Origin of the sequence: Rhodanobacter fulvus Jip2 (assembly GCF_000264315.1) — a bacterium.
Classification (GTDB): Bacteria; Pseudomonadota; Gammaproteobacteria; order Xanthomonadales; family Rhodanobacteraceae; genus Rhodanobacter; species Rhodanobacter fulvus.
The window spans coordinates 54,010-106,250 of sequence record NZ_AJXU01000051.1 but is presented as its reverse complement, the minus strand read 5'-3'; the positions used below and the strand labels follow the sequence as shown (position 1 = coordinate 106,250).

At 65.3% G+C, this 52,241-nt stretch carries 76 protein-coding genes and 1 tRNA gene (2 of these 77 only partly in view); 41 read left to right on the top strand and 36 right to left on the bottom strand.

Annotation, left to right across the window (positions count from 1 at the left end):
* From asnB to UU9_RS12660, 12 genes are all read right to left on the bottom strand, one after another.
* Positions 1–212 carry the 5' portion of an asparagine synthase (glutamine-hydrolyzing) gene (gene asnB, locus UU9_RS12715; RefSeq protein WP_337454054.1) on the bottom strand. The gene continues 1,747 nt to the left of window position 1, outside the view, so the window shows 212 of its 1,959 coding nt (coding positions 1–212); its start codon is at positions 210–212; the stop codon falls past the left edge of the window.
* Between the two features lie 8 nt (positions 213–220).
* On the bottom strand, positions 221–1,306 hold the full coding sequence (locus tag UU9_RS12710) for a glycosyltransferase family 4 protein (protein WP_007082159.1): 1,086 nt from the start codon (positions 1,304–1,306) through the stop codon (positions 221–223).
* Complete coding sequence (locus UU9_RS12705) at positions 1,303–2,622, bottom strand: hypothetical protein (protein WP_007082158.1); 1,320 nt, start codon at positions 2,620–2,622, stop codon at positions 1,303–1,305. The genes UU9_RS12710 and UU9_RS12705 overlap by 4 nt, the downstream gene beginning before the upstream one ends.
* A complete protein-coding gene (locus UU9_RS12700) occupies positions 2,619–3,896 on the bottom strand; it encodes a glycosyltransferase family protein (protein ID WP_007082157.1) in 1,278 nt (425 codons plus the stop codon). Before UU9_RS12700 ends, UU9_RS12705 begins: the two co-directional genes overlap by 4 nt.
* 98 nt (positions 3,897–3,994) lie before the next feature.
* A complete protein-coding gene (locus tag UU9_RS12695) occupies positions 3,995–5,452 on the bottom strand; it encodes a lipopolysaccharide biosynthesis protein (protein WP_007082156.1) in 1,458 nt (485 codons plus the stop codon).
* A 31-nt stretch (positions 5,453–5,483) separates the two neighbouring features.
* Complete coding sequence (locus tag UU9_RS12690; RefSeq protein ID WP_007082155.1) at positions 5,484–6,785, bottom strand: glycosyltransferase; 1,302 nt, start codon at positions 6,783–6,785, stop codon at positions 5,484–5,486.
* Complete coding sequence (locus tag UU9_RS12685; protein WP_007082154.1) at positions 6,782–7,885, bottom strand: phosphoenolpyruvate carboxykinase (ATP); 1,104 nt, start codon at positions 7,883–7,885, stop codon at positions 6,782–6,784. Before UU9_RS12685 ends, UU9_RS12690 begins: the two co-directional genes overlap by 4 nt.
* Complete coding sequence (locus tag UU9_RS12680) at positions 7,882–9,003, bottom strand: DegT/DnrJ/EryC1/StrS family aminotransferase (RefSeq protein ID WP_007082153.1); 1,122 nt, start codon at positions 9,001–9,003, stop codon at positions 7,882–7,884. The genes UU9_RS12685 and UU9_RS12680 overlap by 4 nt, the downstream gene beginning before the upstream one ends.
* Positions 9,000–9,587, bottom strand: coding sequence for a UDP-2-acetamido-3-amino-2,3-dideoxy-D-glucuronate N-acetyltransferase (wbpD, locus tag UU9_RS12675; protein ID WP_007082152.1), 588 nt, complete (start codon positions 9,585–9,587; stop codon positions 9,000–9,002). The genes UU9_RS12680 and wbpD overlap by 4 nt, the downstream gene beginning before the upstream one ends.
* Before the next feature lie 12 nt (positions 9,588–9,599).
* Positions 9,600–10,559: a Gfo/Idh/MocA family protein gene (locus UU9_RS12670; RefSeq protein ID WP_007082151.1), complete on the bottom strand. Its 960-nt coding sequence runs from the start codon at positions 10,557–10,559 to the stop codon at positions 9,600–9,602.
* A gap of 61 nt (positions 10,560–10,620) precedes the next feature.
* Positions 10,621–12,822, bottom strand: coding sequence for a polysaccharide biosynthesis tyrosine autokinase (locus UU9_RS12665; RefSeq protein WP_007082150.1), 2,202 nt, complete (start codon positions 12,820–12,822; stop codon positions 10,621–10,623).
* A 31-nt stretch (positions 12,823–12,853) separates the two neighbouring features.
* Positions 12,854–13,288: a low molecular weight protein-tyrosine-phosphatase gene (locus tag UU9_RS12660; protein ID WP_007082149.1), complete on the bottom strand. Its 435-nt coding sequence runs from the start codon at positions 13,286–13,288 to the stop codon at positions 12,854–12,856.
* 319 nt (positions 13,289–13,607) lie between these two features.
* Here UU9_RS12660 and UU9_RS18005 point away from each other — a divergent pair, with 319 nt between their 5' ends.
* The gene (locus tag UU9_RS18005) at positions 13,608–13,895 is read left to right on the top strand and encodes a hypothetical protein (RefSeq protein WP_156804284.1); all 288 of its coding nucleotides are present in this window, start codon (positions 13,608–13,610) and stop codon (positions 13,893–13,895) included.
* Between the two features lies 1 nt (position 13,896).
* On the opposite strand, the gene UU9_RS12655 is transcribed toward UU9_RS18005, so the two are convergent.
* Both UU9_RS12655 and UU9_RS12650 read right to left on the bottom strand, forming a co-directional pair.
* Positions 13,897–13,972 (bottom strand) — tRNA-Ala (locus tag UU9_RS12655).
* A gap of 51 nt (positions 13,973–14,023) precedes the next feature.
* Entirely contained in the window at positions 14,024–15,139 is a 1,116-nt protein-coding gene (locus UU9_RS12650) for a ribonuclease D (RefSeq protein WP_007082148.1), read from the bottom strand.
* 99 nt (positions 15,140–15,238) lie between these two features.
* Here UU9_RS12650 and UU9_RS12645 point away from each other — a divergent pair, with 99 nt between their 5' ends.
* Together UU9_RS12645 and UU9_RS12640 are read left to right on the top strand one after the other, a co-directional pair.
* Complete coding sequence (locus tag UU9_RS12645) at positions 15,239–17,176, top strand: SUMF1/EgtB/PvdO family nonheme iron enzyme (RefSeq protein WP_007082147.1); 1,938 nt, start codon at positions 15,239–15,241, stop codon at positions 17,174–17,176.
* A 213-nt stretch (positions 17,177–17,389) separates the two neighbouring features.
* Entirely contained in the window at positions 17,390–17,818 is a 429-nt protein-coding gene (locus tag UU9_RS12640; protein ID WP_007082146.1) for a response regulator, read from the top strand.
* A 268-nt stretch (positions 17,819–18,086) separates the two neighbouring features.
* On the opposite strand, the gene UU9_RS12635 is transcribed toward UU9_RS12640, so the two are convergent.
* The 20 genes from UU9_RS12635 to UU9_RS17350 form a co-directional block, all read right to left on the bottom strand.
* Positions 18,087–19,115, bottom strand: coding sequence for a tyrosine-type recombinase/integrase (locus tag UU9_RS12635; RefSeq protein ID WP_007082145.1), 1,029 nt, complete (start codon positions 19,113–19,115; stop codon positions 18,087–18,089).
* A 2-nt stretch (positions 19,116–19,117) separates the two neighbouring features.
* Positions 19,118–19,321 (bottom strand): DUF4224 domain-containing protein, encoded by a 204-nt coding sequence (locus UU9_RS12630; RefSeq protein WP_007082144.1) that lies wholly within the window; start codon positions 19,319–19,321, stop codon positions 19,118–19,120.
* Positions 19,318–19,914: a DnaJ domain-containing protein gene (locus UU9_RS12625; protein ID WP_007082143.1), complete on the bottom strand. Its 597-nt coding sequence runs from the start codon at positions 19,912–19,914 to the stop codon at positions 19,318–19,320. The genes UU9_RS12630 and UU9_RS12625 overlap by 4 nt, the downstream gene beginning before the upstream one ends.
* Positions 19,911–20,825 (bottom strand): DNA cytosine methyltransferase, encoded by a 915-nt coding sequence (locus UU9_RS12620; RefSeq protein WP_007082142.1) that lies wholly within the window; start codon positions 20,823–20,825, stop codon positions 19,911–19,913. The genes UU9_RS12625 and UU9_RS12620 overlap by 4 nt, the downstream gene beginning before the upstream one ends.
* Complete coding sequence (locus UU9_RS18000) at positions 20,822–20,998, bottom strand: hypothetical protein (protein WP_156804283.1); 177 nt, start codon at positions 20,996–20,998, stop codon at positions 20,822–20,824. The genes UU9_RS12620 and UU9_RS18000 overlap by 4 nt, the downstream gene beginning before the upstream one ends.
* Complete coding sequence (locus UU9_RS12615; RefSeq protein ID WP_007082141.1) at positions 20,995–21,483, bottom strand: DUF1643 domain-containing protein; 489 nt, start codon at positions 21,481–21,483, stop codon at positions 20,995–20,997. Before UU9_RS12615 ends, UU9_RS18000 begins: the two co-directional genes overlap by 4 nt.
* Positions 21,483–21,749, bottom strand: coding sequence for a hypothetical protein (locus tag UU9_RS12610; protein ID WP_007082140.1), 267 nt, complete (start codon positions 21,747–21,749; stop codon positions 21,483–21,485). The genes UU9_RS12615 and UU9_RS12610 overlap by 1 nt, the downstream gene beginning before the upstream one ends.
* On the bottom strand, positions 21,749–22,168 hold the full coding sequence (locus UU9_RS12605) for a hypothetical protein (RefSeq protein WP_007082139.1): 420 nt from the start codon (positions 22,166–22,168) through the stop codon (positions 21,749–21,751). Before UU9_RS12605 ends, UU9_RS12610 begins: the two co-directional genes overlap by 1 nt.
* A gap of 198 nt (positions 22,169–22,366) precedes the next feature.
* Complete coding sequence (locus tag UU9_RS12600; protein ID WP_007082138.1) at positions 22,367–23,167, bottom strand: hypothetical protein; 801 nt, start codon at positions 23,165–23,167, stop codon at positions 22,367–22,369.
* The gene (locus UU9_RS12595) at positions 23,164–23,673 is read right to left on the bottom strand and encodes a hypothetical protein (protein WP_007082137.1); all 510 of its coding nucleotides are present in this window, start codon (positions 23,671–23,673) and stop codon (positions 23,164–23,166) included. The genes UU9_RS12600 and UU9_RS12595 overlap by 4 nt, the downstream gene beginning before the upstream one ends.
* Before the next feature lie 169 nt (positions 23,674–23,842).
* Entirely contained in the window at positions 23,843–24,898 is a 1,056-nt protein-coding gene (gene recT, locus UU9_RS12590; protein ID WP_007082136.1) for a recombination protein RecT, read from the bottom strand.
* Positions 24,899–24,917: 19 nt separating this feature from the next.
* Positions 24,918–25,754: a YqaJ viral recombinase family nuclease gene (locus tag UU9_RS12585; protein ID WP_007082135.1), complete on the bottom strand. Its 837-nt coding sequence runs from the start codon at positions 25,752–25,754 to the stop codon at positions 24,918–24,920.
* Position 25,755: 1 nt separating this feature from the next.
* A complete protein-coding gene (locus tag UU9_RS12580) occupies positions 25,756–26,700 on the bottom strand; it encodes a Gabija anti-defense Gad2 family protein (RefSeq protein WP_007082134.1) in 945 nt (314 codons plus the stop codon).
* Positions 26,697–27,968 (bottom strand): coiled-coil domain-containing protein, encoded by a 1,272-nt coding sequence (locus tag UU9_RS12575; protein ID WP_162098776.1) that lies wholly within the window; start codon positions 27,966–27,968, stop codon positions 26,697–26,699. Before UU9_RS12575 ends, UU9_RS12580 begins: the two co-directional genes overlap by 4 nt.
* On the bottom strand, positions 27,946–28,149 hold the full coding sequence (locus UU9_RS12570; protein ID WP_007082132.1) for a hypothetical protein: 204 nt from the start codon (positions 28,147–28,149) through the stop codon (positions 27,946–27,948). The genes UU9_RS12575 and UU9_RS12570 overlap by 23 nt, the downstream gene beginning before the upstream one ends.
* A gap of 157 nt (positions 28,150–28,306) precedes the next feature.
* Positions 28,307–28,681: a hypothetical protein gene (locus UU9_RS12565; RefSeq protein WP_007082131.1), complete on the bottom strand. Its 375-nt coding sequence runs from the start codon at positions 28,679–28,681 to the stop codon at positions 28,307–28,309.
* Positions 28,678–29,031, bottom strand: coding sequence for a hypothetical protein (locus tag UU9_RS12560; RefSeq protein WP_007082130.1), 354 nt, complete (start codon positions 29,029–29,031; stop codon positions 28,678–28,680). Before UU9_RS12560 ends, UU9_RS12565 begins: the two co-directional genes overlap by 4 nt.
* Positions 29,028–29,222 carry a hypothetical protein gene (locus UU9_RS12555; protein ID WP_007082129.1) on the bottom strand — a complete coding sequence of 65 codons (195 nt, stop codon included), beginning with the start codon at positions 29,220–29,222 and terminating at the stop codon, positions 29,028–29,030. Before UU9_RS12555 ends, UU9_RS12560 begins: the two co-directional genes overlap by 4 nt.
* Positions 29,223–29,397: 175 nt before the next feature.
* Complete coding sequence (locus UU9_RS12550; RefSeq protein ID WP_007082128.1) at positions 29,398–29,955, bottom strand: hypothetical protein; 558 nt, start codon at positions 29,953–29,955, stop codon at positions 29,398–29,400.
* A 136-nt stretch (positions 29,956–30,091) separates the two neighbouring features.
* On the bottom strand, positions 30,092–30,655 hold the full coding sequence (locus UU9_RS17350; RefSeq protein WP_156804281.1) for a hypothetical protein: 564 nt from the start codon (positions 30,653–30,655) through the stop codon (positions 30,092–30,094).
* Between UU9_RS17350 and UU9_RS12540 the strand changes: the two genes are divergently transcribed.
* The gene (locus tag UU9_RS12540; RefSeq protein WP_007082126.1) at positions 30,654–30,905 is read left to right on the top strand and encodes a helix-turn-helix domain-containing protein; all 252 of its coding nucleotides are present in this window, start codon (positions 30,654–30,656) and stop codon (positions 30,903–30,905) included. The two genes, UU9_RS17350 and UU9_RS12540, sit on opposite strands and share 2 nt — an antisense overlap.
* 41 nt (positions 30,906–30,946) lie before the next feature.
* Here UU9_RS12540 and UU9_RS12535 read toward each other — a convergent pair whose 3' ends face one another.
* The gene (locus tag UU9_RS12535) at positions 30,947–31,279 is read right to left on the bottom strand and encodes a hypothetical protein (RefSeq protein WP_007082125.1); all 333 of its coding nucleotides are present in this window, start codon (positions 31,277–31,279) and stop codon (positions 30,947–30,949) included.
* A gap of 30 nt (positions 31,280–31,309) precedes the next feature.
* Positions 31,310–31,462, bottom strand: coding sequence for a hypothetical protein (locus UU9_RS17990; protein WP_156804280.1), 153 nt, complete (start codon positions 31,460–31,462; stop codon positions 31,310–31,312).
* Positions 31,463–31,546: 84 nt separating this feature from the next.
* Between UU9_RS17990 and UU9_RS12530 the strand changes: the two genes are divergently transcribed.
* The 37 genes from UU9_RS12530 to UU9_RS12360 form a co-directional block, all read left to right on the top strand.
* Positions 31,547–31,930 (top strand): hypothetical protein, encoded by a 384-nt coding sequence (locus tag UU9_RS12530; RefSeq protein WP_007082124.1) that lies wholly within the window; start codon positions 31,547–31,549, stop codon positions 31,928–31,930.
* 1 nt (position 31,931) lies between these two features.
* A complete protein-coding gene (locus UU9_RS12525; protein ID WP_040670956.1) occupies positions 31,932–32,111 on the top strand; it encodes a hypothetical protein in 180 nt (59 codons plus the stop codon).
* On the top strand, positions 32,108–32,326 hold the full coding sequence (locus UU9_RS17985; protein ID WP_007082123.1) for a hypothetical protein: 219 nt from the start codon (positions 32,108–32,110) through the stop codon (positions 32,324–32,326). Before UU9_RS12525 ends, UU9_RS17985 begins: the two co-directional genes overlap by 4 nt.
* Positions 32,326–33,147, top strand: coding sequence for a hypothetical protein (locus tag UU9_RS17345; protein WP_007082122.1), 822 nt, complete (start codon positions 32,326–32,328; stop codon positions 33,145–33,147). The genes UU9_RS17985 and UU9_RS17345 overlap by 1 nt, the downstream gene beginning before the upstream one ends.
* Entirely contained in the window at positions 33,144–34,466 is a 1,323-nt protein-coding gene (locus tag UU9_RS12510) for a replicative DNA helicase (protein ID WP_007082121.1), read from the top strand. The genes UU9_RS17345 and UU9_RS12510 overlap by 4 nt, the downstream gene beginning before the upstream one ends.
* A gap of 2 nt (positions 34,467–34,468) precedes the next feature.
* A complete protein-coding gene (locus tag UU9_RS12505) occupies positions 34,469–34,759 on the top strand; it encodes a hypothetical protein (protein WP_007082120.1) in 291 nt (96 codons plus the stop codon).
* A complete protein-coding gene (locus UU9_RS12500; RefSeq protein WP_007082119.1) occupies positions 34,756–34,989 on the top strand; it encodes a hypothetical protein in 234 nt (77 codons plus the stop codon). The genes UU9_RS12505 and UU9_RS12500 overlap by 4 nt, the downstream gene beginning before the upstream one ends.
* Positions 34,986–35,537, top strand: a complete 552-nt coding sequence (locus UU9_RS12495; RefSeq protein WP_007082118.1) for a RusA family crossover junction endodeoxyribonuclease — start codon at positions 34,986–34,988, stop codon at positions 35,535–35,537. Before UU9_RS12500 ends, UU9_RS12495 begins: the two co-directional genes overlap by 4 nt.
* Before the next feature lie 148 nt (positions 35,538–35,685).
* Positions 35,686–35,961 carry a hypothetical protein gene (locus UU9_RS12490; RefSeq protein WP_007082117.1) on the top strand — a complete coding sequence of 92 codons (276 nt, stop codon included), beginning with the start codon at positions 35,686–35,688 and terminating at the stop codon, positions 35,959–35,961.
* Positions 35,958–36,119, top strand: a complete 162-nt coding sequence (locus UU9_RS17980; protein WP_156804279.1) for a hypothetical protein — start codon at positions 35,958–35,960, stop codon at positions 36,117–36,119. Before UU9_RS12490 ends, UU9_RS17980 begins: the two co-directional genes overlap by 4 nt.
* On the top strand, positions 36,116–36,451 hold the full coding sequence (locus tag UU9_RS12485; protein WP_007082116.1) for a hypothetical protein: 336 nt from the start codon (positions 36,116–36,118) through the stop codon (positions 36,449–36,451). The genes UU9_RS17980 and UU9_RS12485 overlap by 4 nt, the downstream gene beginning before the upstream one ends.
* The gene (locus UU9_RS12480; RefSeq protein WP_007082115.1) at positions 36,448–36,666 is read left to right on the top strand and encodes a hypothetical protein; all 219 of its coding nucleotides are present in this window, start codon (positions 36,448–36,450) and stop codon (positions 36,664–36,666) included. Before UU9_RS12485 ends, UU9_RS12480 begins: the two co-directional genes overlap by 4 nt.
* The gene (locus tag UU9_RS12475; protein WP_007082114.1) at positions 36,663–37,178 is read left to right on the top strand and encodes a hypothetical protein; all 516 of its coding nucleotides are present in this window, start codon (positions 36,663–36,665) and stop codon (positions 37,176–37,178) included. The genes UU9_RS12480 and UU9_RS12475 overlap by 4 nt, the downstream gene beginning before the upstream one ends.
* A gap of 285 nt (positions 37,179–37,463) precedes the next feature.
* Positions 37,464–37,892, top strand: a complete 429-nt coding sequence (locus UU9_RS12470) for a lysozyme (RefSeq protein ID WP_007082113.1) — start codon at positions 37,464–37,466, stop codon at positions 37,890–37,892.
* 8 nt (positions 37,893–37,900) lie between these two features.
* Positions 37,901–38,215: a hypothetical protein gene (locus tag UU9_RS12465; RefSeq protein ID WP_156804278.1), complete on the top strand. Its 315-nt coding sequence runs from the start codon at positions 37,901–37,903 to the stop codon at positions 38,213–38,215.
* Positions 38,212–38,496: a hypothetical protein gene (locus UU9_RS12460; RefSeq protein ID WP_007082111.1), complete on the top strand. Its 285-nt coding sequence runs from the start codon at positions 38,212–38,214 to the stop codon at positions 38,494–38,496. The genes UU9_RS12465 and UU9_RS12460 overlap by 4 nt, the downstream gene beginning before the upstream one ends.
* 94 nt (positions 38,497–38,590) lie before the next feature.
* The gene (locus tag UU9_RS17340) at positions 38,591–38,881 is read left to right on the top strand and encodes a hypothetical protein (protein WP_050982444.1); all 291 of its coding nucleotides are present in this window, start codon (positions 38,591–38,593) and stop codon (positions 38,879–38,881) included.
* 43 nt (positions 38,882–38,924) lie between these two features.
* On the top strand, positions 38,925–39,089 hold the full coding sequence (locus UU9_RS17975) for a hypothetical protein (RefSeq protein WP_007082109.1): 165 nt from the start codon (positions 38,925–38,927) through the stop codon (positions 39,087–39,089).
* Positions 39,090–39,102: 13 nt separating this feature from the next.
* Positions 39,103–39,387, top strand: a complete 285-nt coding sequence (locus tag UU9_RS12445) for a hypothetical protein (protein WP_007082108.1) — start codon at positions 39,103–39,105, stop codon at positions 39,385–39,387.
* A gap of 13 nt (positions 39,388–39,400) precedes the next feature.
* Positions 39,401–39,550: a hypothetical protein gene (locus UU9_RS17970; RefSeq protein ID WP_156804277.1), complete on the top strand. Its 150-nt coding sequence runs from the start codon at positions 39,401–39,403 to the stop codon at positions 39,548–39,550.
* A gap of 7 nt (positions 39,551–39,557) precedes the next feature.
* Positions 39,558–39,758 carry a hypothetical protein gene (locus UU9_RS12440; RefSeq protein WP_007082107.1) on the top strand — a complete coding sequence of 67 codons (201 nt, stop codon included), beginning with the start codon at positions 39,558–39,560 and terminating at the stop codon, positions 39,756–39,758.
* On the top strand, positions 39,758–40,210 hold the full coding sequence (locus UU9_RS12435; RefSeq protein WP_007082106.1) for a hypothetical protein: 453 nt from the start codon (positions 39,758–39,760) through the stop codon (positions 40,208–40,210). Before UU9_RS12440 ends, UU9_RS12435 begins: the two co-directional genes overlap by 1 nt.
* Positions 40,211–40,216: 6 nt before the next feature.
* Entirely contained in the window at positions 40,217–42,940 is a 2,724-nt protein-coding gene (locus tag UU9_RS12430; protein ID WP_007082105.1) for a hypothetical protein, read from the top strand.
* A 13-nt stretch (positions 42,941–42,953) separates the two neighbouring features.
* The gene (locus tag UU9_RS12425) at positions 42,954–43,250 is read left to right on the top strand and encodes a phage fiber-tail adaptor protein (protein WP_007082104.1); all 297 of its coding nucleotides are present in this window, start codon (positions 42,954–42,956) and stop codon (positions 43,248–43,250) included.
* A gap of 2 nt (positions 43,251–43,252) precedes the next feature.
* Positions 43,253–43,732: a helix-turn-helix domain-containing protein gene (locus tag UU9_RS12420; protein ID WP_007082103.1), complete on the top strand. Its 480-nt coding sequence runs from the start codon at positions 43,253–43,255 to the stop codon at positions 43,730–43,732.
* Positions 43,732–45,327: a hypothetical protein gene (locus tag UU9_RS12415; protein WP_007082102.1), complete on the top strand. Its 1,596-nt coding sequence runs from the start codon at positions 43,732–43,734 to the stop codon at positions 45,325–45,327. Before UU9_RS12420 ends, UU9_RS12415 begins: the two co-directional genes overlap by 1 nt.
* A gap of 18 nt (positions 45,328–45,345) precedes the next feature.
* On the top strand, positions 45,346–46,776 hold the full coding sequence (locus UU9_RS12410; RefSeq protein ID WP_007082101.1) for a DUF1073 domain-containing protein: 1,431 nt from the start codon (positions 45,346–45,348) through the stop codon (positions 46,774–46,776).
* Between the two features lie 28 nt (positions 46,777–46,804).
* Positions 46,805–47,479, top strand: a complete 675-nt coding sequence (locus UU9_RS12405; RefSeq protein ID WP_007082100.1) for a phage head morphogenesis protein — start codon at positions 46,805–46,807, stop codon at positions 47,477–47,479.
* A 33-nt stretch (positions 47,480–47,512) separates the two neighbouring features.
* On the top strand, positions 47,513–47,716 hold the full coding sequence (locus UU9_RS12400; protein WP_007082099.1) for a hypothetical protein: 204 nt from the start codon (positions 47,513–47,515) through the stop codon (positions 47,714–47,716).
* A gap of 84 nt (positions 47,717–47,800) precedes the next feature.
* Positions 47,801–49,042: a DUF2213 domain-containing protein gene (locus UU9_RS12395; RefSeq protein ID WP_007082098.1), complete on the top strand. Its 1,242-nt coding sequence runs from the start codon at positions 47,801–47,803 to the stop codon at positions 49,040–49,042.
* Between the two features lie 22 nt (positions 49,043–49,064).
* Positions 49,065–49,556 carry a structural cement protein Gp24 gene (locus tag UU9_RS12390; protein WP_007082097.1) on the top strand — a complete coding sequence of 164 codons (492 nt, stop codon included), beginning with the start codon at positions 49,065–49,067 and terminating at the stop codon, positions 49,554–49,556.
* Positions 49,557–49,630: 74 nt separating this feature from the next.
* On the top strand, positions 49,631–50,665 hold the full coding sequence (locus UU9_RS12385; protein ID WP_007082096.1) for a DUF2184 domain-containing protein: 1,035 nt from the start codon (positions 49,631–49,633) through the stop codon (positions 50,663–50,665).
* A 10-nt stretch (positions 50,666–50,675) separates the two neighbouring features.
* Complete coding sequence (locus UU9_RS12380) at positions 50,676–50,966, top strand: STY1053 family phage-associated protein (protein WP_007082095.1); 291 nt, start codon at positions 50,676–50,678, stop codon at positions 50,964–50,966.
* Positions 50,966–51,367: a DUF4054 domain-containing protein gene (locus tag UU9_RS12375; RefSeq protein ID WP_007082094.1), complete on the top strand. Its 402-nt coding sequence runs from the start codon at positions 50,966–50,968 to the stop codon at positions 51,365–51,367. Before UU9_RS12380 ends, UU9_RS12375 begins: the two co-directional genes overlap by 1 nt.
* Positions 51,355–51,867, top strand: a complete 513-nt coding sequence (locus UU9_RS12370) for a hypothetical protein (protein WP_007082093.1) — start codon at positions 51,355–51,357, stop codon at positions 51,865–51,867. Before UU9_RS12375 ends, UU9_RS12370 begins: the two co-directional genes overlap by 13 nt.
* Positions 51,854–52,237: a hypothetical protein gene (locus tag UU9_RS12365; protein ID WP_007082092.1), complete on the top strand. Its 384-nt coding sequence runs from the start codon at positions 51,854–51,856 to the stop codon at positions 52,235–52,237. Before UU9_RS12370 ends, UU9_RS12365 begins: the two co-directional genes overlap by 14 nt.
* Positions 52,227–52,241, top strand: partial view of a phage neck terminator protein gene (locus UU9_RS12360; RefSeq protein ID WP_040670966.1) — the 5' end (the start) only. 579 nt of this gene lie beyond the right edge of the window; the window shows 15 of its 594 coding nt (coding positions 1–15); the start codon lies at positions 52,227–52,229; its stop codon lies beyond the right edge, outside the window. Before UU9_RS12365 ends, UU9_RS12360 begins: the two co-directional genes overlap by 11 nt.

Below are 52,241 nucleotides of genomic sequence, written 5' to 3'. Positions count from 1 at the left end.
TAGCGCCCGTCGGCCGAATGCATGGGCTGGTGCCCGGCCGGGGAGAGGTCGAGGATCGAAAGGCGTCGCTGTGCCAACGCCACGCCGGCGGCCTCATCGCACCATTCGCCGCTGTCGTCGGGGCCACGGTGAGCGAGCCGTGCCGACATCGTCCGCGCCTGCGCCAGCAGCGCGCCCTGCGCGCCACCATGCCGTTGCCAGAAGCCCGTCATGCCGCACATCAGGCATGCCCCGCGCGGCGCAATATGTTTGCGAGCCGCGGCACCTGCGCGCCCAGGCTGTATTCCGCCTCGACCCGCGCGCGGCCCGCCGCGCCCATGCGCTCGCGCAATGACGGGCTCGCGATCAATCGCTGCAGCGCGTCCCGCCAGGCCGCTTCATCGGTGGCCAGGAAACCGTTTTCGCCGTGGTGCACGATGTTGACATTGACCCCGACCGGCGAAGCCACCACCGGCAGGCCGCAGGCCATGTACTGGATGATCTTGTAACCGCACTTGCCGCGCTCCCACGGACTGTCGAGCAGCGGCATGATGCCGATGTCCATCCGCGCGATCATCGCCGCCTCGGTGACCTCGGACCACGCCACTACTTCCGGCGTGGTGCCGTTGAACAGGTGCGCGGTTTCGGGTCGCGCGCCGACCAGCAGCAGCCGCGCATGGTTCCCGGCGCAGACCTGCTCCAGCGCCGGGCGCATGTCCAGCATGTAGTGCTCGGTGGCGGGCGAACCGATCCAGCCGATCACCGGCGGCTGGCCGTCCGCGGTATTGATCGCCGTGTAGCGTTGCTCGTCCACCACGGTCGGGATGACCTCGATCCGCGCCGCACCGGCCTGCCGCGCACGTGCCGCGAGGTAGCGGTTGCCCGCGATCACGCAGGCGGCGCCGCGCATGATGCGGTCGATCTTGCGGCCCAGCAGGCGGCGTACCAGCGGGTTGGCGGACTGGTCGTACTTGTGGAACAGCGCGTCGTCGTAATCGACCACGTACGACTTGAACGACCGCGTCAGCGTTGCCTCGACCCAGTAGGGCAGGTAGGGGAAAAGCTCGCCCTCGATCCAGGCCAGGTCGTGTTCGCGACGATGCAGGAGCTGCATGAAGCGCTGGCCGAAGTAACCCCAGGCACGCTTCCTGGCGGCTGCGGGGTGGCCGCCGTACAGCGCTTCGAGATACGCATCCGGAAACAGCGCATGCACCTGCACGTCGATGCCGTGGTCACGCAGTGGCGCGAGGTACTGCAGGCTGCGCAAGCGCGAACTGGGGCCGCGCCGCGAATATTTGGAAAACAGCAGAACCTTGAGGCGCTTCATTCGCGGCCCTTCTTCAGTGCCTTCGGATACTCGATGGCCAGCGCCACCAGCGGGATGACGTACATCCACTGGAAGACAAACGCCTCGATGTACGGGTTGGTGTTGGTGCCGAGAAAGGCGCAGACGAAGCCGCAGAACATGAACTTGTGCCGCGGCGGCAGCCGGTGTCGATACGCCAGCCGGATCACCGAGGCCATGTACAGCACGAACGGCAAGGCGTAGATCAGCGCGCCGATGATGCCGACCCGATAGATCGTGGCCAGCCACACCAGTTCATAGCGCCAGGGGTGCTCCGTATCGCTGACGAAATCCACACCCACGCCGTGGCCCGACCCCAGCCCGCCGTTGGCGAGAATGCCGGCGAACAACGAGTGGCCCATCTGCACGCGCGCGCTGCCGCCACCGGAGGCGAGCTTGGTCGAGACGGCGTCCAGCACCCGCGTCAGGCTGATCTGCGTATAGGCCTGCAGCAGGAACAAGGCCGTGATCACCGCGATCAGCATCGGCAGGCCATAGCGAATCAGCCGGAAGATCGGCGATTTCTGTCGGCGGTCGGTGGTGCGCGAGGACAACAGCAGGCCGAGGAACCAGCCCAGCGGCACGGCCAGGATCAGCGCCGTGCGACCGGAGGTCAGCGCGCAGACCAGCAGCATTGCCAGCAGCGCCAGCCGCATCAGCCGGTTCCTGATGAGCTCGGGCGAACCGAAGAATCCGCCGCACAGGAAGATCAGCGAACCGTACACATGCATGGTGGCGCCGGCGAATCCCTCGGTGAGGTTGACGTTGGCGCCCTCGAAGAAAAACGTCACCGCCGCCGCGCCGCGGGTGAGGTACAGGTAGAAGAACAAGCCGACGCTCAGCGCGCACAGCAGGCTGAGCACGGCAAGCCAGTCGATCAGCCGATCGGTTCCCAGCCGTCGCAGCAGGCCATCGGCAGCGAGTGTCCACAGCAGTGGGGAAAGGATGTAGATCGTCACCACCTGGATCTGGGCTTCCTGCGGTGCGTCGTGCACGCCGCCCACGACCATGTAGAGCACGGTGACGATCACCGTGCAGGCGTACAGCGCCAGCAAGGTCCTGAAGCCGGGGCCGATGCGCAGCCCCGGCAAGGCCAGCATGGCGGTCAGCACCATCGCCGCCGCCGTGATGTCGGGGAGCGAGTTGGGCACGACCACGGCCAGCACCAGCAGCGCGAACGCCACCCCAAGAAACAGATGGCGCACGGTGAACCGGTAGCGACCCGTGAACGACTGCGCTGCCGGCGCCATGAACACCGACGGCTCCGGCGTCAGCGTCGAATCGTTGCCGGGGTTCATGGCAGCACCATGGTGGAAAGCCAGCCGTCGAGCATGTCGGCCTGGGCAACGCGGCTGTAGATGGCGATGTCGCGTGTTGCGCCGTTGCGGTGGGGCGACAGCGCGCTGCGTACCGCTTCGTAGCCGGATACGCCCGTGCCGGTGAGGATGGTCTGGCCGGCCCCGGTCCGCGCAAGGATGGCGGTGGCTTCGTTGCTCACGCCCGAAACGCAGACGACGTCGGCGCCGGTGGCGAGGTATTCGAACAGTTTCCCGGTGGCGCAACTGGCGCGCGAGCCGGTCAGCAGCAGCAACTTGTCGCAACGTTTCATGAGCTGCAGCGCCAGCGTGCGCTCGACCGGCCCCAGCACGCTGACCGGGAAGTTGGCGCGCCGCAGCGTGGCCTGCTCGCCCTCCGTCAATTCGCCGACAAAGATCAGGTGGTGGTTCGCGCGGGTTTCCACCGGGTCGTTCAACGCATCGACGAGATAATCGAGACTCTTCGACGCCGATCCGTCGCTGGCACCGATGCGCCCGAAATGGCCGATCAGCAACGCGTCGGCCGGTACCTCGCGGGCGAGGATGGCGGCCGCGCGCGTGCTGCCCACCACGTCGTCGTCGAGCGCGGCGAAGTCGTCCGGGTCGTAGCCGTTGGGCAGGATCGCCGTGGCCTTGCCGGGATAGCGTTGCTGGAAATCGTCGACCAGCGGGCCGCTTACCGACGTGACCAGATCGCTGGCAGCCACCACCCGCGCTTCGATCAACTGGCGCATCACTTTCCGCCACCAGCCGGGCTTGCCCAGCGGTTCGAAGACCAGCCCGTCGCGGAAATCCTGCAGGCAGCCGATGCTGTGCTTGCTGGACAGCGCGGCCGCGGCAACCAGTGCATCGACCGGCGAATACGTGCCGATGACCACGCATTGCTCGCCGGCGGCCAGCTTCCTGGCGCACAGCCGGTTGGCCTCGGCCAGCGCGTGGACAAACCAGGGGCGCGCATGCGAACGCCCCTCGCCCAGCAGGAACGGCAGCGGACGCACAAAGGCGGCCGCCAGCGCCAGCAGCGACGCAGCGGCGGATGATTCGCTGCCCACGCAGCGCCCGGGCAGCGGAAAAATGGTGATGTCGGTACCCGGCGGCGCGACCGTTGCAGTCATGGCCGCTGGCACGTCCCGGGCAAAAACGAAGATGCGGTATTTCGTCGGGTCCAGGTATTTCAGCAGGCTTTTGAACCGTTGCGCGGCGATATTGCCGGCGAGGTGATGCGCCGCGAACACGAACAAATTGATTTTCTTCATCGATGGATCCTCAATCTGTCGGTGGCATCGCCATCAGGTGTGCTGGAGAAACCGGTTGATCTGCGCCCACGCGTCGAGACGGCGCGGCATCGACCCGCTCACGGCAGCGCACCGGGGCCTCCTTCGGCTTGCGGGCAGGCGGGTGGCGGTTTGATCGCCGCCCGCAGCGACTGGTACATGCCCATCCATTCCGCGCGGAAACACGCGAAGGCGACCGGCAGCAGGGCCAGCCAGACCAGGCTGAAATGCACCGGCAGGTGCGGGCCGAACACCAGCGTCGCAATGGAAAGTCCCACGCAGGCGGTGACGAACATGTACAGCCGCGCGCGCGGGAACGGCCGCCACACATAGGCCGATGCCTCGGTGCGGGCCACGAAGAAAACCAGGAATGCGATCGCGTTGGCCACCACCGCGCCGGCGGCGCCGTGCGCGGGGACCAGCCATACGCTGAGCGCGACATTGACCACCAGCGCCGCGAGAGTCGACCACAGCGACAACATGGAGCGGCGCGTGATGCCGATGCCCACGCACGTCACTTCCGAGAGCGTGTACAGCAGCGGCTGGCCAATGCAGCACAGCATCAGGTACTTCACCTGCGCGTAGTGCGCCGGCAGCACGAAATCGGCCAGCCAGGAGAACGCGCCGGTGAGCGCCCAGATCGCGCACACCACCGCCAGCGCCTGCCTGGCGATGGTGTCGACCCGCCGCATGTCCACGCCATGTGCCACCCACTTGTAGACGAGCGGCGCCCACAGCACGGTGAAGATCGTCTGGAAGACCACGCCCACGCCGGCGAAGCTCATGGAGACCGAATAGATCGCCAGCTCCGGCAGGCTGGACAGCGAGCGCAGCGTCAACGTGCTGGTGGCGTCCAGCCCCCAGTAGGCGACGCCGGCGAAGATCAACGGCGTGCCGTAGGCGAGTACCCCGCGCACCTGCGCGGGCGCCACGGACGCGCGTATCGCCGGGCTCCATTCGCGCCAGGTGTTCCAGCCATAGGTGATCAGCACCGACAGCAGCGAAATGAAATACGCCGCCTCCAGTTCCACGAACGAGGCGTGCATGTTCGACGCGGCGATCAGCGTCACCACCAGCAGAAGCAGCACCTTGGGCAGGATCTGGCTGATCGAGAACGCCGCGCCGCGATCCTGCATGCGCAGGATCAGCGAGAGGAAGCGCGAGACGAAACTCGTCGCCACGCAGGCAAGCAGCAGCCAGAAGTAGGCGACATGCCCCACCCCGAACAGCCACTCGGCGATGCGGTCGTCGAAGGGCGCGGTCACCAGCATTGCCAGCAGCAAGAGCGCGCAGCCGGGTGCGAAGCAGGCTTTCAGCAAGGCCGCGCGATCGGCCGATTCGTGGTACTCCCGCACATAGGCGCGATCGAGCCCGAGGCCGAACAGCAACACGCCGAAGGAGACGGCAATCTGCACGATGTTCAGCCGTCCCACGTCGGCCGGCGGAAACACCCAGGCGATCACCGGCACCGTCACCAGGCCGAGCGCGGCGGTGGCGATGGGGCCAACGGCAAATGCCAGAGCGGTGCGTAGGTTCATCCGTTGATCGGTCCGATGGGGCGCGTCGCAATTACCTGCCCGCCGCATGCTGGATGGCCGGTGCCGCCGGCTGCCGGCGGCGCGCCGGGCTGTCGTCGGCGGCGCCGAGGGCGACGATGCCGGCCACGAAATCGCGGTAATTCCTGGCGGCATCGAAGCCGGCCTCGATCATCTGCCGCGCGTTGGCGCGCAAATGCGCACGCCCATCGGCGAAGGCGACCCGCGCCATCGCGTCGGCGATTTCCTCCGCGTCCGGTTGCGGGCGAAGCAACACGCCGCAGCGTGCGGACACCAGGCTGGAGACGCCGCCCACATCGGGCGCAACCACCGGCACGCCCGCACTCATCGCCTCCATGATCGACACCGGCACACCTTCGGACTCGCTGGTGTTGACCAGCATGTCCACCGGCGCGTCGCGGTACAGCGCCGCGACGGCGGAGTGGCGCAGCTCGCCGGTGAACGTGAACTCGAGGTTGCCCAGGCCAGCCAGCTCCCGTTTCGCCAATGCCCTCGTTTCTTCCAGCAGCGGGCCGCCGCCGACGTGTGTCCACGTCATGCGGATATCGCGGTGCCTGCCGGCGAACAGGCGCAGCGCGCCGATCATCCGGTCCAGCCGCTTCACCCGCATGCAGGACGCCACCGACACCACGTGCAGGCAACCGGTCGGGCTCGGACGGTTGAGTGCCTTGGCCAGCGGCACACCCAGCGGACTGATGCGGATGTTTTCCGCTGGCGCGCCATAGGTTCGTTGCAGGTACGTTCCCGCTTCGCGGGACAGCGCGAAGACCGCGTCGAAGGCGGCGATGAACTGCCGCTTGAGCGGCATGTAGCCGGAATCGCGGCGTGCTTCGTACAAGTCGTAACCGTGCGTGCGGGAGACGACCTTGCGTACCGCACCGGCTTCCCTGGCGAGCACGGCGGCGCAGGCCTGGGTGTCGTTCCAGTAGCAGTACGCCACGTCGATGCGACCGTGAATCCTGGCGTGGCGCTGCAACTGCGCGGACTGTTCCAGCGCCTTGGACGTGTGCAGCAGGGCGCGGCCGATGGTGCGCGGCTGGAGCTTGCGCGACCGCCGCAGATAACCCAGCTCACGCCAGAAGATGGCCGAACGCAGCGCCGCCAGCGCATGCCACAGGCGCCCGACCCCGACGGTGCTCGCCATGCCTGTATCGACCGCGATGCGTGCCGGCACCGGCCGCGGCGTGCCCGTCGCCAGCGCGGGCAGCAGGGTCACGCTGATGTCGTCGCGCGCGGCCCAGTAGCCGATCTCGTCCTCGATGAACTGCTCACCGGGGAGGTAGGGATAGGCGTTGGTCAGGATGGCGATTATCACGGCGTCGCGGCCATGCCCGAGGTGATGATGTCGGTCACGCGCTCCTGATAGGTGGCGTGGTCCACCTTCAGCGGGATGCTGATCTTGAAACAGCCGACCGCGGCGAGGCTGCCCGAGAGCACCCGGCGCCAGTTCGCGGTGACTTCTTCCATCGTCAGCATGGCGGTGCGCGCGGTGGCCAGCGCGTTGTATTTTTCCCAGTACAGATGGTCGTGGAAGACGCTGTATTCGGCGCTGACCACGGCGATCGTCATGTCCACGACGCTGGCCAGGCTCAGCTTGGACAGGCGGATGTCGGGCACGTCCTCGCGCACCACGTAATACAGGCGCGACAGCGGGGCCGATGCGGAATCCACGCTCGAGTACAGGCGGTCGGGCGACATCTTGCGCCGCACGCTGGCGGGATTCAGCCGGTTCTTGATGGCGAAGTGGGCGCGGTCGATCCAGCCGCGCCCCGCCAGCAGCTCGCGCTTCATCTGGTTGCCGGCGCAGTTGTAGCCGTAGATCTTCGGCCAGGCCATGTTGCCGTGGACGCGGCCGGTATCGGACATGACCACGATGTCGTCGCTGACGAAGCCGGCTCCCGGATGCTTGCGCAGCGCCAGCATCGCCGACGACTTGCCGGCGCCGCCGGTGCCGGCGAGCAGGCAGGCGCTGTCGCCGATCGTCACCGCCGACGCATGGATCGGCACCATGTCGTCGAAGAAATACACCGACGGCACCAGCACCAGTTCGTGCAGGATCTGCTCGAACGCCTCGGTTTCGCGTGCGTACTCCATCGACAGCAGCTTGTGGACCACGCGCCGCATCCCGCGGCGGCGCCGGATGGCGACCTCGACATGGAGACCGCCGTCGGCGGAGCGTTCCCAGCAGACGTCGACGCCGGGAAACACCGTGCGCATGCCGTGCTCGAAGGCTTCATGCACGCGCGGGTTGATCGCCGTGGGACGGCGCGCCGTCACGGCGTCGACGATACGGATGTTCACCTCGGGCGCGCGGCCGGGAGCGTCCGCATACAGGCTCAGGCTTTCCGCCAGCGGCGCCTCCAGGCTCGCATCGCAGGAAAAGGCATAGCACTTTCCGAAAATGATTTTCTTCATGCAGGACAAACCCGGCGCGACGGCAGATGGGAGAGAGCCGACGCCAGCGCCGTCACGATGGACTGCTGCTGATCCGCGCCCAGGTAGGGCGACATCGGCAGGCTGATGACCTGCTCGGCGAGGGTGTCGCCCACCGGCAACCGCCGTTTGCGATCGGCTACCGCTGGCTGCCGGTTGAGCGGCAACGGGTAGTGCACGGCGGTGGGGATGCCGGCTTCCTTCAACCGCGCTTGCACCTCGTCGCGCTCGGGCACCCGCACGGTGTACTGCGCCCAGGCGCTGCGGTTGTGCGTTTCGACGAAAGGCGCGATCGCCAGCTCGGCATCGGCGAACAGCCGGGCATAGGTCTGCGCCACCTGCTGGCGCAACGCGATCTCGTCGTCGAGGATGTCCAGCTTGGGCAGCAGGATCGCCGCCTGCAGCGTATCCAGGCGGCTGTTCACGCCCACGCGTACGTGGTGATAGCGCCGGTCCTGGCCGTGCCGGGCGATCTGCCGCACGAGGCGGGCCAGTTCCGCGTCGTCGGTCAGCACGGCGCCGCCGTCGCCGTAGCAGCCCAGTGGTTTGGTCGGAAAGAAACTGGTGCACGCCAGGGTGCCGAGGCTGCCGCTGCGGCGGTTTTTGTAGCTGGCGCCGAAACTCTGCGCGGCATCCTCGATCACCGCGATGCCATGTTTTGCGGCGATGGCGTTGATGGCATCGAAGTCGGCGCACTGGCCGTACAGCGAGACCGGAATGATGGCCCGCGTGCGTGGCGTGATGGCAGCCTCCAGCAGCTCGGGGTCGAGGTTGAACGTGCGCGGGTCGACGTCCACGTACACCGGCGTGGCGCCAAGCAGCGCCACGGTTTCGGCGGTGGCGATATAGGTGAAGCCCGGCGTGATCACCTCGTCGCCGCGACCGATGCCCAGCGCCATCTGCGCGATCTGCAACGCGTCGGTGCCGTTGGCCACCGCGATGCAGTGCGCCACGCCGGCGTAGGCGGCCAGCTTCTCCTCCAGTTCGGCCACTTCGGGGCCAAGGATGTACTGGCCGTGGGCCAGCACGCGGGCGATCCCCGCATCGAGGCGGTCCCTGATCCGCGCCTGCTGCGTTTTGAGGTCGATGAAGTCGATCATTGCGCCGCCTCCTGCCGGTACAGCGCGCGTCCGCTCAGCACGTAGCGCGTGCCGGTGTGCGCGCAGACCTCCTCGGCGTGGCCTTCCAGCGGCAGGTTCAGCTGCTCGCCGAATTCGCTCATCCAGCCGATCTGCCGGGCCGGCACGCCGACCATCAAGGCGTAGGCCGGCACGTCGCGGTTGATCACCGCGCCGGCGCCGATGAAGGCGAACTCGCCGATCGTCACGCCACAGACGATGGTGCAGTTCGCGCCCAGCGTGGCGCCCTTGTCGACCACGGTGTCGCGGAAATCGCTCTTGCGCTCGATCAGCGAGCGCGGGTTGTACACGTTGGTGAACACCATGCTGGGGCCGCAGAAGACGGCTTCCTTCAGCGTGACGTTGTCGTACACCGACACGTTGTTCTGGATCTTGCAGCGATCGCCGATGACGACCTTGTTGCCCACGAACACGTTCTGCCCCAGCGAGACGTCGCTGCCGATGCGCGCGCCGCCGCAGACATGGGTGAAGTGCCACACGCGGGAACCGGCGCCGATCTGGGCGCCTTCATCGACGATCGCGGAGGGGTGCAGGTAATAGTCCATGCTGCTCACTCTTCAGGCTTGCCGTGCGAGGAAGGGATGCGCGTCGTCAGCGCGGGCGGCGGGCTTGCCGTTGCGGATGGCCGACACCGTTTCGATGGCGACGCGGTTTTCGTCCAGGCCGAAACCGCGTCCGGCGAGGATCTCTTCGTAGCTGCGGTTGTGCAGGTCGGTGAAGCCGCCGGAGAACTCGATCTCCTCGCCGTCCACGGTGATCGAGCGGTAGGTGCGCTGACCGTTTTCGCGCAGTGCGCCCGGTACGTCCTCGATGTCCACCGAGAGAAACCAGCGCACGCGGGCGTTCTGGTATTCCAGATAACCGGCAGCCTTCGTCTCGCTGTCCAGGTGCACCACGTTGGCCTGCAGCGCACCGAAGATGTAGTGCAGCATGTCGAAGAAGTGCACGCCGATGTTGGTGGCGATGCCGCCGGATTTTTTCGGATCGCCCTTCCAGCTCTGCAGGTACCAGTGGCCGCGCGAGGTGACGTAGGCGAGATCCACCTCGTGCTTGCGATCGTGCGGGCCGCGCTGCACCTGTTCGCGCAGGGCCACGATGGACGGGTGCAGGCGCAGTTGCAGGATGGTGTTGACCCGCTTGCCGGTGTCGCGCTCGATGTCCTGCAGGCCGTCGATGTTCCAGGGGTTGAGCACCAGCGGTTTTTCGCAGATGGCGTGGGCGCCGGAACGCAGCGCGAAACGCATGTGCGAGTCGTGCAGGTAATTGGGCGAGCAGATGGATACGTAGTCGATCTGGCCGCCGTTGCCGGCACGTCGGCGCAGGTCCACGTGGCGGTCGAAGCGCTCGAATTCGGTGAAGAAATCGGCGTTGGGGAAATGGCTGTCGATGATGCCGACCGAATCGTTCGGGTCGAATGCGGCCAGCAGCTGGTTGCCCGTGGTCTTGATGGCCTGCATGTGGCGGGGCGCGATGTAGCCGGCGGCACCAATGAGGGCGAAGTTCTTGGAGCTAGGCATGGATGGTCCTGCGTGTTGCGTGATCCCTGTTTTGTTCGTGCGCGCGTCGCTGCGGCTGGCGTCATCTCGACGGCAGGCCGACGCCGTAATAGGCGTAGGAGTAGTAGCCCCGGCTGCGCTTCTCCACGGCGTTGAAGATGGCGCCCTTGAGCGGGACGTTGTTCTGCTCGAAACGCTGCCTGGCCAGCGCGATCTCGCGCGCCTGGTTGATGCCGAAGCGCACCACCAGCAGGGCGGTGCCGGCGTGATGGCCGATGATGGCGGCGTCGGTAACCGCCAGGATCGGCGGGGTGTCGATGATGATCAGGTCGTACAGCGGCCGCAGGTGTTCGAGCAGTGCGGAGAAGCGGGCGTTCATCAGCAGCTCGGACGGGTTCGGTGGCAACTTGCCGCGGGCGATGAAATGCAGGTTTTCCATCAGGCCGACCTGGCGCGTTGCCGCGGCCAGCTCAGCCTGGCCGGTGATCAGCTCGGAAAGCCCGACCTCGGCCTTGCCGCCGACCAGCTTGTGCAGCGAGCCCCGGCGCATGTCGCCGTCGATCAACAGCACCCTCTGGTTGCTCTGGGCCACGACGGTGGCGAGGTTGGCCGCGACAAAGGTCTTGCCTACATCCGGACTGGAGCCGGAGATCATGAGTACATTGTTCTTCGCTTCCAGCCGGGCGAAATGCAGGCTGGTGCGCAGGCTGCGCAAGGCTTCGGTGGCAAGGTCCGCGGGTGCGTCCATGACCAGCAGGCGCTGCTTGCCCCGTCCATGCAGGCGCATGTTCTGCTGCAGCGTCTGCTCGCGCGGGCTGATCGGGATGGTGGCGTAAACGGGCAGGCCGATCTTCTCGATGACGGCCGGGTCTTCGATGCCACGATTGAGCATCTGCCGGATGAACACGAAGACGAGGGCCACGAAGGCGCCCAGCAGCGTGCCGCCAAGCACGATGATGGTTTTCCGCGGCCACACCGGCCGCGTGATGTCCACCGCCGACTGGTCGATGATGCGCACGTTGCCCACCGTGCCGGCGCGCGCGATATCCAGTTGCTGGGCCTGGTTGAGCAGCCCGGTATAGGTGTCGTTGCTGACCTGCACGTCACGCTTCAGTTTCAGCAGCTGCTGCTGGGTGTCGGGCAGGTCGCCCACCCGCTTGTCGATGCCGCCCTTTTGCGCCTCGAGCTGGCCGATCTGCTGGACCAGCGCCTTGTACGCCGGATGCTCGGGCGTGTACTGGCGCTGCATGTCGGCCAGCTGCAGGCGCAACTTCTGGATGTTGGACTGGATGTCCACTTCCTGATCCAGCAGCCCCTGGGTCTGCATGCTGATGTCGACCGAGTGCGCCTTGATCTGATACGCGTTGAGCGCCGCGGTGGCCCGCTCCAGGTCGCGGCGCACGTTGGGCAGTTGCTCCCGCACGAACTTCAGGCTGTTCGCCGCTTCGGCGGAGTTGCGGTTCACATCCTGCTGCACGTAGAGCTCGCCGACCTCCTTGAGCACGTTGGCGGCCAACTGCGGGTCGGGATTGTCGTAGGTCATCTTCAGGATGCCCGACTCCTTGCCCTGCTCGTTGACGTTGATCGCGCTCTGCAATCCGTTGATCACGGTCAACCGGCGATGGCGGAATACGCGGAACTGCGTGCCCGGGTTCGCCACCAGGGTCTGGACCTGCATGGTCACGCCGTGGCCGCTGGAGGTTTGGCCGAGCTTGCCGGAGACCAGGACGTTCTCGTCGGCATCGACCAGCTCATAGGCGCCGTTCCTGCCGGCGATCAGGGTGAGCGGCTGATCCAGCAGGCTGTCCGGAACGTCCAGCTGGAAAATCTCCAGCTTCGAACCGCCCCAGTCGTACTCGACCTTGTCGAACAGCGGCGGGGACACCAGGCCGGGATTGTTCGCGGCATATTTGCGCGCGAAGTATTTGCCGATGAGGGGCATGCGCCGCGGGTGCGCCTCGATGTCGAGCTTGAGCTCGTCGACCGCGGCACCAAGCACCATCCGCGAAGTGATCAGCGCGGTTTCCGTCGTTGCCTCGGGGCTGGCCGCTCCCAGGGTCTGGGTCAGCGCGCTGAGTCCCGGCAGGCTTGGCACTTTCTGCTCCACCTGCACCACCGAGGTGGCCTGGTAGATCGGCGTCGTCAACATCGCGTAGGCGATGCTGAGCAGTACGAATACGCCGGTGATGATGCCAATCAACCATTTGTGGTCGCTGAGGGTGCCGAGCAATTCGCTCAGGTCAATCTCGTCGTCGCGCTGCACAGGGTCTTGAATGGCGGCCATAGGGGGAATCAACTCGTGGCATGGACGGGAATTACAGATAGGGCTCCCAACTGCTGACACCCTGCGTGATTATCTGGTGAACATGTTCGAATGCGGATCGGTGTTGACGATAAGGGTCGGGAATGTCAGTCCCGTTCAACCATTTGTCGAGCAGATAGGCCTTTCCATTGATCTCCGGCGAAAATTGAATCATCGCGCCCAAATGGCTCTTTTCCATACCCAGTATCAGGTCGGCTTCGCGCAGCATGGGAGGCGTCAATTGGTGCGCCCGGTGCATGCTGCCGTCGATGCCGTCTTCGGCAAGCAATTGCAGGGCATTGGCGTCCATGGGCCTGCCCACGAGTGCGCCGATTCCGGCGCTGCTGAAGCTGACACCGCGCGATTCCATGCGCTGGCGAAACAGGTATTCCGCCGTCGGGCTGCGGCAGATATTGCCCATGCAGACGATCAGTACACGTTTGAACACAATATCGAAGCACTCCCGCAGTCCGGGTCAGGGTCGGTCAGGCGCTGGACGTGGCGGAATCATGCTTCATTCCATCCCTGTGAAGCATCGCAAGGGAATAATGACTCGCCAAAGTGGCTGGTCATTGTCGATGCATGCAAGTCTGGTAATCAGGTGGGTTGACCGCCATTAAGAAGGGTGGTGCCAGCTTGATTATCTTGTTGTCTCACGTTGAATAAGAAGTGGATGCATTGTGGCAAAGCCGTCTTGTCATCGCGTGGCTGAAATGTGGTCTTCGATGATTGCATGGTCGAACGGTCTTACAGTGAATGTAAGCCAAATGATCCGTTCAATCGACATGATTAGTGTGAATACAAACGTGAATTCACATGTCGATTACATCGGTTATGTCACGCCTGTACGGCTGGGCTTGGCGGTGACGTTGCCAGAGGACGTTCAGACGGCTGAACGCGCGTCGCGCAGCGGCGAAGTCATGGCGCCGGGTGGCGTGATCGCGCCGGCTTGCGCGCAGGTGAACGGGGCTGATGGCGGGCGGGTCGAGGCCATCACGCGCCCAAACAAAAACGCTCCACACCGCGAGGGCATGAAGCGTCGTTTGTCGACATGAGTGGTGGAGCGGATGGGGATCGAACCCACGACCTTCGCATTGCGAACGCGACGCTCTCCCAGCTGAGCTACCGCCCCACGTAAGCGGCGAATATTAGCAGCGCATTCCGGATTCGCCAAGCGTCATGATCACGCGGGCAGCAAGGCCGGCAGGTGGTCGTGCAGCACCTCGCGCCGCCAGCCTTCCAGGAATTCGGGCCATTCGGCGGTGACCACATATTCCTCCAGCACCTTGCGCGGGCACAGCAGGCCCGATGGCAGGTCGAGGGCGGTGGCGCGGTCGTCGACCTCCTGCTTCATCGCCGCCAGCGCCTTTTTCGCGTTGCCCTGGGGATGGGCAGGGATGCGGGCGGTGGCGGCGATCTCGTCGGCGTCGACCGGCTGGCTCATCAACTCGAACAATTCGCTGCGCTGGGCCGAGCGCAAGGCGCGCTGGCCGCGGCTGCGCTGTTCGAGATCGGACAGCGTGGTGGCCGGCTGCGCTGCCAGGCTCAGGGCCAGCGTGTCATCCATCAGCCAGGGGCGCGGTCGGTCGAGGCTGCGCGCACGGCCGTCGCGCCACAGCAGCAACCGCCGGAGCAGCGCCTGTTTCTCTCGCGGCCATTCGGCGGCGGCGCGCAAGGCGCGTTGGGGTTGCGGGTCGCCGTCGCGATGGCTGGCGCGGCGCTTCAGCCGCTCGCAGTCCTCGGCGTGCCAGGCGCTGCGGTCGCGCTGCTGCAGGCGTTCGCTCAACTGGTCGTGGATGGTCTTCAGGTAGACCACGTCGAGCGCGGCATAGGCGCGTTGCGAATCGGTCAGCGGGCGCTGCAGCCAGTCGGAGCGGGTTTCGCCCTTGTCCAGGTCCACGCCCGCCAGTTCGGCAACCAGCGCGCGATAGCTGAGGCCCAGGCCCATGCCGACAAAGGCGGCGGCGATCTGGGTGTCGAACAATTGCTGCGGGCCGTCGGGCAGTAGTGGCGCCAGCGTTTCCAGATCCTCGCTGGCGCTGTGCATCACGGTGACGGCCGTGCCATCGCCCAGCCGCGGCTGAAGCGCATCGCCGATGTCGAATGCCAGCGGGTCCACCAAGGCATGCCGGCCGTTCCATCCCAGCTGCAGCAGCGCCAGTTGCGGGTGGAAGGTATTGCGACGCATGAATTCGGTATCGACGCCGACTGACGCCGCGGCGGGCAGCGCGTCCAGCCACGCCTGCAGCGCATCGCGGTTATCGATCCATTCGGCGTCAGCCGTGACGGGCAAGAGCATGCAAGATCCTTGATGTGCGACGGGCAGATTGCCCTGCCAGCAGTTTGTGCCTAAGGTGAGCAGCGCACCATAACAGGCCGCCTCGAGGACGCCCAACCCATGCCAAGCAATACCGTCTTGCGCCGCCAGCGCGCCATGGGTGGCGCGCTGGGTGTACTGGTGCTGGCGTTCGCGCTGACTTACCACTTTTTCCCGCAGCTGTTTCACGTCAGCCCCGAACAGACGACTCCGCGCGGCATGTCGCTGGGCGGCCCCAACGCGGGGCAGCAGCAGCGTGAGCAGGTGCCGGCGATCGCCGAGGTCAATGCCGGTCCGCCGATGACGCTGGCGCCGGCCAGTGTCATCGCCGCGCGCATGAAACATGGCAACGCCCATCTCCCCGAGCAGTTGAGCGAGGACCCGCCGGCGGTGCGCGCGTTGCTGGCGCGGGCCACCAAGGCGTTGCGCGCCGGCGAACTGGTGGGCGCCAGGGAAAGCGCCGCCGTGTTGTTCGCCCAGGCGCTGAAGGAAAAGCCGGACAGCCGCCGCGCCGCGCAAGGCCTGTTCGATGTGCGTGCGCGGCTGGTGGCGCAGATCGGGCAGGATATTGCCGTGGGCGACGCCGAAGGCGCGGTGGAATTGCTCGATGCGCTGCGCACGCTGCCGCATGCCGGCGATGACGTGGCGCAACTGGAAACCCAGCTGAAGACGCTGCTTACCGTCCGCCCGATGCTGGCCAAGGCGGCGAGCCAGCTGCAGCAGGGCAAGGCCGACCAGCCGGCGGGCGACAGCGCGCTGGATACCTATCGCGAAGTGCAGAAGCTCGATCCGCAGAACGCGGTGGCGGAGCAGGGTATTTTCCAGGTGCAGCGCGTGGTGCTGGACCGTGCGCTGGCGGCGGTGGCGCAGAACAAGTTCGACGAAGCCGACAAGGAACTGGCGCGGGCGGCCGACATCCACCCCGGCTCGCAGCAATGGCAGGACGTGCGCAAGCGGGTCGACGACATCCGCGGTCAGCGCGCCAACGGGATACTGGCCCAGGGGCGCTCGGCGCTGGATGGCGGCAATCTCGCGCTGGCCGAAAAGCTGGCGCGCCAGGCGCGCGATGTCGATCCTCATCTGCCGACGCTGGATCAATTCGACGAGCAACTGATCAACGCGCGCCTGTACGCAAGTTACCGGCCGGGCCAGGTGTTCAACGACCACTACATCGATTTGCCGGGCAAGACGCCAGCGATGGTGGTCATCCCCACAGGCAGCTTCCAGATGGGCTCCCCGGCCAGTGAGCCCGGTCACAACGACGCGGAAACGCCGCAGCATGCCGTCACTATCGCGATGGGTTTTGCGATGGCTCGCAGCGCGATCACGGTGGCGCAATTCCGCGAATTCGTGCGGGCGAGTGGTTATCGCCCCGACTCCGAGAAACTCGGCGGCGCCAGTGTCTACGACGAGCGCAGCGGCACCATGCGCGACGATGCCGATGCGAGCTGGGAGGACGATTACGCCGGCCGCAAGGCGGCGGATGACCTGCCGGTGGTCAATGTTTCCTGGAACGACGCCAGCGCCTACGCGGCATGGCTGGGCGAACGCACGGGCAAGATCTATCGCCTGGCGAGCGAGGCCGAGTTCGAATACGCCCTGCGCGGCGGCACCACGACGCGTTACTGGTGGGGCGACGGCACGCCGCAGAAGACGGTGGAGAACCTCACCGGGTCGGGCGACCACTCGCCCACCGGCCGACGCTGGAGCCATGCGTTCCGCGGCTATCGCGACGGCTATTGGGGGCCGGCGCCGGTGATGAAATTCGCGCCCAACCCGTTCGGCTTGTACGACATCAACGGCAACGTGTCGGAGTGGGTCGCCGACTGCTGGCACGACAACTACAACCGCGCGCCGGTGAATGGCGGCGCCTGGATCAACCCCGGTTGCACGGCGCGCGTGGTGCGTGGCGGTTCGTGGGGCAGTTCGCCGGACCAGGAGCGCTCGGCGTATCGGCAGGGCGTGGACGCCACCGTGCGCAGCGGCAGGGTGGGGTTCCGGGTGGTGCGCGAGCTGTGACGTCGCCGCTACCCATGGCCTGCCGCATCTGCAAAAATGGCAATCCCTGTCGTACATGCATGCTGGTGGAATCCACCCGCGTGCAGCTTTTTACGGAGGTGCCATGACTCCCGAGACGATCATTGCGTTGCGATCGCACCGCGCCCGATGCGGGCGTTTCGGCGCGACGCCCTCGATAGGTGACTTGTCCACCGTTGCAACCGGGCACGACGCATGACGGCGCCCTCGCGAACCCTGCCACCGCCAAACACCGCGCCGCGGCGCATCCTGCTGGCGGAAGACGAGATGCTGGTGGCGATGCTGCTCGAAGACATCCTCATCGACCAGGGCCATGCGCTGATCGGTCCGCTGGCGCACCTGGACCGGGCGCTGCAGGCGGCGCAGCACGAAGCGTTCGACCTGGCCATCCTGGACGTCAACCTCAATGGCCAGGAAATCTACCCCGTGGCGGAGGTGCTGATGGAGCGCGGCATCCCGTTTGCGTTTTCCACCGGCTACGGCGTGCAGGGTCTGCCGGAGCGCTGGCGGAAACAGCCCACCTTGCAGAAGCCCTACCACCGCGACGAGCTCTACCGCATGGTCGACGAGCTGGCGCTGGCCGGCACGCTGAAGAACCCCACTTCGGAAGCTCCCGGCGCCTGACCCGCCGCACGACGCATCGGACACGAAAAAGCCCGCGTCAAAGCGGGCTTTTTCGTTTTGACGGCGTCCAGCGAAGGGCGCTGAACACCAAAGTGGTACCGGTGATAGGACTCGAACCTACACGACATCGCTGCCAGCGGATTTTGAGTCCCGGTCGATCCGTCAAATAAATCAACCGGATAGCTCCAGTGGTGGTCCGCAATCGGGTGGTTTTCGAAGCCTTGAAAGCCTTGCGCTGTCTACAGGCCGAGAGAATTGCGGACCGAAATCAGCGGGTCGGCGTGGACTTTGCGCCGCGCCGATTCCTGACGTAGTGCTCCGTCATCGTGACCGACGAATGACCCAGCTGTTTCTGCGCCTCGCGGATATCGGCAGCTGAGTCGGCCTTGTCGGTACCGGCCTTGGCACGCAGGTCGCGGAGCTGGAAAGCGTCTGGGTTGATGCCGGCCAACGTGCAGGTGTCGCGGAACGAACGGCGCAGACGGTCATACGTCCAAGGCTGGCCATCCTCGCCCACAATCAGCCGTGTAGCGTGCACCTTGTAGCCGGCCTTGCGCTCGGCGATGCGGTCGATCAGCTGCGCCAGGTCGCCGGTGATCTCGATGCGCCGCTTCGTGCCGGTCTTGCCCTGCTTGATGTGCAGGAACCCATCGCGCATGTCCCGCTGGTCCATCCGCAGCGTGTCGGCCACGCGCTGGCCCGCCAGATAGGCAAGGTCCATGGCGTCGCGCAGCGGGCCGCTGGCGATCTTCCAGACGGCATCGAACGCATCATCCTCCACGTACACGTCGCGCCCCGTCTCGCGGTTGCCCTTGATGCCGGCGCAGGGGTTGGCCAGGCTCGTGTAGCCCTCGCCGCGCGCCCAGTTCCAGATATGCGACAGCAGGGCCTTTTCACGGTTCGCGCGGATCTTTGCCTTGGCGCTGCGCCAGGTAAGGTATTGCCGCACGTTGACCGGCTCGATCGCTTCCAGCGGACACGGTGGATCGTCGAAATAGGCCAGCAGTTGTTTCAGTTCCTTGGCATTGTCGAGTTGCGTGCGCGGCGCTTTCGTCGGAATGACGATGGCGCGGTACCGATCGGCGACATAGCGAAACGTGATCACCGCCGCCGGCTTCTCGTCGCTGGCACGGTGGATCTCGGCCCAGCGCTTGATGGCCAGGCCGTAATCACTGCCCAGCGGCTCCTCGCGCCGCGGCTTGCCGCCGTGGTCGTAGTAGTAGAAGGTCTTGCCGGATGGCTTCTTGCGCTCGCGAAGCTGCGGCACCGCATCCGGTCGTTTCGGCAGACGTCCCATTGTCACGCGGCCTTGTTCGACTTCCAGCGCATCGGAGCTTGCGCCTGATCGTGATCACCTTCAACTGCGGCACGCGTCACCACCGGCCAGCCGTGGGCGTCCACGTAGTGGCGGATGCCGTTCTTGCGCAGGAAGGCGCACTGGCCAGCCTTGAGCTTGCACCGCGTCAGGTCGGCAATCTCCTCGCGGGTCAGGGCGATGCTCATTCGCTGGTCGCCTCCGCATACGCTTGCTGGATCCGGTTGAACATCTCGGCATCGCCGCCCTTGTCGGGATGGTGTTGGCTGCGCAAGCGTTTGTAGGCGGCATCGATCTCGGCACGACTGGACAGCGCGGACGTGCCCAGCACGTCGCTCCAATGAGCGGAGCTGTTCTCGATCTCGACAAAGCCGGTGAATGCCCGGTTGAGGATTTCGGCACCGCCGTGGCGCTCGATGGCGCGCATGGCGTCCAGGGTTGCGGCGATGGCGGCGAGGTTGTCGGCGACGCGGTCATAGCGGTCGATGGCCATACAGCGCGTGTTCTTGGCCTTGTCGCGCCAGTAGACCGCGGCGCCGGGATCGGCGGGCTCGCGCTGGCCAGACTTCGGCCAGCCGTCCATGCGCAGCTCGAGGTTCGTGCTCACGACCAGGTCGTCGTCAAGGATCGACATGCGGCCAAGTTCTTCGCGCACGCGCGTCACGGCGTCGGCGATCGTCAGCTCGCGCTTGTTCCGGGTGAACGTGGCGCGCTTGCGCTGGTAGGACTTCAGTCGGCCCCAGCCATCGGGCCAGGTCAGTGGGAAGGCGGGGATGGTCATGCAACATTCCTCAGTGATTCGAATATGTGCATCGCTCCAGTCCTGGGCACGGCGTTGCCAAGTAGCTTCATGGCGTCGGCATGCCTCGGCGGCAGCACGTAATCGTCGGGAACCGTCATTGCCAGTCGCGCTTCCGTGATCGACAGCATGCGCATCCGGTCGCCGTCGATGACGGCCCAGCGGTCAACGGTTGGGATCGTGCCAATCGGGCGATGCAAGCTGCGGCCAGTCAAGCCGGACCCATTGCTGTAGTACGGCGCCACGAAGCGATCGCCGTGCATCTGTCGGCCGTGCTCAATACGCGCGATGGTGTTCGGCGAGCGGCCGGGCTTGCGGATAGGCGACCAACTGCCGGCGTTGAAATCGACGATCTTCGTCGCTGGAATGTGAGGAAGCTTCGGCAGATCGAGCTGCAGCGGATGCTTCGATCGAGACAGCACGATGATGACGCGCTCGCGATTCTGCGGCACATCCAAGTCGGCGAAATCGACCCGATGCGGCGAGATGGCATACCCCAGCGCCGTGACGGCTTGACACCACGCAGGGAACAGCACCCAGCGCGTGAAAGCGACCACGTTTTCCACCACGCCGTAACTCGGTCGGTGGCATTCCAGTGCCGACACCACCGCCCAGGCGGTCGCGCGATCGGCGTCGTGGTGAGGGCGGTCTTTACCGCGTGCCGGCGTGTGACCAGTGCAGGCCGGCGAGGCAATCAGTAAATCGTGCGCGGGAACCTGTGTCCAATCGGCTTGATGTAGATCCTGGCATTTCGGCTCGATGGAATGATTCGCGGCGTAGCAATCGACGGCTACCTGCCAATGGTTAGCGGCCCATATGACGTTGATGCCAGCATCCTCAGCGCCGCGGCTGAAAAGTCCGGACCCGGCGAACAGGTCAATCGCGCGCATCATGCGAACAGCTCCGCTTGTGACGGCTCGCGCATCGCTGCCGCCTTGCGCCGGCAGCCGGCCACCATGCCCATCAGTGTCCAGTAGAAATCCTTGTTCTGCGGGTGGTGGCGACGCCGGCCGGCCTCGGCAAGGTAGACGCGGGCGCAGTGGAGTTGGAGTTGGCGGTCGGTCATGCCCACACCTGCAGCGCTGTATCGCGCGCCAGATAGAGCGGGTGGCGTGGCTGCTGGTGGCCTTTGGTCAGTCCGAGGTGGTGCAGCTGGTGGCCGTTATCGATCAGCAGCCTCCGCACCGTGTCACCGCGCCCACGATGCCGCCCATGCTCGCCCCAGGCGCAGACGATGCGATCGCCACCACGGGCCGCACGCAGGAGCCAGTCATCGCCAGCAGGCCCGACCGGGTCGATTGCGGCAAGCATGTCGCGCGGTAGCGTTGCGCGCCACGCGAACAGGTTGACGACCTCCACACGCCTGAAGCGCCACGCGCCGGCGAAGCCGATGCATTGCCGAATAGTCTGGTCGTCCACAGTGTGGTCAGCGGTGCTCGGATTGAGCATCACGAATACGCACGTCCCGGCGCCATCAGCAAGTGTGCGCGTCAGCAGATACCGGTATTTTCCACAGGGCGACAGTTCGGCGCTGCGGCTGACGATGCTCATCACACCACCCCCATCAACGCCAGGTCGATCTCATCCACCGTATTCCGCAGCTGATGCCGCGCCACGTTCAGCTCGGCGGCGACGAGGTGCCGCGAACAGCCCGGGTGGAAGTTGCGGGTTTCCGCATGCAGTGCGCCGGCCTGGTCGCGACGGAACAGGCGGTACGTCACGCCAGCGGGTGCGCCCGTGGTTTCGTGTCCCGGGATGCGGGCGTAGCTGAAGCAGCCGTGGTGCGCGGGGAGCTTGCGGGTGAAGGGGCGGGGCATCAGTTGCCCTCCGCCTGCGCGTTGCCGATGGCGCGGGTGAGTTTGTCGGCAAGCGATTGCGCCCGAATCAGCGCAGGCACCTCTGCCTTATCTCGCAGCTCTACAATCACCTCCCGAACCAACGCCACATCCACCGCCTGCGCATTTGCCAAATACTGCGCCCGTGCAATGAGCTGTGTATGCCATGACATGTCGTCCATGTCCGGATCACGAACTTCGCCTAAGCGTTCGGCGATCTGGAATATGGCATCTTGCAAGGCATCCACCGCCTGCGCTGGCTGGGCGATGTGGGCACGAACGTCACGTAGTAGTTCGTCCGCTATGCCTTGGCCATTCAACAAACCGGCCGATCCAAGCATGTTGCGTAGAACTGGCAATGCAGCCTCCACGCGCCCAAGCAGCGTCATTTTCTCGGCCATCTCACTCTCCTTTGGGCTGGTTGGGCTGTTGGGCGGCCTCGTTCTCGCAGTTCGCGCACTGGTCGCCAGGGGCGGCGGCTGTCACGCCGACATGCGCACCAAGGAAGTTGTAGAGACCGCGCACCATCCGCGCATGGTGGTCGCAGCACGCCACCGGGCCGGATGGCGCATGCACGACGTACTGGGCGGGGAAGCTGCTCACCCCTCACCCCCATCACCCTCGGGCGTCGCGTTGCTGTCGGCGAGTAGCGCATCCCAGCAGGTCGCGCACAGCGGCACGCCCTCGCTGTCGTGGTGCTCGACCGGGCCACACTCCGGGCTACCACCTTCGCAGCGTTCCGGCATATCACCCTCGGGCGCGGACGGGGCGGCGGCGAGATAGTCGGCCAGCGCGTCCTGTTCGTTCAAGGTGCCGCCTGCGTCCAGCCAATCGGCAGTCCTGATATTCGCTGCAATGGTCAGCGCCTTATGGATCAGCACATCCGGCACCCCGGCGGGCGAGGATGCGGGTGCGGGGCGGGTGTAGAGCGGCGTCCCATCCGGAAGCACGGGGGCGCCATCAAGCATTTGGGCCTCTTGCGAGAAGCCATTGCGAGCGATGCCGCGATAGTCGAAGTGCCTCACCTTCGCCACCGCCTCACCCTGGCCCTGCGCGGCGAGGGCGGCTTTGATCGTGCCTATGAGGCTCGGCCATTTCGCACAGAGCTGCGCGGTGCCGGGGAGCTGCGCATTGATGAGGCTCCCTGCGTGGTGCAGAACCTTGAGCGCAGCAATCGCGTCGCCCTCGGCAGCCGATATTTCCTGCCACGAGGGTGCGATGTACCGATAGGCCGCCTCAACATCCCCCACCCGCCCGCTGTCGGCTGGCTTGCTCAGGGTGTCGGCGTAGGCTTCCAGCATGCGGCTGCAATCCAGTTCAATGGCGTACTCGTTTGGCGCGTGATCTCGTATGAGCCGCGAAGTCTCCCGCACTTCCTCGGCGGTGAATTTCTGGGTCATGCCGCCAAGTCCTTCTCATCCCGACTCGGCGGAATCAGCGACAGCTCCACCGTGTCCTGGATCAGCTGGCAGAGCTTGCCGCTGGTGCGGCCGTCCTGATTGAAGTTGGCCGTGAACTTGACCTTGCAGCTACCACCGTCCAGCGCTTCGAACACGAAGCCGGACAGCTCGACGTCATCCAGCTTGATCGCCTCGTCGAGCGCCAGGCCGGTCACGATCTCGATCTTGTAGCCCGGGAAATCCTCGTCCCAGACCAGCGGCTTCAACTGCGGCAGCTTGCGCGAGGTCAGGCCGTCGCTGGCCTCCAGCGGCAACTCGGTCTGCTCACCGGGCGCCGGCTTGCGGTACAGCAGTTTCTTGAAGCCCTTGTCGAACAGGTCGAGCACGGAGTTATGCATGGTCGTCTCGCATTTGAGTGTGCCGGCGAGGACGTTCTCCGGGCCATGCTTCTCCATGCGTGGCGTGAACGAGTTGATGGCGGTCTGCTGCTTCTGAAGGCTGAACATGGGGCGTTGCTCCAGTCGGGAAAGGGTGGCCGGTTACGCCGGCCGGGCGTGTTGGGATGGGTGGCAGTGGCCGGTGCTGATCTCCGGCATCTAGGTCATTTGGCGCTTTCGTTTCGGGCCTACTTCCCGGTTATGAGCGCATCAGCCTGCGCATTCACTGCCATAGGGGTTACTCGCCGCCGACGATGTCGAGCGCGCGCTGGTTGTAGAGGTCCGTCATGTCCGCGTGGTAGTCGATGTGCAGCTGCTTCACGAGGTCGAAGGCGTCGTCCAGGTCCTTGCGCGTGGTCGCGGCGGCGATAGCGTCGTGGACTTCCTGGGCGGTGATGGCGGGGGCGTTGTTGGGCGCGCCGCTGGCCGGCTCGTCGTGCGCTTCGACGCGGTAATCGCCGTCGATCACCATGGCGTTGTGCTGCGACAGGCCGGCATCAGCTTGTTCGTCCAGGCCGACCGCGCGCTGAATCTCGATCGACACGGGCAGGTACTTGAACAGGCGACGGATGACGGTCTTCAGCGCCATCGGCTCGAAGTGGTCGTGCCAGGTCGACGTGGGGTCCTTCTTGTGCTTCTCGGCGGCGGAGACTGCGGCCTTGAAACCCTGGCTCTCATTGCGCACGCGCTCGATGTCGGCGCGGCTCATCACGTCGAACTGCACACCGCCGTCTTTCAGCTTGGCCACGGCATACACGAAAGTCAGCTCGCCGCGGTCGGCGGCCGTCCAGTTCGGGCGGTGCACGATCTTGGAATCCAGACCAAGCTCGACCTCGAAGTGATCGGCGGCATACACGGCGCGCGCTTCCAGACTCAGGATCTGGCCGGAGCGGCGGGCCAGGTCGAGCATGCCGCGATAGCCGAGGATCAGCTGCACCTCAGTGCCGACCACGCCCCACTGACCACCAGCCAGCTTGCCGCGCTTGTCGAAAGGGATCAGGTAGGCGTGACCCAGCGCGCCACCCGGCTCAAGGCCCAGCGCCGCCAGCTGCATGATCGCGCCGAGGAACGACGTCTGATCGCACTGCGCCAGCTTCGGGTTCTTGCGGATCTCGGTGAGCGCGATGCGCGCCAGCCGGTCGGCCGTCATGTGCTTCGGCAGGGCCAGCGCCATCTGTGCCTTGATCTTCGGATCGGTCAGCAGGTGGGCGAGGGTCTTGTGGCCGGCGTCATTGGTGGCGACGGCGGTGCCGGTGGACTGGCCTTGTACGGCTTGCTTGAGTGTCTGTGCCATGTTGGTGTTGCTCCTGGGGTTATCGAATTCGAAAGGTGCGGACGCCGTCGGCGCGTTGCTTCCACGTAGCGACGGATTGGCCGTGGACGGTCAGGGTGGTGGCGTCGCGCATGAATGCCTTGATGGCGTACTCGTGGACTTCCTTGCGCGCGGTGTGCAGCTTCAACGCCTGGCGCTCGGCGCAGAGGGCTTCGAGCGTGTCGCGGATGTCGGTGTCGGCCTCGACGTCACGGCCGGTGCTGCGCGGGTACAGGCGCAGAAGGTCGTCGACGTTGGTCGGCGGAGGCGGGCGTCGCGGGATGACGTGGAAGCGCCAGAAGTCGTGCGCCTGCCTGCGGATCTCGGCGATCAGCTCATCATCGCGTTCCACGCGGTAAATGCGCTGGTCGTCGAAGCCGATCAGGGCTTGCACGTAGCAGAGCTGGCGGTCGGTGACACCAAGCCCCCACATCGCCTGCGCCGTGACGTACAGCGGCGGCTCGTCGCCGGCATCGGGATCGCCCCACGCGCTGACCGCGTTGGGATGCACAGTCTTCGTCTCGCCGTTGCAGTCGCCTTCCGGCTCGAAGTCGATTTCCGCTTTTGCCCACGGAAACTGAGGGTCGTCGTAGCGCTCATTCGTGCGCACGATGGCCAGGCCGGTGCGGCGCGTAAACTTCTTCGCCGCCCACGGCTCCAGGTCGCGGCGGTCGTCGAAGAACTCGCGCTGCGCGTCGGAGATTTCGGCCTCGTCGCCGGTGATCGTCAGGTACTCGTCCAGCGGCGACTTGAACGGCGACAGGCCGAGGATGCCGGCGATGTTGCCGCCGCCGATGTAGCCGCGGGTCGGGCTGAGGGGCTGAAGTTGCGCGCTCATCTCAAAACATCCTGTCGATGATTTCGATCAGATAGGCGGTGTTGACCTTCGTCGGGTCGCTCTCCTTCAACTTGGCGATGACCTCGCAGAAGTAGGCGCAGTCGACGCCGGTGAGCTGGTCCTGCAGCACCTCGATGTTCGTCAGGTCGAGCGCGGAGATCTGCATCACCGCTTTCAGAATCTGGCCGGCATTGATCGTCCAGCCGCGCTTGATGAATTTCCGCAGGCGAATCACTGAGCAGACCGGATACCGGCTTCCGACGTAGATCAGCTCGCGCGCTAGCAGCGCCTCGAGCGCGGCCGGGCGCAAGACCAGGGCGTTGTCCCAGCTGGTCCAGTAGTTCGTGCAATGGATGAAGTCGTAGTTCTCGTGAATCGCGTCGGGTTCACCGAAGAACCGCAGCACGATCTGCACCCGGTCGCTCAGCGTGATCGCATTGGTCGAAAGGAACACCGGCCGATACGGAGGCCTCGCGTCCGCGGTGTCGCCGGTCGCTGCCTGCTTCGTCTCTTCGTAGGCTTCCTGCACATCGCCTGCGTTGTCCATGATCTCGGCGACGTACTGGCTCGACTCGCCCTCCGGTCGCGATTCGAAGTATTCGTAGGGCTTGCTGGTGCCGTACTCGCTGGCGATACCGGCAGACTTGACCACGATCCGAATCCGATCGGGCGAAGCGTCGTCGACGTAGATATTGCAAGGAATGCCGGCGCGTGCGCTGGGCTGGAAGCGCTGCACGTAGTACTTCGCTACTGCCAGCGTCGCCTCACGTGTCTGGAAGTACACGTCGAAGTCGTTGACGGCCTCTTTGAGCAGCATTGAGGCGATGGCGCCGCCGGTCACGATGACGTTCTGCGCAGCCAACTGGCGCACGCTCTCGTCGTCGATCGTGGACAGCCAGGCATCGACTTTCGCGCGAATAACGGCTTTGATGGTCTTGGATTTCATGCCCGCGCAACCCGCTTCGCCCGCGCCGGCGTGACCGCGGCTTCGTCGTTGGCCAGCGCGGCGGCGAGGTCGTCAATCGCGGCGTCGACGTTGCCGCCATTGCTTCGCGCCGACACGACAGCCTCGGCCGCCTCCCGCAGCCCAAGGTTCGCCAGCCGATCAGCTTCGGCCTTCGCTGCCGCCGCCTCGCGCTCGCGCTTGAGCTGCGCCGCCTGCTCGTCAAGCTTCCGTTGCTCGGCGGCCTGGCGCTCGCGTTCGGCCTGCATCTCGGCTTCCTGCTCCCGGCGCTCCACTGCCAGCCGGTCACGTTCGGCCGCTGCCGCTTCCATCGCCTTCCCGCGCTCGATGGCGGCCAGCCGTTCCTGTTCGGCCTGCTCGGCGGCACGCGCTGCCGCTTCCTCGGCCGCAACCCGATCCCGCTCGGCCTGCGCCTTGCGATCCGCTTCCGCCCGATCAGCCGCGGCGCGCTCGGCGGCCTCACGCTGCAGCCGCTCGTTCTCGGCGCGCACGCGCTCCAGTTCCTCGCGCTCCGCCTTGATCTTCGCCTGCTCGGCCTCGGCCTCCTTCTGCGCCGCCAGCAGGTCCTGCACGCGCGCCACGGCCGCGGCCAGGGCATCGGTAGCCGTGAGGTAGTCGGCGCCCAGCTCGGCCTCGTCCAGCACGGTCGCCTTCAGGTTGGCCAGCTGGCCGGCGATGATCACGGACGGCTTGCCGACCAGCGAGGCCGGCACATCGCGGATGGCCTGGATCTTCTTCTGGATCGCCTCGACGCGCAGGCGTTCGGCTTCCAGCTTCTCCAGCCGTGCCGCTTCGATCGCCGTGTCCCACTGGTCGCGCAGGATCTGCAGACGCTCCTCCTCGGGAGCGATGAAGCCGATCAACTCCTTCTCTTTCGCGATGACAGCCTTCGCGAACTTGTTGGCGTCGTCGCGCGCTTCCTTGCCGCGTTTTTCGATGTCGATACGGCGGCTCTTCAGCAGCATCAGTGACGAGTGGCATTCCTCGCGACCGGCTTTGTTGCTGATCTGCGTGATCCGCTCGGAGGATTTCGCCAGAGCGGTGAGCTCGGCCTTCGTTTCGTCGAAGCTGAGCAGCTGGGCGGCGCGGGCTTCGGGTGCAAGGGTGGCGAGATTCTGGGTATTCATGGGGTTTCCTTGAAGTTGGGATGAGCGAGCCGACAGCGCCTGATCCGTCGCTGCTCGGAATGAAGCCGTCCCTACGCGGCCCGGCTCGCTCGGTGACTGGTTACGTGCGCTCGAACTCGGCAACAACGCCGTCGCGCGTCTTCGCGCTTTGCTCGATGTAGGCCTGCCGGTTTGCCTCGCTGACTACATCGAAGGCCGCGCCAAGCTGTTCGGGCATCGGTGCCGTGATGGTCACGGCGGGCCGGCTGTGCGTGACGCGCTGGATCATGTGGACCGCGAGCGGTTGGTGGTCGAAAGCAATCATGTGGACGGCTCCGAAGAAGTGCCGGCCGCCGCGCGCTCCAGGGGTTGAGCTACCGGCGGTAGGACCGGTGCGGCGGCCAGCGGTGAAAGGGGTGCCCGCTGATCGGCAATGGCCATCAGTTCGGCGATGTAGGCGTCATCGAGGACGAGGGTGCACATCAGGCGTGCGCTCCGGCGACGCGACGCGCTTCCTGCGCCGCGATGTTCTGCGCGACGATGGACGGGCCGAGATGCGAGACGATCGCGGTTATCCGTTCGCGCACCGCGGCAGCCCGGCGGCGCTCGCGCAACTGCACGCGGCGAACGCCCCATTGCGGGAATTGGCGGTAGAGGCTTAGGCGCGTCTGCGCGTCGATGGGGTTGAAGGGCTTGCTGTATTGCCGCTCCGGAAGCCGGCCGACGCAGACGCGGACCCATTCCTGCGCGCGATCCTTGTCCTGCCACGTGGAGCAGGGTGGTGGCGGGAGCAGGGCGAGTGAGCGACGGGCAACGCGGGCCAGGTGGCGCTGGGTGAGGTATTCGGAGCGAATCACTGGATCCACCCCCATTTCACTGCGAGCCCTACCAGCCCGACGCCCAGCAGCACGAGCCACACCAGCGCGCCACCAAGGAACGCCGCCTCGTTCTCGCGAGCCTCGGCCTTGATCAGCTCCCACGTCGTCAACTCGACCGGCTCACCAGCTGCGCGCAATGCCTCACGCTCGGCGTGCGACAGCGCGTTGAGGTAGGCCGTGACGAACGGGCCGACGTAGGGCTTGGCCAGTTCGGCTTGCTCGCCGGCGTTGACCGGAGCGCCCTGCCAGTCGTCGGACCAGGAGAGGGACTGGTACTCCTCGATCGCGCGGCGGCGCTCGGCGAAGGTGAGGGGTTGCTCGGCGCTCATGCGCTGACTCCCCGCGCCATCGCCTCAACCGCCGCGACTTCGCGTTTCAGCTCGGCGATGATCAGCTGAACCTCAGAGGGCTCCATCGCGAGCTTCGTGCCGGGAACCAGTTCGAGCCAGATTTCCAAACCACCGTCGATGCGGTAGGCGCGTGGCACGGCGGTGCGGTCGTTCTGCGTGAGGATGTACATGTCGTCTCCCTGGCCGGTTGGCTTGGGGGAGAGATTACCAGACAGTAATACCGTGTCAATACTAAAAGGTAATATTTTTCAACTTTCGATTGTGCGCTGCAACGACAGGCACAAAAAAGCCCGCCGGAGCGGGCTTGGTGCAGGGCAGGGAGTGCCGCCTAACTGCCGACGTCGATCATTGCAGCTCGCCAGAGCCACAGAACTTAGGCGCTTCGTCGACATCCAGTGCGGCCAGCCCGAGCTCCTTTCCGTTGGCGTCGAACAGATACAGGGGGTTGTAGCTGCCGCCTTGGACGAAGTGCTTGCGCTTGGCGACCAGCAAGGCACCCTGAAACCGCCCGGTTCCGATCACGCACGCAATGCTGCCGTCTGTCACGTAGCGCTGCTGTCCGGTAGCAAGGTCGACGGCGTGCACGGCGTTTGATGTGGCCCACGCCTCGGACTCGAAAAACAGGGCCTCCCCGTCGACAGCCAGCTTCAATCCCGAGAAGTGGCCCAACATCTGTTTCGGCTCGCTCGCGCTATTTGCCGTGACCAAAACGCGCTTTTGCGCGCAGCTGTTCCTGCACTCGACGATGCGATCGCCGAAAGGCTCTGGCGTGCCACCGTTCATCACGTAGAAGGTCGGATCACCACCGGGCGCGATGGCCATCTCGCCACTGTTCTGCGCGGATGCGCTGGGGGCGTTTGCCGTGATCAGCATCACCAGTAACGCCACAAAATGCCGCTTCATGCGCAATCCTTTTGGTTGGATCAGTCCCGCGATGTTATGCCAATCTCACGTTCTGCGAACGCGCGGGTGTTTCATGCCGGCACAGGGAGGGCAACCATGCGCGATCAGTTGGATGAGCGTTTCCATGAATTTCTGCTCAAGAGGCGGATCGTTTGCGAGCCCGAACAGCTGGCTTTGCCGATCCCGCCTTTGCCGGGCCAATCAGGTCCAGGATGTCCGCAGCCAGATCGTGGTGCGCGAGGTCAAGTGATTGATTTTCCCGTATCAGCCGAGCGATCTCTTCGGCTTCGAGCGGCCGGTGTTTCGCGGTGATGGCAACCAGGCTGGCCAGAACGACCGTGAGCGATTCGATCTGGCGCTGCAATGCACCCACCTCAGTGTCCGGTGTGGTTGCATCATCGCGGGCCCGGTCCAGGTAAAAGCGCGGCATACCTGCCTGTTCCTCAAGCTTTCTGGCGCGTCTCTCGCCGAACGACTTGGTCTTCAAGAGGCCCGAAAGCTCGCCCTGATTGATGCCAGTCTCTTGGATAAAAGCTGCTTGCACGCCGGCGTATCGCGAGTTGATCCACTCACGAAGCAAGCGTCGGCGCCCCTCTACAACCATGTCGGTGTCATCGACCATGGGGATAGTCTGTTTTACCGCCGAGTAAAGTACCAAACGGTATTGACAGAGTTTTACTAGATGGTAATGTTCGCGCATGGAAACCCTGCGCGCCTACCTCGCCACACTCTCGCCGGACGACCAGTCCGCCTACGCCCTTCGCTGCGGCACCACCATCGGCTATTTGCGCAAGGCGCTGAGCACGAAACCACGCCTTGATGGCGCTCTGGTTCGGCGCCTCGATGAAGAGAGTGGCGGCCAGGTGAGCCGTATCGACCTGCGCGCCGACATTTTCGATGGGCTCCAGGTCGAGCCGATGGCGCTGCCCGCCAAGTCCGAGGCGGCCTGAGATGGTTGCTGATAACCCCAGCGAGACCGTTGAGCAGGCCCTTAATCGGATTCTTGGCGGTGGCGATCCAGCCAATCGCGAACTCTGGAAAAACCATCCACCCAAGTGGCTGGGCCAACCTGGAGCAAAACGTAGCGGTCCCGCCGAAGCAGGCCGAAACCCATCTCCGACGGAGGGGTTTCCGTGCTGAACAGGTACGCCACCACGAACGGTATCTCTGTGCCCTGTGCGCGCGAGCCGCGCGGCGCCGATGTTTCCTTGAGCACTTCGATGAAGTCGCCCAGCGAATGGTGCCGGACGGCCTCCACGATGTCCTTGTGGTCCGCCTGCAGTTCGGGGCTCTGCACGATCAGCAAGAAGGTCTTCCGTTCCATGTCCGTATCCGGTTGCGGTGTCGGCACAGCCTACCGCACGGGCGGCCTCACCTCGCCCAGCGACTGCGCCGTCATCCAGTCCGCCCACTCGCTCGCATCGTCGGCTTCCTCGGCGTCCAGGATTAGCGCCAGCAGCTCGGCGGGGGTCACGGGTTCGGGCATTGGCGGTGGTCCTGATCGCATTCGTTTCCATGGCTCCCATTCTTGCGTCCGGGCAGGGGAATCCTTGGGAACACGTCGTCCCCTGAATTCCCAAGGACTCCGCTCATGCAGCAATTGAGCCTGACATTCGAGCCCGGGCTGGCGCAGCGTTCGCGCTGTTTGCGCGATCACATGGCCACCCGAATCTACAGCCGTGGCCTGGTCGATGTCGCGGGCAAGCTCGACATGTCGCCGTCGAAGATGACCGAGAAGCTGGCCGGATCGGACAGCGGCGGCAAGTCGCGCGGAATGACGATCGACGAACTGGAAACCTACATCCAGCGCACCGGCGACATCAGCCCGGTGCACTACTTGGCCGACAAGTACCTGCGCGACCCCGCGGTGACGCAACAGGAGGCGCTGGCAAAGCTCGCCTCGCTGGCTGAGGTGATCCCCGGCTTGATGGCGGCGGCTGGGTTGCAGGTCGCTCCTGTACGGCGAGGGCGCTGACATGAGCATCGACCACCGCGAGCACGACCAACGCGAGCACGCGACGCCATCCACCGGGAGCGGCCTGGACTTCACGCCCGACCCGGACACCACCGACACGATCCGCGCGGCGCTGTGCCGGCTGCGCTACGAGCGAGAACAGCAGAGCGGGCGAGAGCCTGGGGCAGGGTTGAGGGTATGAAATCGACAAACAGGGGGCTGGCCGCGCTCTGGCAGCGCGTCCGTGACTGGCGCCATGAGCGACGCATCCATCGGATGTCGAACGAGGTTGTTCGGCTGATCCTTGCCGGAGAAAGGACCTCCGCACGGGTCGTTGATGTTGAGCGGATGCAGTTGATCCGGTCTCGCTCGCCGGCCCAGGTGGCGCGCATGGAGCGGCGGATGGGGCTGCGCTGATGGCTCGCATTCGATCGATAAAACCCGAGTTTTGGTCATCCGAGCAGGTGATGGAGTGCTCGCCGACCGCTCGGCTACTTTTCATCGGGCTCTGGAATTTCTGTGACGACGCCGGAAATCACTCGTTGAGCGTCCGCACGATCAAAGCCGAAATCTTCCCTGGAGACGATATCGACTCGACGAGTATTCGCGGAATGCTCGACGAGTTGTCGTCGAATGGATTGATCGTCTTTTATTCCAGTGAAAACAAGGACTTTCTACACGTCACCGGTTGGCAACACCAGCGTATCGACAAGCCGACGTTCAAACATCCGCCATACCGTCCCGAAAATTCAGCGATGCCTCGTCGAACGGTCGACGACTCCTCAACCCCGGAGAGGAGAGGAGAGGAGAGGAGGGGAGAGGAAGGGAGTGGAGAGGATATTCCCCCTAACCCCCACGGCGGTGGCGAGAACCTGGAACTGATCGGCGAACCCGGGCAGGCCAGCAAGCCCGAACCGCTGCAGCCAATCATCGACGCGTACCACGGGTTGCTGCCCCGATGCGAGCGCGTCGTGGTGCTGAACCCGAAGCGGCGCAAACGCATTCTGGCCGCCGACAAGCTCGCCCGATCCGTCTGCAAATCCCAGGGCTGGCCCTACGTCGCCACGGAGTTCTGGGACGCCTACTTCGGCGAATGCGCCACCGACCCGTGGATGCGCGGCGAAGTGCCGAACCCGAAGAACCCGAACTGGCGCCAGAATCTGGACGTGCTGCTGGCGGAAGACCGTTTCGCCTCGGTTATGGATCGCGCCATCGGCTCGATGCGAGGTGAGGCATGAGCGCCGCCGTGCATGCCGAGGGCGCCGTGCTTGGTGCCTGCCTGTGCAGCGCCGATGCCTACTGGCGCGTGGCCGACCTGCTGACGCCGGATGACTTTTCGGGTGCCGGCCACCGGAAGATTTACGCCCTGATCGTGAAGCTGGCCCGGGAGGAGGCGCCGTTCGACGCGGTGACCATCGGTGACGCTGAGCCCGCGCTGGCAGACCTTGCGCTGGATCTCGCGAACGCCGAAGGCTGGCGCACTGCGAATGTCCGCGCCTACGCCGAGATGGTGACCAACGCCGCCGTGGCTCGCCGGGTGAAGATCGCTGGCCAGCAGATCGCTCGACTCGAAGGGCCGGACGTGCTCGGCCAGGCTCAGCAGATCATGGGCGCTTGCCTGCCGCGGCACATGGGTTCCATCAAACACATCCGCGAGTTCATCCGCGCATCGGTGATGGAGCTGCAGCGCCGCGTCGATGCCAAGGGCGAGATGACCGGCATCCCGACCAGCCTGCAGGGCTTGGACGATCTCACCTGCGGCTTGCAGAACGGCGACCTGATCGTGGTGGCGGCACGGCCGTCCGTGGGCAAGACCGCACTCACGATTCAGGTGCTCGTCAACGCCTGCCGCCATGGCAAGCACGCGCTGTTCTTCAGCCTGGAAATGACCGGCGTGAAGATCGCTGACCGTGTGCAGGCTCACGTCGCCCAGGTCAACGCCGCGGGCATGAAGCGCCCCGAGTTGTTCGACAACGCGGACTTCGGTGCGCTGTTCAACGCCGCCAATGAAATCGCCGAACTGCCACTGCACATCGACGAGACGCCCGCGCTGACGATCGAAGCGCTCTGCGCCCGCGCGCGCCAACTGCACGCCACGCAGCACGTCGACCTGATCGCGATCGACTACCTCACGCAGATGACGCCACCCACCGGGAAAAACCTGTCCACCGCCGACGCGCTGCAGATCATCACGCGGGCACTGAAGTCGCTGGCCAAGGAACTGAACGTGCCCGTGTTGCTGCTGAGCCAGCTCAATCGGGATGGTGACGGCCACCGGCCAACCCTCAAGGCGCTGCGCGACTCTGGCGCGATCGAGCAGGACGCGGATGTGGTGATTTTCCTGCACCGTCCCGACGCCGAGGACAAGGAGCGTGTGGTGCTGATCGTGGAAAAGCAGCGCGACGGCGAGACGGGCGACGTCCACCTGCACGCCAACATGCGCCACCAGCGGTTCACCGAAACCGATGCGCCAACCCATCAAACCAACGCCCCGACGAGCATGCGCAATTACGGCAAGCGCGCTCGCGCCGGCGGCTGGAACGGCTACCAGGACTGACCATGACCCGAAACGAAAACGACCCGATCTACTGCATCAACCGCACCGGTGCCGGCAGTGGCTACGCGGCTCGCAAGATCGAAATCATGCTGGCCGAGACCGGCGCGCTGCTGATCGCGGTGGCTGACAATGGCGAAGCCTTCGCGCTGGATCCGGCTGGTGTTCGTGCCCGCGCTGTCGAAGCGACGCACCCGGAATGGCTGGTCGGCGTCTACACCCACAAGATCGACCGCGCGACGATCAGCGGGGATATCCGGGAAAGGGCGCGGGAACTGGTGAGGGCGGCGGCATGACGCGCGACCACGCGGACCACGCGGACCAGGGTGGCATCGAGCTGGATGAACTCCCGGCGCACATGCGGAAGCTGGCCGAAGATATGCAGCGCGTCGGCGCGGCCATCCGGTATTTCGGTGGATTTGGGGCGTTTGCGGAGTACGGCGAGCTGCTGGAGCTGCAGAGTGCGCCAATCCTGATCGAGACCGCTGCGATGATGGAGCGGATGCGCGGGGTGACGCGGCAATGAGCATTCCCACCAGCATCGCGCCCGCGCGAGAGTTTCGTCAGGCCCAAACGGCGCCGACTTCCGGTTTTTCGCCTACATCCGAGGCGGAAAAAATTAACACCGCGCCGGTCACCCTGGTGCTTCCAGCCGCGCTCAGTGCGAACAAATACTGGCGCCCGGTCAACATCGGCAAGCACATCACGATCGTCCCGACGAGCGAGGCGAAGGCGTACCGGCACGAGGTGGCCATGCTCGCCCGCAAGGCTGGCGTGCACCTCACGCGGGGCAGGGTGGCGCTCACCGTTCGCATGTACCCAGCACGGCCGCAAGATTGGGCGAAGCGTGCGGCGAAAGACCCGGACGGATGGGATGACACCGTGCGCAGCATTGACCTGGACAACGCGCTGAAGGTGCTGCTGGATGCGCTGAAGAACATCGCTTTCGAGGATGATTCGTGGGTGCGCCGGATCGATGCGGAGCGTTGCGAGCCAGACGAACACGGCGCCCGCGTGGTGGTGACGATCTCGCCGATCGTGCGCGAAGCGATCGCGCCGGGGTTGTTCGCATGACGATCAAGATCACAGGATTTCCAAGTATTGGCTTTCTTGTGCGCTCACTGCACGCCCCTGCGGCCGCCGAGACAAAGCCCATGCGCGACGAAGGCATACCGAGTCCTAGCAAGTACAAGCTTGGCGCCAAGCCGACGACGTACAAGCCATGCCCGAATTGCCCGCCGCGGTGCGGCAGCAAGCGCAAGAGGCAGTGGCGATGACCACCCGCATCCGCACCCGTCCCATTCGCGAAACCCTCGCCCCGCGGCTCCTGCCGCACCTCGCCGACCCGATCGAAGCCAAGACGCTGGCGCAGATCATCGACAGCCACTACACCGCCATCGAATCGGCACTGAAGGCCATGCATCGCCGCGGCCTGGTGCGCAAGATCGTGCGGCGCAAGGACGGGGAGTTTCTGCCGCACCACTGGGTGAAGGCATGACCGACCCCATCACCTGCGCCGAGTGCGTGCACTTCCGACGCGACGAAATCAACCCGCCCGCCGGCCTGGGTTGGTGCCCGTTGCGCAAGGTGTCGCGCTATCCGATGGCGCTGCATTACTGCCGGCAGCGGGAAGTGGAGAGCGAGGATGGCGAGTGAGTGACCTCAAACCACCCGGCACATTCAGCGGCGGACCGATCGACGACTTCGTCGATGGCTGGGCGCTGATTCCCTTCGTCGGCGAGCGCGGGCACTACTGGCGCGAGATCACGAACGGCTTGCGTCGGCAGGGCATCGTGAACGATGACGACCTGCGCGTATACCGGTCACTCTGCGGCGTCACCGGCCGATCGACACCGCACGCCAAAGCCATGAACGTCGGCAACTGGCCGCTGTGCAAGCACTGCGCGAAGAAGGCGCCACGCTGGGCGCGCAAGGAAGAACGCGCCACCTGCTGGAGCGACCCGGCGGTGAGGGCGCTGTTCCGATGACCGATTACACCCGCCCCGAACGCGCCACCGAAATCAAGCTCGCCCGCCGGCAGCTAGCGAAGATCCACCGCGATCCGTGCGCGTACTGCACGCACCGCGAGGAAGCTTTCGGCAAGGCCACTTGCCCCACGTTTGGGCGCAGCTTCCCGCTGTGCACGAAGACGCCGGGGCTGCAATTCGACATTGACCACGCGAAGCTGCAGGAGACCTCATGACCGAGGACACGTTCAACCACGCTGAGCGCTCCGGCTTTATCGAGCGGTTGGGGCGCCTTGCTGGCTCCACAACGTGGCGCGAGCCGGACGGTTCGGGCTACACGCCGCCCGTTGCCGGTGCGCTGTCCCCGGGCAATGCGATGGTGCTGGCGTTGTCGATGGCCAGGCGGAACCCGAAAGACGTCGGCCCACACATCGCGTACAGCGTCGGCACCGGGCAACCGCATCGCCGTCAGCAGGTCGTCGAGTGGCTGGCCGACAAGCTGCTGCGCGGTACCGGGCCGGCAGGCAAGAAGGCGGAGCGGCAGCTGTTGGTCATCGCCGGACAGGCCTACGACCTCTGCATCGGCATGCGCCAAAAGGTCATTCCGCCGCGTGGTGCTGTGACTGAATTCACGCTGCTGGTGAACGTCGGGGCGGGCTGGCTATGGGTAGCCATGGAGGCGGCCGTGGAACGCGCGGAGAGGTCGCTTTACGGGCGTGAAGGGAACGTCGAAAAAGTGGATGCTTGACGTCAAGGGGGTAAATGGCTAGTTTTCGCTACAGGCGAAGTTGTCACCCCGCCACGAATCACCCCGAAACCCGACCAGCAATGGCCGGGTTTTTTCGTTTGTGCGGCAGGCGTTCCGCGGATCGTCTGAGAAGGCCGGGAGCACCCAGCCGTCCTGCACTGGCTGCCGTGTCGCGCACTCCCCGCGCCACGGCGGCCAACCCTCTTGCTGAGTTGGCCCTAGGGGATATCCCGGGAAGCGCTACGGCGGCCGTCCGGGCTCAGCATTCACACCAGCGAGAGATCCATGCACCCCAGTCAGCGCGCCATCGACCTGGTCAAGGCGTCCGAGGGGCTGCGCCTGCATTCCTATCGCGACTCCGGCGGCACATGGACGATCGGCTACGGCCACACGGCCGGGGTGAAGGCAGGCCAGACGATCACCGAGGCCGAGGCTGACCGGATGCTTGTGGATGATCTGGACAATGCCGCCGATAGCGTTCGTCGCGTGGTCACGGTGCCGCTGACGCAAGGCAAGTTCGATGCGCTGTGCGACTTCACGTTCAACCTGGGTGCCGGTCGCCTGATGGGGTCGACGCTGCTGCGCGTCCTGAACCGGGGCGATTACGGCGCGGCGGCTGCGCAGTTCCGGTTCTGGGTCATGGGTGGCGGCGAAGTGCTACCGGGCCTGGTCAAGCGCCGCGCCGCGGAGCGCGCATTGTTCGAGGGCAGCTGATGGAGTCGATGGCGACCTGGCCCTGGTACGGCGTGGTGCTGTTCTCGATCGCCACGGCCATCCTTGCCTGGGTCGGTGGCAGGACGCGCCGCCGCCGTGAGGAAGCGGAAACCGATGCGAGCGTCACCGGTCTGGGCGGTCTGCGCCAGATCATGGAGACGATGCGGCAGGACCAGATGTTCCAGGCGAAGGAGATCGAGCGCCTGCGGCACCTGATGATCGACGAGGCCAGCAAGATGGGCCGCCTACGGGCGCGTGTCGCGCATCTCGAATCCCTGCTGCGCACGGCGGGTATCCCTGTTCCACCTGAGACCGGCGAATGAAACAGCATCGCGGCATCACCGCCAGCTTCCTCGCGTTGGTGGTGGTGACCGGCGCCGGCTATCTGGATTTCTACATCCTGCAGAACGGCCTGCCGCGCTCCACGGACACCGCGAACGTCGTGGTGATGATCTTGACCGCCTGGAACGGCATTGCCGCGATGGTCTGCAATTACTACTACGGCGCGTCGCACGACGCGAAGCGCGCCACCGAAATCATGGGCGCGGCCGTGCCATCGCCGGAGCCCAACGCTACCGAATCGGCGAAGGCGAACGGCTCATGAGACGCAATGATCTCGATCCATCCCGCGGCATCGTGTGGGCATGCGTTGCTGCGCTGGCGATCTACGGCGTGGCCATTCTTGCGTGGGTACTGCGGTGATCAAGTTCCTGCTGCAGGCCATCTTCGGCGTGCTGCTCAAGGCGCTGCAGGGCTGGTGGCAGCGGCACAAGGCCGAGAGGGACAACGCCACCACCACCGCCAACCGCGATGCCGCTCTGGCCGATGCCCAGCGCCAGCGTGACAACGCGGCCGTAGCCGTCGAGGAAAGCCATGCGCAAACCGATGCTGCTGTTGACCGCGTGCGTGCTGATGACAGCCTGCGCGAGCAGTCCGACGACGTCCAGCGTGCGATCGACGCCGCCAACCGTGGCGTGCGCGGAGCATGAGCCTGCGGAGCGCCTGGGCGCGTATCCGGTCGGGCCTGTCGGCGTGGACGGCACGCATCCGGGCGACTTCGACCAGCTCCGCGCCTACAGCCGCGAGCAAGCCGTCTGGGCCGTCCGTGCCGCTGGTGTCGTCCAGCGCAACGCGATCCAACGCGACACCACCGCTACCTGCCTCGACGCCTATCGCGCTCGCGGCATCATCCGCTGACCTGGAGTCTGCTATGAACTTCAAAGCCATCCTCACCGCGCTGACGCTGGTGCCCTCGCTGCTGACCCTGGTCGATGAAACCGTGAAGTCGGTCGAGGCCTCGCTGGAAGGTTTCAGCGGCGCCGACAAGTTGAAAGCCGCGCTGGCGAAGCTGGACGTCTACCTCGATGCATTCGCCGCCGACGTGGCGGTGCTGGCCAGCTTGAAGACCATCCTGACGCCGCTGGTCAATGCCGCGGTGGCCGCGTTCAACGTGGCCGGCCTGTTCAAGAAGGCCGACAAGACCGTGGCCAGCTGATCGGGCCACCACCGTGCCACTCGTCGCCATCATCGTCGCCCTGGCCGCGATGGTGGGCCTGATCGTGTGGCTGGTGGTGGAGATCCGCATGGATCGAAAGACGCAGGAACGCTACCGCGTCACGACGCCGCGCCCGCGTGATCGGCTTCCGCCCCACCCCTGAGAACCCCATGACCGATGAACCGCTGATCTGGACGACCAAGGGAAACCTGCCGGTCGCCGCGCTGCAGTACAGCCACGCGTGGGAAGAAACCACCGAGTACCTGAAATTCAGCGAGACCTACACGCTCGACGGCGAAGTGGTCAAGCAGTCCGCTCACGTCTACGTGAAGCAGGGCATTCCCGTGCAACCCGATCAAGGATCTTTCTGATGGCCAATACCGCCGCTGTCTGCACCAGCTTCAAGGTGGACCAGTTCAATGGCATCCACGCCTTCGGCACGTCGGTCGTGCGCGCCGCGACCACGGCGGACACGTTCAAGGCCGCGCTGTATCTGGCCTCGGGCAGCCTGGGTGCGTCCACCACGACCTACTCGACCACCAGCGAGGTCAGCGGCACCGGCTACACCGCTGGCGGCGTGACCGTGACGAATGCGACCGCGCCCACCAGTTCGGGCACCACCGCGTATTGGACGCCGTCCGCCTCGTTCGCCTGGACCACCATGACGGCCTCGGCCTTCGATGCGGTGCTGCTCTACAACTCGACGCAGAGCAACAAGGCGGTGGCCGTGTTCAACTTCGGCTCGCAGACCGTCACGGCGTCAAATTTCACCCTTACCATGCCGGCGAACGCCGCCGCCACCGCGCTACTGCAGATCGCCTGATCACCCATGGCTGACTTGTCCGCCTGGCACACTGCGCTCGGTACTGTTGCGACGGCGCAGGCGCGCGTGCTGTGGGTGGGCGACTCGATCTTCGAAGGTACCGGCGCCACCACGCTCCGCAAGCGGGCACTCGATCTGATACTGGATGGCCTGGTGCGCACGCATCCGGTCGCCGGCTACGGTCGCTGCGAATACCTGCCGGCGCATTTCGCGATCCCGAACACGATCACGCCATGGGCGCCAGCCTGGGCCACGAGCAGCTCGGGCACGGTCACCAACTACAACGCCGGGATCGGCGGCGACACCGGCACACCGACCAACACGTTCGGGCTGGGCATGCGCAGCGCCGACATGGGCACGAGCGCGGTGCTCACGTACACCGTCACCGGCACCGATGTCGACGTGTGGACCTGCGCCGGCGGCTCGTTCGCGGTGTCGATCGACGGCGGCGCCTACGGCACGACGATCACCACCACGGGGCAGAACGCCTACGCGGACACCACGCAGGTGCATCTCGGCGCGTCCGGGTCGCACACGGTGGCGATCAAGCGAGTAGCGGGCACGGTCCACTTTCTGGGGCTGACCGTGTACGACGGCGGCCGGGACAAGGGCATCGTGCTGTATGACGCCTGCCACTTTGGCGCAGCGGTTCCGGACTTCTACGACGCAGCAACACCGTCCGCGCCGCAGAATGCAAAGTACATCCGCAACTTGCAGTTGGTTGACCCGCATCTGGTGGTGCTGAACACCGGCCTGAACAACGATCCGTCGCTGACCGTCGACCAGGTGCTGACTCAGTACGCCGCACTGATTGACGTGACCTTGGCGACATTGCCAGTCGCATCGATCACGGCTTGCATGGTCTACAACCAAGCATCACCCGACACGATCATCAATTCGGCGGGCGAAACGTACGGGTATTTCTACGCGCAGGCGAAAGCCATGCTCGTCGGTAAGGAAATACCCGCGCTGGAACTTGCGAGCAGTATGCCGAACGTCTGGGAAGATGGCGGGGTGCACTACCAGCCTGATGGCCTGCACATGAAGGATGCGGGCGACGTGCTGGCGGCTCAGGCCGTCGGGATGTTCGTCGACCCTGCGTATGCCGTGACGCCAGCCATAGCCGTCGGCGCCTCAGTGTCCAGCACCACGCCAACCAGTGCGCCGATCACCACGCAGGAAACGGGGAGCGCACTGCTGGCGGTCCAGATCGGCGCCATCCCATCGGCGTCATCGCTCACGTTGACGGACAACAAGGGCAACACGTTTAGCGAGGTGCGAAGCCTCACTTACGGCGGCGCCTACGCCGCAAAGGTCTGGGTGTGCGACAACGCGGCAGGCGGTTCCGGCCACACCTTCACGCAGGGCGGCGATCCAACGCTTGGCAGCGTGTCGATTGTCGAGATCATGGATGCCGCGACATCAGGTGTCGTGCGCGCCAGTAATGGCACGGTCACGCTGAGCGCGGGGCCTTGGCCCACGGGATCGGCAACCGCTGTTGCGGGCGACCTGTCCGTGGCTTTCGTTGGATACGATTACGACACCGACCCCGCCACGGTTACTGCTGGTGCTGGCTACTCGGTAGAGACCCAGAGCACATCATCCAGCGCATTGCACACCGCCATCGCGACGCATGCCGAAACAGGCACGCCGGCCTCAACCAGCTTCACGCCAAGCCCCTCTCAGGGTATGGCGGGCGGCTTTGCCTTCATCGCGACGGTGAAGCCCAGTGCCAACGTGGCAGTCGGTCTTACTGGTCAGTCGGTCACGGTTGCCCGTGGCGCGATCAGCGTTGCGTCATCCGACGTGACCGTGGCGCTTACCGGTCGGTCAGTGACCACAGCGCGCGGTACGTTCGCTGCGGCGCGTTCGCGGGCGCTCACGGGCAACAGGGCGACGGATCACGCCGGCGCGGTCAAGGCGGCGGCGTCGAAAGCCATTCTCGGTCAAAGCATCGCCGCGAGCCTGGGATCGGTAACGGCGGTATCAGGCGGAACCAGTGTCGCACTGGCCGGCGCGAGCGTTGCCACGGCGCACGGTGACGTGCTGCCGGGCTTCGCTGCCGGGCTTGCTGGCCGCTCCACGGCAGTACTGTCGGGCAGTGTTGCGGCATCCGCGTCGACGCACCTCGACGGGCAGGCGGCCACCGCATCAGCCGGTGCGGTCAGCGCCGTGCCGGAGGTGCGCGTGGCCCTGTCGGGTGCATCGATGTCGGTGCAGATGGGCACGGTGGCCGCGCAGCACACCGCGGCGGTCACTGGGCAGGATGCGACGTATGCCCTGGGTGCGCCGACGGCCGTAGCCGACCACAGCGTTTCCGTGGCGCTTGCCGGCCTGTCGGCAACGGCGGATCGCGGCACGCTGGCGCCCGCACATTCGACAGCAACCACCGGGCAGCGGTCCACCACCAACACCGGCACATTGACGGCCGTGGCGGGGCACAACGTCAGCGTGGGCCTGACCGGCGTAGCCATCACCGCGCTGCACGGCGATGCGTTGAGCGCCGTCTTGCCAACCCTGGGTGGAGCGCGCATCGCGGCCGCGTGTGGCGAGATGGCGGTGTCGCGTGATGTCACGGTATCGGGTGCATCGGCAGCTTTCGTCGCCGGCTCGCTCACGCCACGCAGCGGCATCCTGATCACCGAACCCAACCGCACGGCGTTGTTCGCAGCTGAGCAGCGCACCGCCACCATCGCCCCAGACCAACGCGCGGCGCGCTTCGCCGCCTGACCGGAGACGCCTGATGTTCACCGGTCTTTCGCCCATGAATCCGCTGGACGAGAACGTGCCATTCGTCGCGGATTTCTCGAACGTGCTGGGCCTGGGCGAGACCATCGCGAGCGTGGAAGGCGTGCATCTGAATCCCGAAAGCATCGACGTGGGCGCCGGTACGGTCGTCAACGGTGCGCGCACGGCATGCGCCGTGCAGTTCACGCTGGGCAATGGCGCGCCCGGCAAGCACTACATCATCAGCGTCTCGATCGTCAGCACGGCCGGCGTGCATCTGACGCGCGAGGCGTCGCTTCGGGTGAGTACGTAATCATGGCCAGGCCAACCGCTTTCAAACCCGAGTACGTGGCGCAGGCGAAGAAGCTTGCCGCCACGCTCGGCGCCACGGACGTCGAGATCGCCCTGTTCTTCGGCGTGAGCGACCGAACGATCTACCGCTGGAAGCTCGATCACCCCGCCTTCGCCAAGGCACTGAAGGTGGGCAAGGCGCCGGCCAACGAACGGGTGAAGCGCTCGCTCTACCTGCGCGCGGTTGGCTACAGCCATCCGGCGGAGGAAGTGTTCTGCAGCAACGGGAAGGTGACGCGCGTTCAGACGGTCAAGCACTACCCGCCGGACACCGCGGCGGCGATCTTCTATCTCTGCAACCGGGACAAGGAAAACTGGAAGCAGAAGAACCAGACCGAGCACACCGGCCCGGGCGGCGGTCCGATCCAGTCCATCAGCACCACCACCACCGACCCCATCGAGGCCGCGCGCATCTACCAGCAGGTGATGTCGGGCGAGAAATAATGCCGATTCCCTTCGCGTTCGATTTCAAGCGCCCCGACTATCTGGCCGCTTTCGAATGGCGCGTGGAGCGGCTGCAGCGGATCCGCAAGAACCCGGGCGTCATTCCCGGCATGAAGGCGTTCTACAGGGACAACCCGGCGCAGTTCATCATCGACTGGGGCGTGACGTTCGATCCGCGAAATGCAGAACGTGGTCTGCCGACGCTGGTGCCGTTCCTGCTATTCCCCCGCCAAGAGGAGTGGGTGGCATGGTTCATGGAGCGGTGGAAGGCCCAAGAGGATGGCATCACCGAAAAGACCCGCGACATGGGTATGTCCTGGCTCACGATGTCGATGTCGTGCACGGTCTGCTTGTTCCAGCCGCAAATATCCGTTGGCTGCGGTTCGCGGAAAGAAGAGTACGTCGATGTAATCGGTGATCCCGATTCACTGTTCGAGAAAGGCCGCATCTTCCTGCAGAATCTCCCGGCGGAGTTTCGCGGCGGCTGGGATCGCAAGTTGCACGCCAGCTACATGAAGCTGCAGTTTCCGGAATCCGGCTCGATCTTGAGCGGCGAGGCGGGTGACGGCATTGGCCGCGGTGGTCGCGCCAGCTTCTACATCGTTGACGAATCGGCGTTCCTTGCTCGCCCGCAACTGGTGGACGCCTCGCTCTCCCAGACGACGAACTGCCGGCAGGACATCAGTACGCCAAACGGGCGCGCCAACTCGTTTGCGGAGCGGCGCCACGGCGGCAAGGTCAAGGTATTCACGTTTCACTGGCGCGACGATCCGCGAAAGGATCAAGCGTGGTACGACAAGCAGGTTGAGCGCCTTGACCCGGTGACGGTGGCCCAGGAAATCGACATCGATTATTCGGCGTCGGTTGAAGGCGTGCTGATTCCTTCGGCATGGGTGCAGGCGGCGATAGATGCGGACAAGAAGCTTGGCATCGAGATCACCGGCGCGCTCGGCGGCGCGTTGGACGTTGCTGATGAAGGTGTTGACCTCAATGCCTTCGGCGTTTCGCGGGGCGTTCGGATCGAACATCTGGAATCGTGGTCAGGCAAAGGTGACGACATCTTCGGCACCGTGCAACGCGCATTTCGAATCAGTGACGACCGTGGCGTGGCGGCCTTCATGTACGACGCTGATGGTCTCGGCGCTGGCGTCCGTGGTGACTCTCGCGTCATCAACGAGCAGCGGGTGAACAAGGGCAGCTCAGTGATTCGAGTAAGCCCGTTCCGCGGCTCTGGTGCCGTCTACGACCCCGAGGGCGAGATGGTGAAGGAGCGGAAGAACAAGGACTTCTTCGCCAACGCCAAGGCGCAGGCGTGGTGGTCTCTGCGTACACGGTTTCAGAAAACCTACCGTGCCGTGGTCGAGGGCATGGATTACAGCATGGATGATCTGATCGTCATCCCCGGTGATTTGCCGGAGCGAGTGAAGCTGGTGTCGGAGCTGTCGCAGCCGACGTACACCATCAACGCGGTCGGCAAGATTGTGATCGACAAGGCGCCGGAAGGCAGCCGGTCACCCAATCATGCAGACACGGTGATGATCCTGTTCCAGCCCGGTCATCGGGCGTTGGACGTTTGGGCAGCATTGGCCGCCTGACTCACCGGACACGATTCAATGAGCCGACGCAACCGCCGCAGCGCCAACAAATCCGCGCCGGCGGGAGAGGTGCAGGCCACGCCGACCGGCGACAGCTTCGCCAACTTCGCGGCGAAGATGGGCGCCAACGCGTCCAACCTGCAGGGCGGAGCGACCTACGACTTCACGTTCCGAACCCGCAACTACCGCCAGCTCGAATGGATGTACCGAACGTCCGGCATTCTGCGCAAGGCGATCGACATCATCCCGGACGACATGACGCGCGAGGGTATCGAGCTCAGTTCCGACGCGGACCCAGACGACCATCGCAAGCTGACCGAGGCCATGAACCGCATGGGTCTGTGGGACGCGCTGGGTGACGGCGTCCGCTGGGCACGGCTGTACGGTGGCGCGGTCACGGTCTACCTGATCGACGGGCAGGATATGAGCCAGCCGCTGCGCCTGGATTCGATCCGGCCGGGCCAGTTCAAGGGCGTCTACACGATGGACCGCTGGCAGCTCACCCCGGCATTGACGGAGGTGGTGACCGAGTTCGGCCCGGAGCTGGGAAAGCCGCTCTATTACGACGTGATCCTGGACGGCTCGCCGCTGCAGGGCCGACGCATCCACTACACGCGTCTGGCGCGCTTCGTCGGCGCCGAGCTTCCCTTCCGGCAGGCCTACACCGAGATGGGCTGGGGACAGAGCTACATCGAGCAGTGGTTCGACCGCCTGATCGCCTTCGACTCAGCGACCACCGGCGCGGCGCAGCTGATCCACAAGGCGCATCTGCGCACGCTGAAAATCAAGCAGCTGCGCGAGATTCTGGCCGGCCCGGACCAGCTCAAGCGCGGCCTGTACAACCAGGTCGAGTTCATGCGCGTGGCGCAGACGATCGAAGGTCTGACGGTGCTGGATGGTGACGACGATTTCGAAACGAATACTTACACGTTCGCCGGTCTGGACGACCTGATGAATCAGTTTTCGCAGCAATTCGCGGCGGTGACGGATATTCCCATGGTGCGCCTGTTCAGCCAGTCGCCGGGCGGCCTCAATTCCACCGGCGACACCGACATGGAAATGCATTACTCCATGATCCGGCAGAACCAGGAGCGCAAGTTCCGCACGCCGCTGGCCGTGCTGCTGGACATCCTCCACCGCTCGGAGCTGGGCCGCCCGCCGGAAGATGGTTTCGGCTTCGACTTCAACCCGCTCGACCCGCTGAGCGAGGCCGAGGGCGCGGAGATCTTCGGCAAGGTGGCCACGGCCATCGGCAGCCTGTCGTCTGGCGGCATCCTGATGCGCCCAACGGCGCTGAAGGAGCTGCAGAAGGCGTCGGAAATCACCGGCTACGGCAGCACGATCACGCAAGAAGACATCGAGGACGCCGAGAATGACCCTCCGACCATTCCTAACGCTGGACCGGAGGACGAACCAGGTCTGGAAGGAACCAAGGGCACGCAGCGCTGAGCGGTGGTACGCCGTCCAGTTGCGAAAGGTGGCGCGGCAGATTGATGACCTGGTGCGCGGCCAGTTCGGCGAGGACACCGACCCCGCCGAGGTGACGCCGCGCATCGTCGAGACGCTTCAACGCTACGCCAGCACGCTGACAAGCTGGGCCGGATCCGTCGCCGATCGCATGATCCTGGACGTGGACCGGCTGGACCGGCAGGAATGGATGAGCCGCAGCGAGGAAATCGGACGCGGCCTGATGGACGAGATCCTGCACGCGCCAACCGGTGAAGCCTTCCGGGACATTCAGGCGCGGCAAGTGGCACTGATCCGCAGCCTGCCCACGGACGCGGCGGAGCGGGTGCAGAAACTGGCGATGGAGGCGGTGGTGGGTGGCACGCGGGCGAAGGACGTCGCGGCCGAGATCATGCGCACCGGTGAGGTCACGAAATCGCGGGCCAACCTGATTGCCGTCACTGAGGTGAGCCGGGCGCAGACCGGGCTTGTGCAGGCGCGCTCCATGTTCGTTGGCTCTGTTGAGTACGACTGGATCACGGCGGGCGACACGGACGTGCGCCCTGATCACAGGCGATTGAGTGGAAAAATCATCCGCTGGGATGACCCGCCCATCGCCGACACACGCAATGGAGCGAGGGCGCACGCGGGCTGCATCTATCGATGCCGCTGCTGGGCGAAGCCACGAATCCCTGGAGTGAATTGAGACATCCTCCAGCGCTAGAAGTAGCATGCACGCATGAAAAGCATCGACCTGACATTCTACGAAGTTGGCGAAAAGGCTCCGGATCAGGGCATGCCGATCCTCGTGTTGCATGAGGGCGGATGGGTTGTTGGGGCGCTTTACGGCGAGGTGTGGCGCGAGGCCTCGTTTTCCGAAGATCAGCTTCATGGCGTTATAGGGTGGTGCGAACTGCCTGCGCCCTGGCGTTGCCGCGTATAGCTCGAGTCAAGCGCCCAGCACCGGCCACAACACATTCACCCGAAGCCCGCCCAGTGCGGGCTTTTTATTACCCGGAGTCCTGACATGGCGCGAGCCTACACAACCCACAAGCTCGGCCCGCGCCGCTCGCTGACGCCCGAAGGCTTCCTGATCTGCCACGACGTGCCGGTGGCCAGCATCGGTGAGTTGCTGTACGGGCGTGGCGAGGTGCCGCTGCAGACCGGCGACGACGGCTTCATCCGCGTGACTCGCACGGCTGACGACCTCTTTAGCGAGATCACGCTGTCCAGCTGCGAAGGCAAGCCGGTCACGTTCAAGCATCCGCCCGGCCTGAAGGTCACCGCCGACAACTACGCCACCGTGATGCGCGGGCACATGAGCAACGCGCGCCGCGGTACCGGCTCGGATGACGACGTCATTCTGGCCGACCTCACCATCTTTGACCGACCCACCATCGACGCCATCACGTCGGGCCAGGCCGAAGAGGTCTCGATCGGGTACGAGGCGAGTTACACCCAGGACGCGCCCGGCAGAGGCCGGCAGACCAACATTGTTGTCAACCATGTGGCCGTGGTCCCGAAAGGGCGATGCGGACCGCGCTGTGCCATCGGAGATGAGGAACTGACCATGAACTGGCTCGAAAAGCTGAAAGCGGCGATTGCCGAGAAAATCCGCACCGGTGACGCCGACGGCGCCGCTGCCCTGATCACCCAGGCCGAGGCCGAACGCGACGCCGAACTGGCGGCCGCAGCGAAGCCCACCGGCGACACCCAGGCGGTGACGCTGGATGCGGCCACGCTGGCGATCATCACCAAGCTGGGCGAGCGCGTGGAAGCGATCGAGACCGGCCTGCAGGCGAAAGCCACCGCCGACGCGGAAGCCGCCGCTGCCGCCGAGAAGGCAAAGGAACAGGCCGCCACGGCCGACGCCGAGCTGGTGACGCTGTACCCGGCCAGCCGTGCGCAGGACATCGCCAGCAAAGCCGAGATTCTGGCCCCTGGCTTCACCATGCCCACGGTCGATGCCACCGCTACCGCCGACTGCGCCGCCGCGCTGTGCGGCTGCCAGCGTGCCGTTCTGGCCAAGTCCTACGCCGGTGACGGCAAGGCCTCCATCGACATCATCCTCGCCGGTCGCACGCTGGACACCGAGGGCATGGATGCGCCGACCATCGACGGCATCTTCAACGCCGCCGCCGCGGTGCGCGCGATGCAGAACAACGCACTCACCACCGGCAACAAGCCCGAGGGCTACAAGCCGCCCCTCAACCCCATCGAACGCATGAAGCAGGGCATCGCCAAAGTGCACAACACCAAGGCCGCATAACGGCACTCACTGAGGAATCACCATGACCGCTTATCTCAAGAGCTTGCCGTTCGGCGCCCCTGGCGTGCTGAGCCGGCCCCACGTCCACACCAACGAGCCGCAGATGGTCAACTCTGCCGCCGCCCCGACCGCTTACGGCGTGCCGGTGAAGATGGTTTCCGGCAAGGTCAACGCCATTGCCGCCTCCGACGCCGCTTCGGTGGTGTATGGCTTCCTGGTGCGCCCCTTCCCGTCGCAGGACTTCGCCTTCCCCGGTGACTTCGGCGGGGCAACGCCGCCCACCAGCGGCACCGTCAGCGTGATGCGCCGCGGCTACATGCTGGTGCACGTGAACGCCGGTACCGCCGCGCCGCAGGGTGTCGTGTACATGCGTGTCGCCACGCCGGCCACGGGCAAGCCTGTCGGCGGTATCGAGGCCGTTGCCGACAGCACCAACACCGTGGTGATCGCTGGCGCCACGTTCCAGACCGCCGCCGATGCCGATGGTGTCGCCGAGATCGCCTACAACATCTGACCCCTACCCACAGCGTCACCACCGGGCCGCCCTTGAGGCGGTTTTTTTGTGGCCGCGATTCGGAGACCTACCCCATGAAGCAGCTGATCCTCCCCCGGTCCGTCCGGGCCTTCACCGCGGACCACGCGGCCGACCCCTCGCAGATGCAGGGCCTCACCCTGGATGCGGCCACCATCGACTCGGCTGGCGCCTTCCTGATGGGCGAACTGGAGCGTTTCGACCAGCGCCTGTATGAACCGCTGGTGCAGTTCACCTGGTCGCGCGACATCGACATCCGCTCGGATGTGACGCTGGCCGACGAGGTGTCGAGCTTCGCGCGCATCAACTACGGCGCCAACCCGGGCACGTCGTCGGGCAGCAAGAAGAGCTTCATCTCGACGGTGGCCGATGCGCTGCCGACCGTCTCGGTCGATCTGCAGAAGCAGTTCATGCCACTGACCCCATGGGGCATGTCGCTGCAGTGGTCGGTGTTCGAACTGGCCGCCAGCCAGAAAGTGGGTCGGCCGATCGACTTGCAGAAGGCCAACGCCATGAACCTGAAATGGAACATGGATCTGGACGAGCAGACCTACATCGGCGACACGCAACTCGGCGTCTCCGGCCTGTTCAACAACCCGAACGTGTCCACGTCGAATGCGCCCAACGGTGCGGCCTCGTCGCCACTGTGGGCGAACAAGACGCCGACCGAGATCCTGGCAGACGTCAATGCGGTGCTGAACGCCGCGTGGGCCGCGTCGGGCTACAAATACGTACCCACCGAGATTCGCCTGCCGCCGGCGAACTTCTCGTACATCAACGCGCAGCTGATCTCCACCGCGGGTAGCCGCTCGATCCTGAACTACCTGGCCGAGAACTCGCTGTCCAACGCGCAGAACGGCGTGCCGCTGCGCATCCTGCCGGTGAAGTGGCTGACCGGCGCGGGCGCCAGCGGGACCAATCGCATGGTGGCCTACACCAAGCGCGAGGACCTGGTGCGCCTGCCGGTGGTACCGCTGCAGCGCACGATGCTGCAGGTCAAGGGCATCTTCCAGACCACCGACTACTACGGCAAGTTGGGCGCCGTCGAGTTCCCCTACACCGAAACCATCGCCTACATGGATGGCATCTGAGGAGAACGACATGGCAAAGATCAACCTTTCGCGCGCCATTACCCTGAACAAGGACGATGGCACCGTGCTGGAACTCCCGGCCGGCGAGCAGACCGTCGACAAGGACGTCGCCAGCCACTGGTTCGTGCAGGCTCACCTTGTCGGCGCAACGGATGACGGCGAAGCGGCCGAGAACGAGGCGCGCGAGGCGGCGGAACAGGCCGAGAAGGCCGCCGCTGCCGAGAGGGAAGCGGCCGAGAACGAGGCGAAGGGCAAGGAAGCGGCCAAGGGCAAGACCACCACCGGCAAGAGCACGGGCTGATGTTCGACCTCTCGCTGTTCCGGGATACGTTTCCGGCCTTCGCAGACCTGAGCGTCTACCCGGACGCGAGAGTGTCGTTTCAAGGCTCACTGGCAGACAAGCTCTACGGGGATGACCCGTGGGGCGACCTGCAGGGCTATGTGGCGATGCTCGCGGTCGCCCATGCGCTGTCGATGCAGGGCAAGTCGGGCGGATCGAGCGGCGGCGTCAAGGGCGTGGTGTCGGCCAAGTCGGTGGACAGGGTTTCCGTTTCCTACGACGTCAGCGCCACCACGTACAAGGATGCGGCCTACTTCAACGGCTCTCCCTACGGCGTGGAGTTGTACTGGCTGATCCAGATGGCCGGGGCCGGTCCGATGCACGTGATGGGTAACTCGACGGTGCTGCCGTGGCAATTCTGACGGGCATCAAGGTCAAGAAAGACGAACTGCGTAGCGTCCTGGCCGCCATCAAGCGGGCAACGCGCGAGAACCTGCTGGTCGGCATCCCGTACTACCACACGGCGCGGCCGGGCGAGGTCGGCATCTCGAACGCGGATCTGGGTTACATCCACGAGTTTGGCGCGCCGGCGGCCAATATTCCGGCGCGCCCGGCACTGATTCCCGGCGTGCTTGCCGCCACGAAGCAAGCCACGGCACTGATGGCTGATGGCATGTCCGACGAGATGGCGGGGCAGCGCGGTTCCGCGCATATCAGCCTGCACAAGGCCGGCTTGGTGGCGGTCAACTATGTGCGGCAGACGATCACTGACGGCGTCGAGCCGGAATTGTCGGAGGTGACGATCCGTCGGCGCCTGGAGCGAGGGCGTACCGGCACGACGCCATTGCTCGACACCGGGCAGTACCGCAACGCATTCACGTATGTGATTCGCCACAAGGGCCAAACCGATGCCGCTGCTTGACGTCTCTGATGTTCTTGACGACGAGGACTTCGCCGACGAGCTGAGGCTGACCGTGCGCGCGGTGACGATAGATGGCAATGGCCGCGGGCAGACGAGCGAAAGCACCACGCCGATCTGCGGCGTCGTCACCAGCGACAAGGGGCGCAACCGCGACCTGATCGCCGAGGGCCAGCGCGTCGTCGGGTCGATCCTGGTGCACACGGGTACCCGGCTCACCTCCGGCGGCGAGGGACGCGAGGCGGATGCGGTGACCTGGAATGGGCGCCAGTACACCGTGGTGTCGATCGACGACTACAGCCGATACGGCGAGGGCTTCATCTGCGCGCATTGCGACCTGATGCCGCTCAGTGGTGGCGCCGATGGCCAATGACTCG

Coding starts and splice junctions, on each gene's coding strand:
- UU9_RS12550 (WP_007082128.1), bottom strand. CDS start 29,955: ATGAAGCGGCATTTTGTGGCGTTACTGGTGATGCTGATCACGGCAAAC.
- UU9_RS12630 (WP_007082144.1), bottom strand. CDS start 19,321: ATGAGCATCGCCCTGACCCGCGAGGAGATTGCCGACCTGACGCGGTGC.
- UU9_RS12440 (WP_007082107.1), top strand. CDS start 39,558: ATGACCGATGAACCGCTGATCTGGACGACCAAGGGAAACCTGCCGGTC.
- UU9_RS12490 (WP_007082117.1), top strand. CDS start 35,686: ATGCCCGAATTGCCCGCCGCGGTGCGGCAGCAAGCGCAAGAGGCAGTG.
- UU9_RS12525 (WP_040670956.1), top strand. CDS start 31,932: ATGAGCATCGACCACCGCGAGCACGACCAACGCGAGCACGCGACGCCA.
- UU9_RS12625 (WP_007082143.1), bottom strand. CDS start 19,914: ATGACCATCCCCGCCTTCCCACTGACCTGGCCCGATGGCTGGGGCCGA.
- UU9_RS12555 (WP_007082129.1), bottom strand. CDS start 29,222: ATGTACATCCTCACGCAGAACGACCGCACCGCCGTGCCACGCGCCTAC.
- UU9_RS12535 (WP_007082125.1), bottom strand. CDS start 31,279: ATGGAACGGAAGACCTTCTTGCTGATCGTGCAGAGCCCCGAACTGCAG.
- UU9_RS12505 (WP_007082120.1), top strand. CDS start 34,469: ATGACCCGAAACGAAAACGACCCGATCTACTGCATCAACCGCACCGGT.
- UU9_RS12685 (WP_007082154.1), bottom strand. CDS start 7,885: ATGAAGAAAATCATTTTCGGAAAGTGCTATGCCTTTTCCTGCGATGCG.
- UU9_RS12540 (WP_007082126.1), top strand. CDS start 30,654: ATGGAAACCCTGCGCGCCTACCTCGCCACACTCTCGCCGGACGACCAG.
- UU9_RS12430 (WP_007082105.1), top strand. CDS start 40,217: ATGGCTGACTTGTCCGCCTGGCACACTGCGCTCGGTACTGTTGCGACG.
- UU9_RS12415 (WP_007082102.1), top strand. CDS start 43,732: ATGCCGATTCCCTTCGCGTTCGATTTCAAGCGCCCCGACTATCTGGCC.
- UU9_RS12390 (WP_007082097.1), top strand. CDS start 49,065: ATGACCGCTTATCTCAAGAGCTTGCCGTTCGGCGCCCCTGGCGTGCTG.
- UU9_RS17990 (WP_156804280.1), bottom strand. CDS start 31,462: ATGCGATCAGGACCACCGCCAATGCCCGAACCCGTGACCCCCGCCGAG.
- UU9_RS12445 (WP_007082108.1), top strand. CDS start 39,103: ATGAACTTCAAAGCCATCCTCACCGCGCTGACGCTGGTGCCCTCGCTG.
- UU9_RS12635 (WP_007082145.1), bottom strand. CDS start 19,115: ATGGGACGTCTGCCGAAACGACCGGATGCGGTGCCGCAGCTTCGCGAG.
- UU9_RS12620 (WP_007082142.1), bottom strand. CDS start 20,825: ATGATGCGCGCGATTGACCTGTTCGCCGGGTCCGGACTTTTCAGCCGC.
- UU9_RS12670 (WP_007082151.1), bottom strand. CDS start 10,559: ATGCCTAGCTCCAAGAACTTCGCCCTCATTGGTGCCGCCGGCTACATC.
- UU9_RS12570 (WP_007082132.1), bottom strand. CDS start 28,149: ATGATTGCTTTCGACCACCAACCGCTCGCGGTCCACATGATCCAGCGC.
- UU9_RS12475 (WP_007082114.1), top strand. CDS start 36,663: ATGACCGAGGACACGTTCAACCACGCTGAGCGCTCCGGCTTTATCGAG.
- UU9_RS12385 (WP_007082096.1), top strand. CDS start 49,631: ATGAAGCAGCTGATCCTCCCCCGGTCCGTCCGGGCCTTCACCGCGGAC.
- UU9_RS12530 (WP_007082124.1), top strand. CDS start 31,547: ATGCAGCAATTGAGCCTGACATTCGAGCCCGGGCTGGCGCAGCGTTCG.
- UU9_RS12420 (WP_007082103.1), top strand. CDS start 43,253: ATGGCCAGGCCAACCGCTTTCAAACCCGAGTACGTGGCGCAGGCGAAG.
- UU9_RS12695 (WP_007082156.1), bottom strand. CDS start 5,452: ATGAACCTACGCACCGCTCTGGCATTTGCCGTTGGCCCCATCGCCACC.
- UU9_RS12400 (WP_007082099.1), top strand. CDS start 47,513: ATGAAAAGCATCGACCTGACATTCTACGAAGTTGGCGAAAAGGCTCCG.
- UU9_RS12365 (WP_007082092.1), top strand. CDS start 51,854: ATGCCGCTGCTTGACGTCTCTGATGTTCTTGACGACGAGGACTTCGCC.
- UU9_RS12700 (WP_007082157.1), bottom strand. CDS start 3,896: ATGAAGAAAATCAATTTGTTCGTGTTCGCGGCGCATCACCTCGCCGGC.
- UU9_RS12395 (WP_007082098.1), top strand. CDS start 47,801: ATGGCGCGAGCCTACACAACCCACAAGCTCGGCCCGCGCCGCTCGCTG.
- UU9_RS12680 (WP_007082153.1), bottom strand. CDS start 9,003: ATGATCGACTTCATCGACCTCAAAACGCAGCAGGCGCGGATCAGGGAC.
- UU9_RS12425 (WP_007082104.1), top strand. CDS start 42,954: ATGTTCACCGGTCTTTCGCCCATGAATCCGCTGGACGAGAACGTGCCA.
- UU9_RS12560 (WP_007082130.1), bottom strand. CDS start 29,031: ATGAGCGCCGAGCAACCCCTCACCTTCGCCGAGCGCCGCCGCGCGATC.
- UU9_RS18005 (WP_156804284.1), top strand. CDS start 13,608: ATGATCCGTTCAATCGACATGATTAGTGTGAATACAAACGTGAATTCA.
- UU9_RS12595 (WP_007082137.1), bottom strand. CDS start 23,673: ATGTTCAGCCTTCAGAAGCAGCAGACCGCCATCAACTCGTTCACGCCA.
- UU9_RS12480 (WP_007082115.1), top strand. CDS start 36,448: ATGACCGATTACACCCGCCCCGAACGCGCCACCGAAATCAAGCTCGCC.
- UU9_RS17980 (WP_156804279.1), top strand. CDS start 35,958: ATGACCGACCCCATCACCTGCGCCGAGTGCGTGCACTTCCGACGCGAC.
- UU9_RS12465 (WP_156804278.1), top strand. CDS start 37,901: ATGGCGACCTGGCCCTGGTACGGCGTGGTGCTGTTCTCGATCGCCACG.
- UU9_RS12470 (WP_007082113.1), top strand. CDS start 37,464: ATGCACCCCAGTCAGCGCGCCATCGACCTGGTCAAGGCGTCCGAGGGG.
- UU9_RS17345 (WP_007082122.1), top strand. CDS start 32,326: ATGGCTCGCATTCGATCGATAAAACCCGAGTTTTGGTCATCCGAGCAG.
- UU9_RS12610 (WP_007082140.1), bottom strand. CDS start 21,749: ATGCCCCGCCCCTTCACCCGCAAGCTCCCCGCGCACCACGGCTGCTTC.
- UU9_RS12665 (WP_007082150.1), bottom strand. CDS start 12,822: ATGGCCGCCATTCAAGACCCTGTGCAGCGCGACGACGAGATTGACCTG.
- UU9_RS12650 (WP_007082148.1), bottom strand. CDS start 15,139: ATGCTCTTGCCCGTCACGGCTGACGCCGAATGGATCGATAACCGCGAT.
- UU9_RS12645 (WP_007082147.1), top strand. CDS start 15,239: ATGCCAAGCAATACCGTCTTGCGCCGCCAGCGCGCCATGGGTGGCGCG.
- UU9_RS12710 (WP_007082159.1), bottom strand. CDS start 1,306: ATGAAGCGCCTCAAGGTTCTGCTGTTTTCCAAATATTCGCGGCGCGGC.
- UU9_RS12375 (WP_007082094.1), top strand. CDS start 50,966: ATGTTCGACCTCTCGCTGTTCCGGGATACGTTTCCGGCCTTCGCAGAC.
- UU9_RS17350 (WP_156804281.1), bottom strand. CDS start 30,655: ATGCGCGAACATTACCATCTAGTAAAACTCTGTCAATACCGTTTGGTA.
- UU9_RS12585 (WP_007082135.1), bottom strand. CDS start 25,754: ATGAGCGCGCAACTTCAGCCCCTCAGCCCGACCCGCGGCTACATCGGC.
- UU9_RS12410 (WP_007082101.1), top strand. CDS start 45,346: ATGAGCCGACGCAACCGCCGCAGCGCCAACAAATCCGCGCCGGCGGGA.
- UU9_RS12510 (WP_007082121.1), top strand. CDS start 33,144: ATGAGCGCCGCCGTGCATGCCGAGGGCGCCGTGCTTGGTGCCTGCCTG.
- UU9_RS12605 (WP_007082139.1), bottom strand. CDS start 22,168: ATGGCCGAGAAAATGACGCTGCTTGGGCGCGTGGAGGCTGCATTGCCA.
- UU9_RS12380 (WP_007082095.1), top strand. CDS start 50,676: ATGGCAAAGATCAACCTTTCGCGCGCCATTACCCTGAACAAGGACGAT.
- UU9_RS12705 (WP_007082158.1), bottom strand. CDS start 2,622: ATGAACCCCGGCAACGATTCGACGCTGACGCCGGAGCCGTCGGTGTTC.
- wbpD (WP_007082152.1), bottom strand. CDS start 9,587: ATGGACTATTACCTGCACCCCTCCGCGATCGTCGATGAAGGCGCCCAG.
- UU9_RS12615 (WP_007082141.1), bottom strand. CDS start 21,483: ATGAGCATCGTCAGCCGCAGCGCCGAACTGTCGCCCTGTGGAAAATAC.
- UU9_RS18000 (WP_156804283.1), bottom strand. CDS start 20,998: ATGACCGACCGCCAACTCCAACTCCACTGCGCCCGCGTCTACCTTGCC.
- UU9_RS12495 (WP_007082118.1), top strand. CDS start 34,986: ATGAGCATTCCCACCAGCATCGCGCCCGCGCGAGAGTTTCGTCAGGCC.
- UU9_RS12460 (WP_007082111.1), top strand. CDS start 38,212: ATGAAACAGCATCGCGGCATCACCGCCAGCTTCCTCGCGTTGGTGGTG.
- recT (WP_007082136.1), bottom strand. CDS start 24,898: ATGGCACAGACACTCAAGCAAGCCGTACAAGGCCAGTCCACCGGCACC.
- UU9_RS12500 (WP_007082119.1), top strand. CDS start 34,756: ATGACGCGCGACCACGCGGACCACGCGGACCAGGGTGGCATCGAGCTG.
- UU9_RS12435 (WP_007082106.1), top strand. CDS start 39,758: ATGGCCAATACCGCCGCTGTCTGCACCAGCTTCAAGGTGGACCAGTTC.
- UU9_RS17985 (WP_007082123.1), top strand. CDS start 32,108: ATGAAATCGACAAACAGGGGGCTGGCCGCGCTCTGGCAGCGCGTCCGT.
- UU9_RS12600 (WP_007082138.1), bottom strand. CDS start 23,167: ATGACCCAGAAATTCACCGCCGAGGAAGTGCGGGAGACTTCGCGGCTC.
- UU9_RS12580 (WP_007082134.1), bottom strand. CDS start 26,700: ATGAAATCCAAGACCATCAAAGCCGTTATTCGCGCGAAAGTCGATGCC.
- UU9_RS12640 (WP_007082146.1), top strand. CDS start 17,390: ATGACGGCGCCCTCGCGAACCCTGCCACCGCCAAACACCGCGCCGCGG.